The organism is Lentzea sp. NPDC058450 (assembly GCF_042721395.1).
In the GTDB taxonomy this organism is placed as follows: domain Bacteria; phylum Actinomycetota; class Actinomycetes; order Mycobacteriales; family Pseudonocardiaceae; genus Lentzea.
In genome coordinates this window covers 1-56,692 of the sequence record NZ_JBHXLO010000045.1, presented here as the reverse complement: position 1 = coordinate 56,692, position 56,692 = coordinate 1, and the positions used below count along the sequence as shown (strand labels likewise).

Sequence of the window (56,692 nt, the reverse complement as noted above, 5' to 3'; positions counted from 1 at the left end):
GCCACACCGAACGGCAGCAGAATCACCCAGACCCACGGCGCCAGCACCTCGGTGGCACCGCGGGCGACTCTTTTGATCAAAGCCCCTCAGACCAGTCTGCGATCCGTGGCCCAGCGGGAGAGCTCGTACCGGTTGGAGAGCTGGGTCTTCCGCAGGACGCTCGACACGTGCGTCTCCACCGTCTTCACGCTGATGAAGAGCTCGGACGCGATCTCCTTGTAAGCGTAACCGCGGGCCAGCAGCCTCAGGACGTCGCGTTCGCGTGGCGTCAGCAGGTCGAGCTCGGGGTCGCTGATCGGCGCGGCACCCGGCCGGTCGGCGAACGCGTCCAGCACGAACCCGGCGAGCCGCGGCGAGAACACCGCGTCGCCCTCCGAGACCCGCACGACGGCCCTGACCAGCTCCTGGCTGGAGATCGTCTTGGTCACGTAGCCGCGCGCGCCGGCCCGGATGACGTTGATGACGTCCTCGGCGGCGTCGGAGACCGACAGGGCGAGGAACGTGACCTCGGGGATCTTGGTGCGGATCTGCCGCAGCACCTCGGCGCCGCCGCCGTCCGGCATGTGCACGTCCAGCAGCACGACGTCCGGTTTGAGGTGGGAGATGCCCGCGACCGCCTCGCCCACGCCTCCGGCCTCGCCGACCACCTCGATCTCCTCGGTGATCGTGTCGAGCTCCGCCTTCACCCCGGCGCGGAACAACGCGTGGTCGTCCACCAGGAACACCCTCACGCTCACGTCCTGGCCTCCTGCTTCCTCGGCATCTCGAGCTGCACCTCGGTCCCCTCTCCCGGAGCCGTGCGCAGTCGCACCTCCCCGCCGTGCCTCGTCATTCTCCCCCGGATGCTGCCCGCGAGGCCATGCCGGTCCTCCGGCACGGCGTCGGGGTCGAACCCCTTGCCCCGATCGCGCACGAAGACCGTCACCTTGTCCGGCTCGACCTCGGCGTACACGCTCACCTCGCCCACCCCCGCGTGCTTGGCGGCGTTGACCATCGCCTCCTTCGACGCCTGGACCAGCGCGAACATCCCGTCCTCCAGCTCGCAGTCCCCGACCACGACCTGCGAGACGGCGATGGCGAAGTCGTCCTCCACCTCCGCGCACACCTGGGCGATGGCGACGCTCATCGAGTGCGGCTGCTCGCCCACCTCACGGCCGTAGAGCCAGCTGCGCAGCTCGCGTTCCTGGCTGCGGGCCAGGCGCTTCACCTCGCGCGGCGACTCGGACTGCTTCTGGATCAGGGCGAGCGTCTGCAGCACCGAGTCGTGCAGGTGGGCGGCGATCTCGGCGCGTTCCTCGGTGCGGATGCGCGCGCGGCGCTCCGAGTCGAGGTCGCGCACCAGCCGCATCCACAGCGGCACGGTCAGCACGGCCACGCCGACCAGCGTCGCGACCACGGAGAGGATGACCGTCGAGAGGTTCGCGATGGTGTCGTTCACCACGAGGAACGCGGCGACCCCCGCCACGACCAACGCGCCGCCCGCCACCGTCCGCACGATCCCCGCCTTGCCCTGCGCGAACGCCCCGTCCTTCCAACGGCGGCGCTGCGCCTCGTCGGCCTCGCGCCACACGACCGCGGCGCCGATGAGCGCGACGGCGATCGGCCCGGTGATCCACCCGCTCCACGCTCCCCCGAGCAGGCCGGTGAACACCGCGACGCCGACGCCGAGAGCGGCCAGGCCGACGGCCTGCTGCCACTCCTTGCGGTCCTTGTCGGTCTCCGGTTCCGCCACCGCGGACTGCGGGACGAACATCCACAGCAACGCGTAGGCGATGATCCCGACCCCGCTGAACGCCGCGAACACGGCGAACACCGCGCGCACCCAGAAGACGGGTGCGCCCAGGTGGTCCGCCAGTCCGCTCGCCACGCCCGCGACCACCCGGCCGGTGCGTCGGCGGCGCATCGGCTCAATCCGTGCACTCACCATCCGATCGTCACACGTCCCGGCTAGTTGTTCATCAGGGATGACCCCGGTTCCGTGAATCAGGGCTGGTCCCTGATGTGGATTTCGGCGTGGCAGCGCAATGTTGTTGCCGTGAGCGGGACTGAGAAGGCAATGCAGGGCGTGGCGGACACGCTCAGAGAGTTCTGGGCGCACCGTCCGGTGCGGCCCCGTGCAGGGCGCAAGCTCGGAGGCGTCGCCACCGGGATCGCCCTGCGCTTCCAGATCGACCCGGTGATCGTCCGGATCGCGTTCGTCGCGCTCGCCCTGTCGGGTGGCGTCGGCCTGCCGCTGTACCTCGCGGGCTGGCTGCTGCTGCCGGAGGAGGGCGACCAGGTGTCGCCGCTGGAGTCCTTGCTGCACAAGGGACACAGCTCGGCTTCGCCGACGACGACGGTGTTCGTGGGCATCCTGATGTTCCCGGCGCTCGCGTTCATGTTCGGGGGGAACGGCGGGTTCCAGGTCTTCGTGACGCTGGGCGCGGCGGCCGCGTGCATCTACCTGCTGCAGAAGAATCGTGGGCACCTGCAGCCGGCCACGACGCTGCCGGACCAGCCGACCGTGGCGACGCCACCGGTGCCCGGCGCGCCGGCCTGGGACCCGCTGGGCGCGGCCCCGTTCGCCTGGGACCTGCCCGAACCCGCGCCCAAGCCGCAACCGCCGGCACCTCGTCCGCGCAAGTCGCGCATCGGCGCCACGACCCTGGGTGTGGCCGTCCTGACCGTGGCGGCGTCCGCGATCCTCGGCGCGTGGGTGCCGTGGTTCACCGCGGCGCACACCATCGGCCTGGTGCTCGGCGTGCTCGCGGCGGGCCTGCTGGTCGGCTCGTTCGTCGGCGGCGGCCGGGGCCTGATCTGGCTGATGATCCCGCTGTCCGTCGTCGGGTTCGGCATGACCGCCGTCGACTTCGACTTCGACAGCGACACCCGCATCAGCAGCTACAACGAGAACCCCCGGTTCGTCACCGACGTGAAGGACCGCTACGAGACGAGCGTGGGCAGCGTGACGCTCGACCTGCGCGACCTGCCGGACTCCGGCGAGGTGAAGACGGCGATCGACGTCGAGCTCGGCGAGGCCGTCGTGCACGTGCCGAAGAACGCCGACGTGACGTTCCGGTGCGAGGCGTCCTCCATCGGTGAGCTCGACTGCCTCGGCAAGCGGGCGGAAGGCAGCAGCGTGGCCGTCGACGGCCGCGACCTCGGCAACAACGGCGAGGGTGGACTGAAGATCGATCTCGACGTGCGTTCGTCCGTCGGAGAGGTGAGGGTGCTCCGTGACTGAGCAGGGGATGCGGCGGCGGATCGACCCGCTGACGCTGGTCTTCGGGATCGGCGGCGGGCTGATGGCGGCCTACGTGCTGACCAACGGGTCTTTCTGGTTCGACTTCCGGTGGGCGCTGGGAGGGACGGCCATCGTGGTCGGGCTGGTGCTGCTGACGAACTCGCTCAGACGAAAGACCCGCGACTGAGGAAGGGCCCCCGGGAGACCGGGGGCCCTTCCTGCGTTTCAGCGGGTGTGGCGGTGGAACACGCCGTCGTCGAACGTCAGCCACCCGCCGTCGCCGGCCGGGATCACGCCGTACGCGTTGGGTGTGTGTGCGTCGAAGGTGCCGAGGTGCGCGCCCGTGCGCACGTCGATCAGGTGGTGCCGGAACCACTCCTCGTCGTCGTGCTCACCGCCGACGACGACGAACGCGGTGTCCGCGTCGAGGTACCCGCCCGTCCACTCCAGCCACGCGTCCTCCTCGTACCCGAGGTCCGCCAGGGACACCTGGTGAACGACCTCGCCGTCCGGGTAGCTGTGGAACTCGGCGGTGTCCTGCTCGTGGCCGATGGTCAGGAAGTGGCGCCCGTCCGCCGCGATCCCCACCAGCACCCGGTCCGCCCACGGGTACGGCACCACTTCGAGCGCGGTGCCGTCGAGCCTGCCGCGGAACAGCAGCACGCCGTCCTGTCCCTCGCCCACGTCGATCAGCACGTCGGTGCCGTTGGGGTGGACGTGGTGCGCCCCGCCGTGGCCCACGGTCTCCAGCTCGGCACTCGCGAGCACGGTCCCGGTGGCCGCGTCGAGGACGTGCCAGGTGTCCTGGCTGTCGTTCCAGTTCCCCATCGCGTCCGGCCGGAAGAGCCACACGGTCTTGCCGTCGAGCGAGAACGCGCACCCCGCCCGGACGCCCAGCACCTTCTCCTGGAACGCGCCGAACGCGTGCCGCCACCGCACGTCACCCGCGCGGCCGACGCACACCAGCTCGTTGTCGGTCGTGTAGACCGCGCACGTGAGATCCGGTGCGACCGCCTCTTCCCGCGGCTCGACCGGCACGGGGAAGGTGACGCCGCCGGGAGTCCGGACGGCGCCGTCGCTGTACCTGGCAGGGATGATCACGCCCGCACGGTAGCCCAGCGGCAAAAGAAAAGGCCCCCGGTCTCCCAGGGGCCTCTCCTCGCGTTCGCTACTCCCACTCGATGGTGCCCGGCGGCTTCGACGTCACGTCGAGCACCACGCGGTTGACCTCCGCCACCTCGTTGGTGATCCGGGTCGAGATCCGCTCCAGCACCTCGTACGGCAGGCGCGTCCAGTCCGCCGTCATGGCGTCCTCGGACGACACCGGGCGGAGCACGATCGGGTGGCCGTAGGTGCGGCCGTCGCCCTGCACGCCGACGCTGCGGACGTCCGCGAGCAGCACGACCGGGCACTGCCAGATGGTGCGGTCGAGGCCCGCCGCCGTGAGCTCCTCACGGGCGATGGCGTCGGCCTGGCGCAGCGTGTCCAGGCGGTCCTGGGTGACCTCGCCGATGATGCGGATGCCGAGGCCGGGGCCGGGGAACGGCTGGCGCTGCACGATGGTCTCGGGCAGGCCGAGCTCGGTGCCGACGCGGCGGACCTCGTCCTTGAACAGCGCGCGGAGCGGCTCGACCAGTTCGAACTGCAGGTCGTCCGGCAGACCGCCGACGTTGTGGTGCGACTTGATGTTCGCGGTGCCGGTGCCGCCGCCGGACTCGACGACGTCCGGGTAGAGCGTGCCCTGGACGAGGAAGTTGTAGTCGCCCTCGGCCTTGAGGTCGCGCTCGGCCTGCTCGAAGACGCGGATGAACTCGCGGCCGATGATCTTGCGCTTCTCCTCGGGGTCCGTCACGCCGGCGAGGGCGTTCAGGAAGCGCTCGCGGGCGTCCACGGTCACCAGGCGGATGCCGGTGGCGGCCACGTAGTCGCGCTCGACCTGGGCGCGCTCGCCGGAGCGGAGCAGGCCGTGGTCGACGAAGACGCAGGTGAGGCGGTCGCCGATGGCGCGCTGCACGAGGGCCGCGGCCACGGCGGAGTCGACGCCGCCGGACAGGCCGCAGATCGCCTTGCCGTCGCCGATCTGCTCACGGATGCGCGTGACCTGCTCGTCCACGATGGACGACGTGGTCCACTGCGGACGGATGCCCGCGATGTCGTGCAGGAAACGGCGGAGCACCTCCTGGCCGTGCGGCGAGTGGTGCACCTCGGGGTGGTACTGGACGCCGGCGAAGCGGCGCTCGGTGTCCTCGAACGCGGCGACCGGCGCGCCCTCGCTCGTCGCGGTGACGGTGAAGCCCTCGGGCGCCTTGGTGACGGCGTCGCCGTGGCTCATCCACACCGGGTGGCTGGCCGGGAGCTCCTGGTGCAGCGCGCCGCCCTCGGTCGGGACGCTCAGGTCCGTGCGGCCGTACTCGCGGGTGCCGGTCTGTTCCACCGCGCCGCCGAGTGCGCTCGCCATCGCCTGGAAGCCGTAGCAGATGCCGAAGACCGGGACGCCGGCCTCGAACAGCTTCGGGTCGACCTGCGGGGCGTTCTCCGCGTACACGCTCGACGGGCCACCGGACAGAACGATGGCCAGGGGGTTCTTGTCGAGCATCTCGCTGACGGTCGCCGTGTGCGGGACGACCTCGGAGTAGACCTGGGCCTCGCGGACGCGGCGGGCGATCAGCTGCGCGTACTGGGCGCCGAAGTCGACGACGAGAACAGGGCGGTTGCTGGTGTCGGACACGTCGCCAAGGATCTCATGCGTGGACGGTGAACTGCTGACCGGTGGCGGGCTGAACCAGGTGTTCAGGGTGGGTGAGGCGGTGCGCAGGCCGGCCGGGCCGTGGGCGCCTCGGGTGCACGAGTTGTTGCGGCGCTTGGCACCGCTGGGGATCGCGCCGGTTCCGCTCGGGCTGGATTCCTCGCACGAGCTGTTGAGCTACCTGCCGGGTGAGGTTGGCCACGTGCCGCCTCCGGAGGACGCCGCGCTGGTCGCGTCGGCCCGGCTGCTGCGGCGGCTGCACGACGAGACGGCCGGGTTCGTCTCGATCCGCGACGGCTGGCAGCACCCGGCCCGCGAGCCCGTCGAGGTGCTGCTGCACGGCGATTTCGCCCCGTACAACATCGTGTTCCGCGACGGCCTGCCCGCGGGTGTCTTCGACTGGGACTCGGCGCATCCGGGTCCGCGCTGGTGGGACGTGAGCTGGGCGCTGATCCAGTTCGTGCTGGCACTGCCAGACGATCGGGAGCGGCGTACGCGGCTGTTCTGCGAGACGTACGGCATCGAGTACGACCCGGAGCACGTGCTGGCCCGCCTGGACGACATGATCCGGACGATTCGGGAGCATCCGGCGTTCGTGCTCCAACGAGCGGAAGGGCATGTCGACTACTACTTGGATCTCATCAGGTACGTGGAAGGCAGTAGGGCTTAACGTGGCGCTATGGACGCGTTCACGCCGCAGCCCAGGCCCTGCTGGGTCGCCGGCCGCCCCGAGCAGGGCGAGCAGGCGTTAGAGGTTCTCCACCCGTTCGACGGCACCGAGGTCGCCTCGGTCGCCGTGCCGGGCAGAGATCAGGTGGAACGTGCGATCGCCGCGGCGGCGTCCGTGGCGAAGGAGTTCCGGCGCACGCCCGCCCACGTGCGGGCCGAGGCGTTGCTGCAGGTCTCGCGGACGCTGGCCGAACGCGAGGAGGAGATCGCCGAGACGATCACCGCCGAGAACGGCAAACCGCTGCGGTGGGCCGAGATCGAGGTGCGGCGGGCGGTCAACACGTTCCGGTTCGCCGCCGAGGAGGCGCGCCGGTTCACCGGTGGGCTGCAACGGCTCGACACCGACGCCGGTGGCGAGGGGCGGATGGCGATCGTCCGGCACGTGCCGCGCGGGCCGGTGCTCGCGGTGGCGCCGTTCAACTTCCCGCTGAACCTGGTGGCGCACAAGGTCGCGCCGGCGCTCGCGGTGGGTGCGCCGGTGATCGTGAAGCCCGCTTCGGCGACGCCGCTGTCCGCGTTGCTGCTGGGCGAGATCCTGGCCGAGACCGGGCTGCCCGAGGGCGCGTTCTCGATCCTTCCGGTGCGCGGCCAGGACATGGCGGCCCTGGTGGAGGACGAACGACTGCCGGTCATCTCGTTCACCGGGTCGACGAAGGTCGGCTGGTCGTTGATGGAGGCCGCGCCGCGCAAGCACGTCGTGATGGAACTGGGGTCCAACGCGGCCGCGCTCGTCTGTCCTGATTGGACGGATCTGGACCACGCGGCGCAGCGCATCGCGACGTTCGGCAACTACCAGGCCGGGCAGTCGTGCATCGCCGTCCAACGGGTGATCGTCGACCGGTCGGTCGCGGACGAGTTCGTGCCCAAGCTGGTGGCGGCCGTGAGCGCGCTGAAGACCGGCGACCCGCACGACCCCGAGGTCGAGGTCGGGCCGTTGATCGACGAGGACAACGCGCGCCGCGTCGAGGAGTGGGTGCACATGGCCACCGACGTCGGCGCCCGCGTCCTGGTCGGCGGCAAGCGGACCGGGGCGACCGTCGAGCCGACCGTGCTCGTCGACGTGCCGCGGACCGCGAAGGTGTGGACCGAGGAGATCTTCGGGCCGGTGCTCGTCGTGTCGGTCGCGGACGGCGTGCAGGACGCGTTCGAGCAGGCCAACGACAGCAAGTACGGGCTGCAGGCCGGGGTGTTCACGCGGGACGTGCAGGTGGCGTTCGAGGCGGCGGCCGAACTCGAGGTCGGCGGCGTGATCATCGGCGACGTGCCGTCGTACCGGGCCGACCAGATGCCGTACGGCGGTGTGAAGGGGTCGGGCACCGGACGTGAGGGCGTGCGGTCGGCGATGGAGGACTTCACCGAGGAACGCGTGACCGTGCTGACCGGGATTCAGATCTAGGCCTGGGATTCAGCTGTGGCCCAGGGCTTTCCGGAGCACGTGGTCGTCATCCGGCCCGGCGACGTGACCGTCGGGCCGGATCAGGCGGCCGTCCGCGACCGTGAAACCCGGTCCGGCGGCACGTGATCCGGCCATCAGCTCGCCGCCGTCCGTCGTCAGCGGCGAGTCGGCGTAGGCGAACGGCGTGAAGAGCTTGCCGGAGTCGATGCCCTCGCCCGTTTCGAGCGCTTTCTGCCTGTGGACGCGCTCTTCCGGCGTACCTGGGACGAGGAACCGCATGGTGTCGCCGGTGATCCGGAGGTTCTCGTCGGCGGCGGCACCGCGTTCGATCCCGTAGGACGCCAGCAGGCCGGGACCGGCCTCGCCGCGGCGGTCGGCGGCGATCTTCCAGGCGGCGTTGTCGGCGTCGCAGATGCCCGAGTTCAGGCCGCGCGCGCCGAACGGGCTCATCACGTGCGCCGCGTCGCCCGCCAGCAGGACCCGTCCGTCGCGGAACCGGGCTGCCCGGCGCTGGTGGAAGCGGTACGTGGACTGCCAGACGACCTCGTACGGCCGGTCGCCGACGATCGCGCGGATGTGGGCGTCGGTGAGCTGGACGTCCTCCGCCACCTGCCAGTCGATCCGCCACACGCCGTCCGGTTGCGGGTGCAGGAGCACCTGACGGCCCGGGTTCCAGGGCGGGTCGAAGTAGAAGCGACGTTCCGGTGTCTCGAAGTCCAGGTCCACGCGGACGTCCGCGATGATGAACCTGTCGTCGAACGAGAACCCGTCGAACGGGATGCCGAGGAGCTGCCGCACCTTCGAGTGCACGCCGTCGGCCGCGATGCAGTGCGTGGCGCGGATTCCGTCCGATGTGGACACTCCGGCCTCGTCCTGGGCCAGCGTGTCGAGCGCGTGGCCGTAGCGGAGCTCGATCAGCGGCTCGGCGCGGACGCGGTCCTCCAGCAGGCGTTCGACGACGGTCTGCGGGGTGTTCACGAACGGCGGGAAGCCGGGCGCCTCCGGGAACGTCAGGGTCAGGACCTCGCGGTCGCGGTGGTAGGTGCGGCCGGTGTACCAGGTGATCCCGGCGTCGGCGACGGCCTGGCCGACGCCGATCCGTTCGAGGACCTCCAGGACGTCGCGCTGCACGCAGATCGAGCGGCTGCCGGCCCGGTCACGCTGCTCCGCCGCCTCCAGCACCACACTGGGCACGCCAGCCCGTGCGAGGAACAGGGCCGCGGTGAGGCCGACCGGTCCGGCGCCGACGACCAGCACGGTCATTGCAGGGCGTCCCAGACGGCTCGGTCGCGTTCGGCGGTCCAGATCTCCGGCCAGTCCCTGCCGTCGCACTCGTCCCAGTAGCGCTTCACGTCGAACGGCAGGCAGTGCTCGAAGATCGGCCACCGCCCGTACCGGCCGACCAGGGCCTCGTGGGCTTGCCGGAAGGCCTCCTTGAGCGTGCCGCCCTCGGCGTGCACACCGCCGACCGTGCGGCGCAGCTCGTTGAGGAAGTGCCTGCTCTGGGCGATGGCGGCCTCGACCTCCATGCGATCGCGCGCCACCTTGCCGCGCCCGCCGACCAGCACCTCGGCGCCCAGGTCCTCGATCTCGTCCAAAGTGGACGTCGCCCACTCGTCGTGGAACGCGTCACCGGTGTACAGCGCGGCCTGCGACTCGACCAGGTCGCCCGCGAACAGGATGCGCTGCTGCGGCAGCCACGCCACGATGTCGCCCGCCGTGTGGCCGCGGCCGAGGAACTGGAGCACGAGGTCGCCGCGTTCGTCGCCGAGCGGGATCGTCATGCGGTCGGAGAACGTGAGCGTCGGCCAGGTCAGGCCGGGGATCTCCGCCGGCTGCTCGAAGAGCCGCGGCATGCGGCCGAACTCGCTCTCCCAGTCCTGCTGCCCGCGTTCGGCGATCAGCACGCGCGTCATCTCGTGCGCGACGATCTCCTGCGCCTCGAACGCGCTGGCACCCAGCGTGCGCACCGCGTGGTAGTGGCTGAGCACGAGGTACCGGACCGGCTTCTTGGTGTGTTTGCGCAGCTGGGCGAGCCACCGGCGGGCGGCCGCCGGGGTCGCCCGCGCCTCGAAGCAGATCAGGAAGTCCTCGGCCTCGATGGCCGCGACGTTGGGGTCGCCTTCGGCGGTCAGGGTGTAGACGCCCTCGGCGAGCTCGACGAAGACCTCGTCCTTCGGGGCGAGGTCCGCGCTGGAGGCAAACGGCTTTTTGGCCATGCCTCCACCGTGTCAGGACGCCTTCACGATCGGCAACCGCAATGCGGCTGGAGCTTGATCGGGAACCGCCGGGTTCTTCGGCTTCGTCGGGTTGATCCTCCGGTACGGCCGGTCCTGCGCCGGGCGCTCGTCCCGCTCCCCCTTGTTCGGCCACAGCGAGAACGCCCGCTCGGCCTGCGCGGTGATGGTGAGGCTCGGGTTCACGCCGAGGTTGGCACTGATCGCCGAACCGTCCACAACGGACAGTCCGGGGTAGTTGAAGACCCGGTGGTACGGGTCGATGACGCCGTGGGCCTCGTCCGACGCGATCGCGCAGCCACCGATGAAGTGCGCGGTCAGCGGGATGTTGAACAGCTCGCCCCACGTCCCGCCCGCCATGCCGTCGATGTGCTTGGCGGCCAGCAGGTTCGCCTCGTGCCCGGCCGGGATGAACGCCGGGTTCGGCTCGCCGTGCCCCTGCCTGCTGGTGAGCTTGCCGCGCTTGAGGAACGTGGTGATGGAGTTGTCGAGGCTCTGCATGACCAGCAGGATCACGGTCCGCTCGCTCCAGCGGTGCACGCTGAGCAGCCGCAGCAGCCGGAGCGGGTGCCGGACCGCCTGCTTGATGAACTGCAACCACCGCGGCGTGCCGAGCGCGCCGTCCGTGGCGAGGGTCTGCAGCATGCCCATGGCGTTGCTGCCCTTGCCGTACCGCACGGGCTCGATGTGCGTGATCTCGTCGGGGTGGATGGAACTCGTGATCGCGACGCCCCGCGTGTAGTCGGTCTTCGGGTCGACCGTGTACCGCGCGGCCCCGATGATCGACTCGGAGTTGGTGCGGGTGAGCTCGCCGAGCTTGGCGGAGATCTTCGTGAGCGTCGTGGCCTTCGCCTTGTGCAGCAGCTGCTGCGTGCCCCACGTGCCGGCGGCGATCACGACCTGGTCCGCCGTGAACTGCTTCGTGGCCCTGCCGCCGGTCATCTTGGTGTCGATGGTCCAGGTGCCGTTCGACTCGTTGAGCTGCGTGACCGTGGTCAGCGGGAAGACCTGCGCGCCGAGCTTCTCCGCGAGGTAGAGGTAGTTCTTGACCAGCGTGTTCTTGGCCCCGACCCGGCACCCGGACATGCAGCTGCCGCACTCGGTGCAGCCCGTCCGCTCCGGCCCCGCGCCCCCGAAGTACGGGTCGGCGGCAGGTTTGCCGGGTTCGCCGAAGAACACGCCGACGGGCGTCGGGTGGTAGCTGTCCTCCACTCCCATGTCCTTCGCGACCTTCTGCATGACGACGTCGCTCGGCGTCGTCGTGGGGTTCGTGACGACCCCCAGCATCCGGCTCGCCTGGTCGTAGAACGGCTCCAGCTCGTCCTGCCAGTCGGTGATGTGCGCCCACTGCCGGTCCTCGTAGAACGGCTTGAGCGGCCGGTACAACGTGTTCGCGTAGACGAGGCTGCCCCCGCCGACACCCGCGCCGGCCAGCACCATGACGTTGCGGAGGGTGTGGATGCGCTGGATGCCGAAGCACTTGAGCTGCGGCGCCCACAGGTAGCGGCGCAGATCCCAGCTCGTCTTGGCGAACTCGTCGTCGGCGAACCGGCGCCCCGCCTCCAGCACGGCGACGCGGTAGCCCTTCTCGGTCAGGCGGAGCGCGGCGACGCTGCCACCGAACCCGGAGCCGACGATGACGACATCGAAGTTACCGGCGAGTTCACCCATGAACCGGAGAGTAGGCGTTACTTCCGGTAACGCCTAGTCCCCTATCGGTTCAGAACGGGGTGGAGCGCTCACGAAGGCGGTCCACAGGTCGACGGCCTGCTCCAGGCTCAACGCGGCAACCTGCTCGCGCGGAATCCCTGCGGTGTGCACGAGTCGCTGGGCCAGCCAGTCCGGAACCAGCTCTTTCGGCACGACCGGCTCGACGGTCACGCCCCCGGCCAAGCGGCCGAGTCTGCCGATCACGTCGGCCAACTTGGCCAGCGTGGAGTTCTCGCCGGCTGGTTTCGCCCGGATCTTCTTGAGCACCTTGGGCACCACACCCGGCCCGAGTCGACGCAGGTCATCGATGGCCGCGTCGGTGAACAGACCAACTCAGGTCGCGAGCAAGTCGTCGTCCTTCACGGCGGCCAGCGACTCACGGGTGTGCCCGAACGCTGCCAGCACGTCATCGAAGGACGTGCGCCTGCCGGAGTCAGCCGCCGACCGCGCGAGCACGTGCACCAGATCCCTGAGGTCGGCCGCCGCCTCATCGACCTCCGGCAGCCGGCTCGCCTCCGTGATGGTCCGCTCGCGAGCCTCGTGGCCAGAAGTCATGCGCGGAAACTGCACAGAACGGGCGAGGGTGCGCGGGCAGGCGCACCCCCAGCCGACTCAGAGGACCAGGCCCTCGATCACCCAGACCATGAACGCCACGGCCAGACCGGTGATCACCAGCCCGCCGCAGACGAACAGGGTCAGCAACTTCCAGCCGATGCCTCCGACGCGCTCGTCGGAATCCTCCGGCGCGTCGTCGTCCTCGAACTCTTGGACCTCGGCGTCCGGGTCGATCGTGTCCACATCACTGTTCTTGCCGTCGCCGAACAAGGCATCCAATTCCACGCTCAAGTGGACGCGCGGGGTAGCCGTTCGGTTGCAGGATCAGGTTTGGGCCCATGCAGCCACCGGCAGGCTGAGGTAAACGCCCACGTCAGCGAGGCCCGTCGCCTCGGAAATCGCCTCGCACAGGTCGTCGACGCGGTCCTGGCGGTTCTTCGCGCGGCTCTCGAAGTACTTCGAGCGGACCTCGACGACGAGATCCATGCCCGTCGAGTCGAACGGGCCGCGCGGGCGGAAGCGCAGGTCCACGTCGCCCGGCTGCAGGTCGCCGTCGTAGGGCTCCTCCGGGCACTCGACGGCCAGCGAGACCGCGTGCGGGAGCATCGCCGCCAGTTCCTTCAGCTTTGCGTGGGGGACGTGGGGTGCGTAGTTGATCTCGACGAGCGGCACGGGTTCCAGCAAAGCAGAAGGGCGCGTCCCGGTCGGAACGCGCCCCTCAGCAGCCGAAACGTCTCAGCCTCGGATGGTCAGGCCGACCTTCTGGAACTCCTTGAGGTCCGAGTAGCCGGTCTTGGCCATCGCGCGCTTGAGGGCGCCGAACAGGTTCGTCACGCCGCGCGGGTCGGCGGACGGGCCGAACAGCAGCTTGCGCAGGTCCAGTTCCTGGTCGACGGCCTCGGCGACGAGGCTGCGCGGAACGGACGGGTGCGCGGAGGCCGCGGTCCAGTACAGGCCCTGGCCCGGTGCCTCGGTGGCGGCGGCGAGAGGTTCGCCGAGCATCACGGCGTCGGCACCGCAGGCGATGGACTTGGCCACGTCGCCCGAGGTGGTGACGCCGCCGTCGGCGATGACGTGCACGTACCGGCCGCCGGTCTCGTCGAGGTAGTCGCGGCGGGCGGCCGCGGCGTCGGCGATCGCGGTGGCCATCGGCACGCCGATGCCCAGGACCTGGTCGGTGGTGGTGACGCCGGGCGTGTAGCCGTAGCCGACGATCACGCCCGCCGCGCCGGTGCGCATGAGGTGCATGGCGGTGCGGTAGTCACCGACGCCGCCGGCGATCACCGGGATGTCGAGGTCCGCGATGAACGACTTCAGGTTCAGCGGCTCGCCACCGCGCGTGACGTGCTCGGCCGAGATGATCGTGCCCTGCACCACCAGGATCTCGACGCCCGCGGCCAGCAGGTCCGGGGTGAGCTCGGCGGCGCGCTGCGGGCTGACCCGGACCGCGACGGTGACGCCCGACTCGCGGATCTGCTTGACCGCCTCGGCGATCAGGTCCATCCGCAGCGGGGCGGCGTGCAGCTCCTGCAGCACCTTCACCGCGGCGGCCGGGTCCTCGTTGTCCTCGGTCGCCTGGACCAGGCGGAACAGCGCCTCGTCCACGTCGCCGTGCCGCGCCCAGAGGCCCTCGGCGTTCAGCACGCCCAGGCCGCCGAGCTCGCCGACCGCGACCGCCGTGCCCGGCGACACGATGGCGTCGGTCGGGTGGGTGATCAGCGGGATGTCGAAGCGGTAGGCATCGATCTGCCACGTCGTGGAGACGTCCTTCGACGACCTCGTCCGACGCGACGGGATGATCTCGATGTCGTCCAGCTCGTAGGCCCGCCTCGCGGTCCGGCCCATGCCGATCTCGACCAGATCGCGCACCTGTGGTTCCTCTCCAGAGCTTCAGAACAAAGCGTTCAAAACAGCCGAGTGACTCTAACGGGTGGTGTAGTTCGGAGCCTCGACGGTCATGGTGATGTCGTGCGGGTGCGACTCCTTGAGCCCCGCCGCCGTGATGCGCACCAGCTGCTGCTGCTGGAGCTCGGCGATCGTGTGCGAGCCCGTGTAGCCCATCGCCGCGCGCAGACCACCGTTGAGCTGGTGCACGACCTGCGACAGCGGCCCGCGGAACGGCGTGCGCCCCTCGATGCCCTCCGGCACGAGCTTGTCCTCGTTGAGGACGTCGTCCTGGAAGTAGCGGTCCTTCGAGAACGACTTGTTCTCGCCGCGCGACTGCATGGCCGCGAGCGAGCCCATGCCGCGGTAGGTCTTGAACTGCTTGCCGTTGACCAGGATCAGGTCGCCGGGCGCCTCCTGGGTGCCCGCGAGCAGCGACCCGAGCATCACGGCGGACGCGCCGGCCGCGATGGCCTTCGCGATGTCACCGGAGTACTGGATGCCGCCGTCACCGATCACCGGCACACCGGCCGGGGTGCACGCGAGCGACGCCTCGTAGATCGCGGAGATCTGCGGCACGCCGACACCCGCGACGACGCGCGTGGTGCAGATCGAGCCGGGGCCGACGCCGACCTTCACGCCGTCCGCGCCCGCGTCGACCAGCGCCTGGGCGCCCGCGCGCGTCGCGACGTTGCCGCCGACGACGTCCGCCGAGTCGCCGAGCTCCTTCTTGATGCGGGCGACCATCTCCAGCACGCCGCGCGAGTGGCCGTGCGCCGTGTCGACCATCAGCACGTCGACGCCGGCCTCGGCGAGCGTCATCGCTCGGACGAACGAGTCCTCGCCCACGCCGACCGCGGCGGCGCACAGCAGGCGGCCGTCCGGGTCCTTGGTGGCCATCGGGTACTGCTCGGTCTTGACGAAGTCCTTGACCGTGATCAGGCCCTTGAGCTTGCCGTCACCGTCGACGATCGGCAGCTTCTCGACCTTGTGGCGGCGCAGCAGGCCGAGCGCGGCCTCCGCGGAGACGCCGACCTGGGCGGTGATCAGCGGGCCCTTGGTCATGACCTCGACGACGCGCTTGCTGTGGTCGAGCTCGAAGCGCATGTCGCGGTTCGTGATGATGCCCACGAGCCGGTTGTTCTCGTCGGTGACCGGGACGCCGGAGATGCGGTAGCGGGCGCACAGCGCGTCCACCTCGGCCAGCGTGGCGTCGGGCGAGCAGGTGACCGGGTCGGTCACCATGCCGGCCTCCGACCGCTTCACGGTCTCCGCCTGGCGGGCCTGGTCCTCGACGCTCAGGTTGCGGTGCAGCACGCCGATGCCGCCCTGCCGAGCCATCGAGATCGCCATCCGGCCTTCGGTCACCGTGTCCATCGCGGCGCTGGCCAGCGGAATCTTGAGGGTGATGTTGCGCGAGATCCTGGTGCTCGTGTCGACGCCACTGGGGACGACGTCCGACTCGGCCGGCAGCAGGAGCACGTCGTCGAAGGTCAGCCCCAGCATCGCGAACTTGGCCGGGACTCCGTCAGCGTTGAGCTCGCTGGTCATAGCGGGTGGCATGCCTTCCGTCGTGCGGTCTGCTCCCCCTCCTGCGAGCGTGGTTTCCGCAGGCGGAGGCGGTGCGACCCATGGTATCTGGACGACCGAGGGGGTACGGCGGGTACCGTGCGGGGTCGTGCCGCACGACGCGTTGCCACCAGACCCCTTCGAGGGCGACCCGGAAGACCCCGCACTCTCCCTGGGCGAGCCCCACCACGACCATCCCGAGATGGACGACGACGAACGGACGGAGCTGGTCAGCGACCTGAGCGACCTCGCCGTCTACCAGGCGTTGCTCGAACATCGCGGCGTCAGAGGCATCGTCGTGGACTGCGGCGAGTGCCAGGAACCGCACTACCACGACTGGGCGTTGTTACGAGCCTCACTGGAGCAGCTGCTCGCCGACGGCCGGATGCGCCCGCACGAACCGGCGTTCGATCCGGACCCCGGCTCGTACGTCAGCTGGGAGTACTGCCGCGGCTACGCGGACGGCGTGACGGCGACCGAGTCGGCCCGCTGACGCTCCGGGCTCGCTGAGAGACATCTCACGAGCCCCTCCGGTCACATTCCACCTGACGTGTGAACGCCCGAGCATGTGAACGGCCCCTGACCTCGAAAGATCAGGGGCCGTTCACACTGCGTCTCAGCCGGAGCCGGTGATCGACTGGCCGGTGGCCTCGCCGTTCGTGCCGGTGCCCGTCGAACCCGGGTTCTCTCCGGTGCCGGGGTCCGGCGGCGGAGGCGGCGGCGGGTTCTCGCCGTTCGAGGTCGGCGGCGGAGGCGTCTCCGACGACGGCGGGACGGACGGCGTGCTGACCGAGGGCTCGGTCGACGGCGTGGGCGGCGTCGACGAGGACTCCGACGTCTTGGTCGGCTTGGTCGGCTTCGTCGTGGACGGCGTCGTCGAGGGGGTCGTCGACGTGTTCGTGTCGAGTTCCTTCTCGAGGTCCCGGTGCTTCTCCTCGAGCTGCGCCTTGCCGTCCGCGGTCGACACCGAGCCGAGGCTGGCCTCCACCTTGTTCAGCTTCTCGCGGGCCTCGTTGACCTTGCCCTCGCGCAGGGCGAGGCGGGCCGCGTCGAGGTCGCCGTTGATGATGGCCGCCGCTTCGATCGACTTCGCGTGCTCGGAGTAGAGCACTCGGGTCAGACCCCAGAGCGTGTCGCCGGGCTGCGCGTCGCGGGCCACGAGGCTCACGCCGGTGAAGGCGATGGCCAGGACCGCGGCGGCGCTCGCCAGCGGGATCAGGAAGCGGTGCCTGCTGACCGGCTGCGGACGGGCAGCCTGGATCGTCGCGATGGCGGTGTCGGTGTCGACCAGTTCGCCGAAGGGCTCGGTCTCCACCTCGTTGCGCCATGCGAGCAGCAACGCGTTCAGCTCGTCGTCGACCAGCGAGCCGGTCGCGCCCGGAGTCGCGGACCCCAGCGCGTCCAGCAGCTTGTCATCGGCCTGTACAGCCGAAAGATCGTCGGCGACGGGTTCGTGCGGGGCTCTATCGTCCTGTCCACGCACTTCCTCGTCGTCCTTTCCGTGTTCGTCGGCCACTCAGACCACCTCCTCCGCTGCCAGCGACTTGCGCAGCCGAGCCAGCGCACGGTGTTGCGCCACCCGGACCGCACCCGGAGTCGAACCGACCGCCTCGGCAGTTTCCTCGGCGGAAAGCCCGACCACCACCCTCAACAGCAGGATCTCCCGCTGCTTCTCCGGCAGGACGCGCAGCAGTACGGCCATCCGGTCGGAGAGTTCGCCCTGCATCGCGCGCTGTTCCGGACCAGCTTCGGTTTCCGGCGCGTCGGGGACTTCGGGAACCGGCTCTGAGCGGTTCCTGGCGGCGGACCGATGTGCATCGGCGACCTTGTGCGCCGCGATCCCGTAGACGAACGCGAGGAAGGGCCGACCTTGGTCGCGGTAGCTGGGCAATGCCGTGAGCACCGCGAGACACACCTCCTGGGCCACATCGTCCGCCGAAGCGAAGCTCCGCTCCTGCCTGCCAACTCTGGCGCGGCAGTACCGCACCACAAGAGGACGAATGGATGCCAAGAGGCGTTCGATCGCGGCACGGTCGCCGTCGACGGCCGCGCCCACTTCGGCGTCCAGTCCGTCCCCCAAGTTGGTCATCGCAGACAACAGCCCTGGTGTTACTTGTTGGCGTACCGACATGAAACAGCACGAGTCACTCACAGCGACTCGTTGCAGCAGGCTCACCGTACCGGTCTTCTGGCCCTCTGTTCATCAGGGGGCTATGGACACCCCTAGTGACCAGCAGACACGCCGAACGGCTGACAGCCCGGCGACATTGTCACCGGGCTGGGCTAATTCCGCGACCCGAAGGATCACCAGTTGAACGAGTGGTCCGTCTCACGCCACCGGCCCCGCTTCCCCACATGCGGCATATGGAGACGCGGGGCCGGTGCGGCAAGAGCGACCTACTGGACGAGGCCTCGCCGGAAGCCGTGCGCGACCGCCTGAGCGCGGTCACGGACACCGAGCTTGCGGAAGAGACGACGAGCGTGCGTCTTCACCGTGTCCTCCGACAGGTAGAGCTCGCGGCCGATCTGGCCGTTGCTCTTGCCCTGGCTCATGCCTCGCAGCACCTGGAGCTCACGCTCCGTGAGCTGCACGCCGGGGTCGGAGGGCTGACGAGGCGCCGGCACCGAAGTGCTGGCGAGCGTGTGCGCGAGGGCTGCCACAAGCTCGGGACGCGACGCGTCCCACCTCAGGTAGCCACGGGCACCGCCGGCGATCGCCGCGGCGATGCTCCCGGCGTCGTCGGGTGCGCCGAAGACGATGACGTTTGCCTGCGGGTTCGCGGAGACGAGCCGACGGGTTGCTTCCACCCCGGTCGGGACAGCGCGCTGGGTTCCCACCAGCACGACGTCGACCGGCTGCCTTGAAAAGCGAGCCAACAACTCGTCACCGTGCGCTACGCAGTCGATGCGGCTAACCCCGGGGACAGCCGACATCACGCGGGTGAGACCCTCCCGCACACTGCGCCGGTCGTCGCAAATAAGGACCGTGGTCACGGGGACTCCTTTCCTGCAGCCGAGTGACGTTCCATCTCCCCTATCGGACGCTGGAGGCCCGACCTTGACACGATCCGGTGCTTAATCCGTCAAGAAGTTCGTCTGAGGGTCTGCGTTCGGGGGTTCCCCGGAACGGAGCAGCCCACTCGGCACCCACGGGGAATCAAGGGCGACCCGACGGCTGACGGCATCAGCTCTCCGTAACACGCAGCTCAGAGCCTCAGTCGCCCGGTCGATAGCGGTTGCGCCCACCGTGGGGGCATGGCCCGCCAGCACCAGAGCGCTCGGCCAGACCAACGGTTTCAAACGTTTTTCGGCACTGTGATTTAGCTCACACTCGACTAGTTCAAGCCCGCGGTTCAGGCCGTCGGGTGTCCCCCACACGACCAACGAGGTGCCCAGAACGAGTGCCGACTTGAGCTCGTGGCGCAGCGCCTTTCGGCTCGTCGCGGTCCTGTGGGCGGCCTCGGCGGGCTCGACGGCCTGGCGCGCCTGACCCGACGCGAGCTCGATCTCGGCGGTCACCCAGCCCTTGCGGACCTCACTGCGCCACGACCGCGTCTCAACTCGTGCGAGCAACCTGCGGGCCTCGTGCAGGCGTTGGGCACCGAGCGAATCGGCGGCGAGACCGAGCAGCGCGTCGGTCCTGGCGCCGGCCGCGTCGACGCCGTCGGGGTCCCGCGGGCCGGCCTGCGGGGCCTTGGCGAGGGCCGCGCCGTCGAGGGGGCGGGCGAGGTGGTGGGCGCCTAGCTGACGGAGGTGGGACGCGCGAGTCGAGAGGGCGAGGGACGCGATCACCGGGTCGGGGTCGTGACGGAGCGCGTCCAACGCGGTGGCGGCCGCGGCGTAGTGACCCTGGCCGCCCAGCACCACGGCGGCGAGCCAGCGAGCTCGGGGACCGGCGGCCGCGAGGGCCTGCCAGACGTCGAGGTCGGGGGAATCGCCGAACGCGGCTCGGCGCAGGTCCTCTTCCTTCACGGGAGGAGTGTGCCCGCCGCCAGGGAGAGGGAGAGGAGGCGAGGTCGGAGGCGCGGTGGGCGGACGGGAGTCCAGGGGCGGCGTGGGTCAGGTGACGGTGGCCTCGATGGCGTCGGCCGCGGCCGCGAGGTCCTCCACCCTCTCCGCCGGCGAGGTCACCACCCCGCGTCGCCAGCCGGGGCCTCCGACGAACACCCGCACCTGCTGCCGCGTCCGGGGCAGCGCGGCGATCACCCCCGCGTCGGCGTACCGGGGCAGCTGCGCCCACAACACCACGGCGGCCGGCGCGGTCCGGCGCACCGCCGAGACCAGCGCCGCCACCGGCAGGGCCGCTCCCAGCTGGCGCACGACCACTCCTCTGACGGCCAGCTCGGCGGCCAGTGGGTAGAGAGGGAGGTTGTGCCTCTCCTCCGGCATGCACGCGAGCAGCACGGGGCGATGGTTGCGCCCGTCGGTCACGAGCGGTGTGGCTCGCACGAACGCGGCGAGCACGCACTCGTTCAGGAGGTGCTCGACCTCCACGCCCGCGCCGGAGAGCTGCCAGCGGGCAGCGACGGCGGTCAGGACGGGGCGGACGACCTCGTTCCAGGTGGCGATGACGCCCTCGGAGGCGAGCGAGTCGGCCAGCATCTGCTGGACGGAGATCGAGTCCATCGCGACGGCGGCGCGGCCCAGTCCGCGCGCCAATCGAGACGCTCCGGGCATTTTGAGACCACGTCCACCCGATGGGGCGACAGGGACCTCTCCGTGGGTCATCGACGATTTCGAGTCGAGAGCGAAACGGGCCGCCTCCGCGGAGGACGCGCCACGCAGAAGTGCGCGTTGCATCAATTCGAGCCGAGCTACATCCGGTGGGCCGTATTTCCGGTGTCGCCCAACGGTGTGGCCCGTCGGACCGAGCCCGTAGCGGCGGTCCCAGGTGCGAAGGGTGGCGGGAGCCACGCCGAGTCGCCTGGCCACCGCGGCCACTGAGAGAAGGGGCTCACTCGTGTGACTACCGGCAGACCTGTGCTCCGGCGGTGTCATCACGAGAGCCATGTTCCGTTCACCTCATCCGGGCGGCAACTCCGGGCGGTGAGTGATCGAACACGCGTGCCGTCACCCATCAGTTGATAAGGGTCTTCAGCCTCTTGAACAAGTTTTGACGCGGTTCTACGGTGGATCATCGTTAAGCCGAATGGAGCAGTCGTCACGGAGGCGGTCTCGATGGCGGACACCCGAAGGCTCCCCGGTCCCAACGCAGACTTGTGGGACTGGCAGATGCGCGGTTCGTGCCGGGGTATGGACAGCGCGTTCTTCTTCCACCCCGACGGCGAACGGGGTCCGGCGAGAGCACGGCGGGAAGCTCGCGCCAAAGCTGTCTGCCTCGCCTGCCCGGTGCTGGAGATGTGCCGCAAACACGCACTGGCGGTGCAGGAACCGTACGGAATCTGGGGCGGGCTCTCGGAATCGGAGCGCGACCACATCATCAAGGCACGAAAGCGGCAATTGGCAATAGTCTAGACAATAAAGCCGGGGTTGGCACCAAATGAATGGCGCCAACCCCGGCTTTATTTGAGCTCGAAGAACTCAGTGCTCGAACTCAGTGGCCGTGCCCGTGCCCGTGGCCGTGGCCACCGGCGGCGGACGACAGCGGCTCGTCGGCCTTCTTCTCGACGACGGCGCTCTCGGTCGTGAGCACCATGCGCGCGATCGAGGCGGCGTTCGCCACGGCGGAACGCGTGACCTTGACCGGGTCGATGATGCCCTGCTCGAGCAGGTCGCCGAACTCGAGCTTGGCGGCGTTGATGCCGAAGCCCCACTCGCCCTCGCGGACCTTGTTCACCACGACGGCGCCTTCGAGGCCGGCGTTCGCGGCGATCCAGAACAGCGGCGCGGACAGGGCCTTCGCGACGAGCGCGACACCCGTGGCCTCGTCACCGGACAGGCCGAGGCCGCCGTCGAGCACCTTGGAGCCGTGCACGAGAGCGGAGCCACCGCCGGGGACGATGCCCTCCTCGACCGCGGCCTTGGTAGCGGCGACCGCGTCCTCGATGCGGTGCTTGCGCTCCTTGAGCTCGGTCTCGGTGGCGGCGCCGACCTTGATCACGGCGATGCCGCCGGAGAGCTTCGCGAGGCGCTCCTGGAGCTTCTCGCGGTCCCAGTCGGAGTCCGTGTTCTCGATCTCGCGGCGCAGCTGCTCCGCGCGACCGGCGATGTCGGCCTTGGTGCCGCCGCCGTCGACGATCGTGGTGTCGTCCTTGGTCACGACGACGCGGCGGGCGGAGCCCAGCTGGTCGAGCGTGGTCTCGGCGAGCTTGAGGCCGATCTCCGAGGAGACCACCTCGCCACCGGTGACGACCGCGAGGTCGTCCAGGAACGCCTTGCGGCGGTCGCCGAAGAACGGCGCCTTCACGGCGACGACCTTCAGGGTCTTGCGCACCGCGTTGACGACCAGCGTGGACAGGGCCTCGCCCTCGACGTCCTCGGCGATGATCAGCAGCGGCTTGCCGGACTCCGCGACCTTCTCGAGGATCGGGAGGACGTCGGCCAGGGCCGAGATCTTCTCGCGGTGCAGCAGGATGCGGACGTCTTCGTAGACGGCCTCCTGCGCCTCGAGGTCGGTCGAGAAGTGCGTCGACACGTAGCCCTTGTCGAACTGCACGCCCTCGGTGATCGCGAGCTCGGTCGCGAGCGTGGACGACTCCTCGACGGTGATGACACCGTCCTCGCCGACGCGCTCGATGGCCTCGCCGAGCAGGGCGCCGATGGACTCGTCACGCGACGAGACCGTGCCGACCTGCGCGATGTTCTCGCGGCCCTTGACCGGGGTGGCCTTGCCCTTGAGCGCGTCCACGACGGCGTCGGCGGCGGCCTGGATGCCACGGCCGAGCGCGGTCGGGTTGGCGCCCGCGGCGATGTTGCGCAGGCCTTCCTTGACCAGGGCCTGCGCCAGCACGGTGGCGGTGGTGGTGCCGTCACCCGCGACGTCGTTGGTCTTGGTGGCGACGGACTTGGCGAGCTGCGCGCCGAGGTTCTCGAACGGGTCGTCCAGCTCGATCTCGCGAGCGATCGTCACACCGTCGTTGGTGACCGTCGGGCCACCGAACTTCTTGTCGAGAACGACGTGGCGCCCACGCGGGCCAAGGGTGACCTTGACCGTGTCGGCGAGCTTGTTCACGCCGCGCTCAAGCGCCCGACGAGCGTCCTCGTCGAAGCTGATCTGCTTTGCCATTACCAATCCTCGTTTGAGCCGCGGGTGAGCCGCGGGAAAGCGAAACGCCCCGGAGTCCCCGGATGGGGCGCCGGGGCGTCAGGCATGACAGCCGAGCGTCTTAGTTGACGACGGCCAGCACGTCGCGCGCGGAGAGGATGAGGTACTCCTCGCCGTTGTACTTGACCTCGGTGCCGCCGTACTTCGAGTAGATGACGACGTCGCCGACAGCCACGTCCAGCGGGACGCGGTTGCCCTTGTCGTCGATGCGACCGGGACCCACCGCGAGGACCTTGCCCTCCTGGGGCTTCTCCTTCGCGGTGTCCGGGATCACGAGGCCGGAGGCAGTGGTCGTCTCGGCCTCCGAGGCCTGGACAACGATCTTGTCCTCAAGCGGCTTGATGTTCACGCTCACCGGGATGACCTCCACGGGTCTTTGGCAGGTTCGTGTTCAACGGCTCCTGCCACCCCGCCGTCGCGGGGGTCGGGGCGGTGCTGGTGCCGTGCATTTGGCACTCTACCCACGAGAGTGCCAAGCCTTCAACGAGACCCCCGAACCGATCACCCTCCGGGAACCGTATTCAGGGCATGTCCACGTTGACGCGCCGAACGCTGCTGCTCGCGGGCGTGGCCGGAGTCACAGCGTTCTCGGTCACGGCTTCGGCGCGTCCCGGCGACCCGTTCACCCTCGGTGTGGCCTCGGGAGACCCGGCACCCGACGGGGTGGTCCTGTGGACGCGGCTGGCCCCTCAGCCCCTCGCCGACGACGGTCTGGGCGGCATGCCGGCGCGTCCGGTCGAGGTCGAGTGGCAGGTCGCCGACGACGAACGATTCACCCGGATCGTGCAACGCGGCTCGACCACGGCTCGACCGGAGGAGGCGCACAGCGTCCACGTCGAACTGAGCGGGCTGGAGCCGGGCCGCGAGTACTACTACCGCTTCAAGGCCCTCAACCACCTCTCTCGCGCCGGACGCACGCGCACAGCACCCCCTCCGGGCGTGTTGCAGGTACCGCTGACGATGGCCTTCGCGTCGTGCGCCCAGTACGAGCACGGCTACTTCACGGCCTACAAGCGCATGGCCGAGGACGAGCCCGACCTGATCCTGCACCTCGGCGACTACACCTACGAGTACGAGAGCGGCATCCACGTCGCCCCGAGCGGGAACGTCCGCCACGTCGAGGGCCCGACCACCACGACGCTCGCGGGCTACCGCCGTCGCCAGGCCCAGTACAAGACCGATCCCGACCTCCAGGAAGCGCACGCCGTGGCGCCCTGGTCGGTGATCTGGGACGACCACGAGATCGACAACAACTGGGCCGGCCTGCTGCCGGACAAGCCGCAGCCGAACTTCCTCGCCCGCCGTGCCGCCGCGATCCAGGCGTACTACGAGAACATGCCTTTGCGCAGGTCGACGAGGCTGTACCGGCGGATCCGGTGGGGCGAGCTGGCGACGTTCCACATGCTCGACACCCGCCAGTACCGGACCGACCAGGCCTGCGGGGACGGCCTCCAGCTCTGCCCCGAACGGCTCGCGCCGGACCGCACGATGCTCGGCGCCGCCCAGGAGGACTGGCTGTTCACCGGGTTCCGCGAGTCGCGGGCGCGCTGGGACGTGCTCGGCCAGCAGGTGTTCTTCTCGCAGTACGACTACATCCCCGGCGAGGTGGACAAGTTCCTGCTGGACGCGTGGGACGGGTACGTCGCCGACCGCGACCGGGTGGTGGCGGGGTTCGCGGACGTGCGGAACCCGATCGTGCTGACCGGGGACGTGCACGCGGCGTGGGGCGCGAACGTGAAGGAGCGGTGGGACGACCCGTCCTCGAAGACCCTGGCGACGGAGTTGGTGACGACCTCGATCACGGCCGGCGGGGACGGGTCGGAGGAGTACGCCGAGACACCGCTGTGGCTGCGCGAGAACCCTCACGTGAAGTACTTCAACAACCGGCGCGGTTACACGCTCACGAGGTTCACGCCCGATGAGCTGCGCACGGACTTCCGGGGGTTGGACTACGTGACGAGGCCCGGCTCGCCGATCTCGACGAAAGCGTCTTTTGTCGTGGAGAACGGAAAACCGGGCCTCAACCGCGTCTAGAAGATCTGGACCGTGTTGACCGGCAGGCCCGGGTTGGTCGAGATGTCCATCGACGAGGGCTTGGCGCCCGCCGCGACCAGGTGGGCGCCGAGCGCCGCGATCATCGCGCCGTTGTCGGTGCACAGCCGTGGGCGCGGCACGCGCAGTTCGATGCCCGCCTCGGCACAGCGTTCGGCGGCGAGCCCGCTCAGCCGCGAGTTCGCCGCGACGCCGCCGGAGATGACCAGCGTGCCGACGTTCAGGTCCTTCGCGGCGCGGATCGCCTTGGCGGTCAGCACGTCCGCGACGGCCTCCTGGAACGATGCGGCGACGTCGGCCAGCGGGATCTCCTCGCCGGCCCGCTCGGCGCGTTCGACCCAGCGGGCGACCGAGGTCTTGAGGCCGGAGAACGAGAAGTCGTACTTCGCGTCGCGCGGGCCGGTCAGGCCGCGCGGGAACGCGATCGCGCACCCGTTGCCCTGCTTGGCGAGCTTGTCGATGGGCGGGCCGCCGGGGTACGGCAGGTCGAGCAGCCGCGCGACCTTGTCGTAGGCCTCGCCGGCCGCGTCGTCCACCGTGGACCCGATCTCGGTGATCGAGTTGGCGAGGCCGCCCTCGATCAGCAGCAGCTGCGAGTGGCCGCCGGAGACCAGCAGCGCGAGGCAGCGCTCCGGCAACGGGCCGTGCTGCAGGGTGTCCGCGGCGACGTGGCCCGCGAGGTGGTTCACGCCGTAGAGCGGCTTGCCGAGCGCGGCCGCGTACGCCTTCGCGGCGGACACGCCGACCAGCAGCGCGCCGGCGAGGCCGGGGCCCGCGGTGACGGCGATCGAGTGGATCTGGGAGAGCTCGACCTTCGCCGTGTCGAGTGCGCGGCGCATGGTCGGGACCAGCGCTTCGAGGTGGGCGCGCGAGGCGACCTCGGGCACGACGCCGCCGAAGCGGGCGTGCTCCTCGACGCTGGAGGCGACCTCGTCGGCGAGTAGTTCGAGCGAGCCGTCCGGTCCGAGGCGGACGATGCCGAAGCCCGTCTCGTCGCACGAGCTCTCGATGCCCAGGATCAAGCGGTCAGACATGGTGGGCAGGCCTTCCCATCGTGTACGCGTCGGCACCCGACGGCTGGTAGTAGCGGCGGCGCAGGCCGAGGTGCTCGAAGCCGTGCGCCAGGTACATCGCGATCGCGGGCTCGTTGTCGGTCCTCACTTCGAGGAAGACCGGAACCCCTAGCTCGTCGACGCGGGCGAGGAGGTCGCGCAGCAAGCGCTTGCCGACGCCCTTGCCCTGCCAGTACTGCACGACCGCGATGGTGTGCACGCTGGCCTCGTACGGGCTGGACGCCAGTCCGGCGTACCCGATCAGCTCACCGTCGGCGTGCGCACCCATGTAGTAGTTGCCGTGGTCGAGCTCGCTGTGGAACGACTGCTCGCTCCACGGGTCGTCGCCGGGGAACAACGCCAGCTCGATCTCGTGGCACCTGGGCACGTCGGCGTGCCGCAAGGGCGCGAGCGTGACGGTGCCGGTGGTCATGCCCTGGTCACCCGCTTGCGCCCGGTGGGCTCGACGGCGTCGGGCCGGCGCAGGTAGAGCGGGGTGAGGGCGGCGGGGCGGGCCTTCGCGAGCACCTCGGCGGCCGCGGCGGCGACCAGGCCCTCGGGGCTCGGGTGCTTGGCGGCCAGCGTCTCCAGTCCGAGGACCTCGGCGTAGATCTCGGCACCCTCACCCGTCGCCTGGTGCACGCCCAGCGCGGGCAGCTTCTCGGCGAGGTCCTGCGGCCGTTCGACGTGCGGGCCGTCCGTGCGGCGACCGGCGGCGTCGTAGGCGGCCCAGTAGACCTCCTTGCGCCGCGCGTCCGTCGCGACCAGCAGCGGGTGGCCGGTGGCGGCGTCCTTGGCGATCGCGTCGGTGGTGGCGACCGGGTAGACCGGGCGGTTGAGCGCCTGGCCGAGCGCGGCGGCGGTGGCGAGACCGACCCGCAGGCCGGTGAACGGCCCCGGGCCCGCGCCGACGACGATGGCGTCGAGGTCGGCGTAGGTCCTGCCGGCCTCCGCGAGCGCGTCGCTGATGTGCGGGGTGAGCAGCTCGCCGTGCGCCTTGGCGTTGAGCGTCACCCGCTTCGCGAGCAGGCGCGGCGGGGAGTCTGGCGCGAGTTCGACCACACCGGCGGTGACTGCGGGGGTGGCCGTGTCGACGGCGAGCACTAGCACGATTGTCCAGAGTAGTACGTGTCTGAACCCACACTTCCGATGCGTCCTCTAGGGCGCCGTAAGACGCTGTAGGGATGTTCGCTGAACCGAGTGACCGCGAGGCCCTGCGCTTCGGTGAGAAGTCGTTGACTTACGCCGAGCTGCACCAGGCTGCGGGAACGCTCGCGGCACGGTTGCGCGGCCACACCAGGGTCGCGGTGTGGGCGACCTCGACGCTGGAGACCTGCGTCGCCGTCGTCGCCGGGTTGCTGGCGGGGGTGGCGATCGTGCCGCTCAACCCCAAGCTCGGCGAGCGCGAGCTGGAGCACATCCTCGGCGACAGCCAGCCTGACCTGGTCCTTCGCGACGAACCGATCGCGTTCGGCGAGCCCGGAACGTTCGACGAGCCCGGCCCCGAGACCCCGGCACTGGTCATCTACACCTCCGGCACGACCGGGCCACCCAAAGGTGTGGTGCTGCCCCGCCGTGCGCTGACCTCGAACATCGACGCGCTCGCCGAGGTCTGGCAGTGGACCGCGGACGACGTGCTGGTGCACGGACTGCCGTTGTTCCACGTCCACGGCCTGGGGATCGGCGTCCTCGGACCGCTGCGGCTCGGCGGGTCGGTGCGGCACGTGAAGTTCTCGCCCGAGGCGATCGGCCACGAGCTCGCGACCGGCGCCACGATGATGTTCGGCGTCCCGACGATGTACCACCGCATCGCCGAGGCCGTGGAGAACGACCGCGCGCTCGCCGAGCAGTTCGGCAAGGCCCGGCTGCTGGTCTCGGGATCCGCCGCTCTCCCGGCGAGCGACCACGAGCGGATCGCCAGGGCCACCGGGCAGGGCATCGTCGAGCGGTACGGCATGAGCGAGACGCTGATGAACGTCAGCGTGCGGTTCGACGGCGATCGCCGGCCGGGCGCGGTCGGGCTGCCGGTGGACGGCGTCGAGATCCGGGTGGTGGACGAGCAGGGCCACGACGCGGGGGACGGCATCGGCGAGATCGAGGTGCGCGGGCCGAACCTGTTCCTGGAGTACCTCAACCGTCCTGACGCGACGGCCGCGGCGTTCCGGGACGGGTGGTTCAGGACGGGCGACATGGCGGTGCGCGACCCCGACGGCTACGTGCGCATCGTGGGGCGGCGGGCCACGGACCTGATCAAGAGCGGCGGCTACAAGATCGGTGCGGGCGAGATCGAGAACGTGCTGCTCGAGCATCCGTCGGTGGCCGAGGTGGCGGTGACGGGCGAGCCGGACGACGACCTGGGCGAGCGGATCGTGGCCTGGGTGGTTCCGGCGGGCGAAGAGCCGGAACCATCGGCACTGAGCGACCACGTCGCGAAACTGCTCTCGCCGCACAAGAGGCCGCGAGTCGTGCGTTTCCTGAAAGCCTTGCCGCGCAACGAGATGGGCAAGGTCCTCAAGAAGGAGCTGTCCTGAGAGGACAATCGTGGGGACGGCCGACGGGCTCGTTCGGCCGTCCCCACGACGTTCCGGGACTAGCGGCCCGACGTGTTGCCGTTGCAGGCGACGTAGGACGGCGAGTGGTCGACCGTGAAGATCTCGAGCGGGCCGTTCCACTGCCACGGCGCGACGCAGGCGTTGTTCAGCACGCTGATGCCGTGACCACCGGCGGCGTGGTTGTCGTTGCACGCGGCGTAGCCGGGCGCGTGACCCTCGTGCAGCAGCGAGAACGGGCCGTTCCACTGCCACGGCGCGGCGCAGAGGTTGTCGGCAACGCTGATGCCGCCGGAGCGGTCGTGCTCGCCGGCGGACGCGGGAGCAGCGGCCGCGAGCAGCGCGCCACCGATGACTGCGGTTGCGAAGAGCGTCTTCTTGATCATGCGACTCTCATCGGCCCGTCACGCTCTGTCCTTAATGGACGTCACCCCATGCGTTAGCGATCGTCACACAGGCAGGTTACGACCGGCCCACTCGCCGTGCGGGATGAGCTGAGCTGTGCGAACGTCGTCGATTCCGCGTTCGAGGCGGATCAGCAGATGATCATCGTTCAGGCGTTCCGCGACGCCCTCGCCCCACTCGACGGCGACCACGGCGTCGACGAGATCGGTGTCGAGGTCGAGGTCGTCCAACTCGTCCAGGTGTCCCCCGAGCCGGTACGCGTCGACGTGCACGAGCCGCACGCTCCGCCCCTCGGCCGGTTCGTGGACGCGCGCGACGACGAACGTCGGCGACGACACCCTGCCCTGCACGCCCATGCCGCGCGCGAGCCCGCGCACGAACGCCGTCTTGCCGGCGCCCAACGGCCCGGCGAGCAGCAGGAGGTCACCCGCACGCACGAGTTCACCCAGCTTGCGGCCGAACTCCTCGGTGTCCTCCACCAGGGGCAGTTCGACGGTCTTCACGCTCGGCGCCACCACTTCTTCCGACTCTCTCCGCGATCGGTCGCGCACCGTTCGACGAGCGCGACCAGGTGGTCGTTGACGAGATCAGCCTGCTCCATCATCACCATGTGCCCGGCACCGGGGGCCCGGACGAGGGTGGCGTGCGGCATCTCCTCGGCCATCCGCTCGGCGTGCGAGTACGGCGTGAGCTTGTCCGCGTCGCCGCTCAGGATCAGCACCTCGCAGTGCCGCAGACCGGCCAGCGCCTTGTAGCGGTCGTGCGTGCCGAGGGTCTCCAGGAACTCGGTGAGCACCTTCACCGTCGTCCCGTTGATCATCTGCTCCATCAGGTCCACAAGGGACGGAGCCACCTTGCGGTCGCCGAACGCCCCCATGCGGATGCCGCTCCACGTAAGGCTTTTCGCGCTCTTGCGCACCCACTCGACCAGCCCTGGCTGCACACCCGCGAGCCGTCCGACGCCCAGCGTCACCGGGTTGTAGCGGGACAGCACGGACTTCGGCAGCCCCGCACCGCCCACGGCCCCGGCGGCCGTGCCGATCAACGCGACGCCGCGCACCCGTTCCTCGAACAGCTCGGGGTGCTTCTCGGCCAGCGCCATGATCGTCATGCCGCCCATGGAGTGCCCGACGAGCACCAGCGGCCCCTCGGGGGCGATGGCCCGGATCACCGAGTCGAGGTCGAGCGCGAGCTGCTCGATGGTGCTGTTCTCGGGCGAGGACCGCCCGGACCTGCCGTGGCTGCGCTGGTCGTACAGCACCTGGTGGACGCGCGGGTCGATCAGCTCGGCGAGGTCGCGCCGCTGGAAGTGCCAGCACCGCCGGTCCAGCGCGAACCCGTGCACCAGCACGACCGTGAGGTCCGGCTCGCCGCCGTCGTTCGGGTCGACCTCCTCGACGGAGATCGGCACCCCGTCCTCGGCGGCCACCGTCGACTCGCGATCGGGCCTGAGCTGCCCCAACGGCTCGTCCGCGAGGCTGTCCGTCGCGGTCTTGCGCTCGTGCGAGACCTTGGCGGTCTGCGCCACCGCAGCACCCGCCACGACCGCGCCGACGGCACCGCCGACCCACCCGACGACCTTCCACACCGGCTTCACGTGTAGATCCTCCGCACCCGCGGCCGGTACATCCCGCAGACGATCTCGTAGTCGATCGTCCCGGTCAGCTCCGCCCACTCCGTCGCCGTCGGTTCCCCCCGGCTCCCGTCGCCGAACAGGACGACCTCCGCACCCTCGCGGATCTCGTCGTCCTCGCAGTTCACGACGATCTGGTCCATGCAGACACGCCCGACCACCGGCCGGCGTCTCCCGGCGAGCAGCACTTCCATCCGTCCGGAGAGCGCCCGCGGGACACCGTCCGCATACCCGGCCGGCACCAGCGCCAGCGTCGTGTCCTTCGCCGCGGTCCATGTCATCCCGTAGGAGACCGACTCACCGGCGGGGATACGTTTCGTGAGCGCCACGTGCGACCGGTAGCTCATGACGGGCCGCAGGTCGTGGCTGGTCGGCACGGGGTTCAGCCCGTACATCGCGATCCCGGGCCTGACCATGTCGAAGTGCAGATCGGGCCTGGTCAGCAAGGCCGCCGAGTTGGCGATGTGCCGCTTCGGATCCAGCCCGTGGGCCTTCGCCACCTCGTAGGCGTCGTCGAACCGCTTGGCCTGCAGGTCGATCGACGGGTCACCGATCTCGTCGGCCGAGGCCAGGTGCGACCAGATGGCCACGACCTCGTGCTTGCGGGCCTGCTCGACCAGCTCGGGCCAGTCCTGCGGCTGGCATCCGTTGCGGCTGAGACCCGTGTCGATCTTCAGGTGCAGCCGCGGCCTGGCGTCGGCCTCTTCCGCCGCCGCCTCGACCCGGCGCAGGTCGGACAGCGAGGCCACCGACATGTCCACGTCGGCGGCGAGCCCGGCCGCCAGGTCCTCGTCGGGCGCGTCGAGCCACGCGAGGATCGGCGCCTGGATGCCCGCCCGGCGCAACGCGAGGGCTTCCTCCGTGCTGCACGAACCGAGCCAGGTGGCGCCTGCTTCGAGGGCCGCGCGGGCGACCTGGACCGCGCCGTGGCCGTAGCCGTCCGCCTTGACGACGGCCATCGTGTCGGAGGACGGCGCGAGGCCGGCGAGCAGGGCGACGTTGTGCCGCAGCGCGCCTAGGTCGACGACAACTTCTGAACGAGCCATAACCTGTTCATCGTGCCATGACAGCCGCGAGCAGGGACTATGGCGCAACTCGCAGTGACCGGATCGCGTCCGGGATCGCCTCCATCAGGCCTGACGCGGGCACCGGTGCGCCGTTCGCCCCCAACTCCGCCGCCAGCACGTGCAGGTAGGCCGCGTACCCGGCTGCCAGGAACGGGTCCAGCCCGGACGCCAGCAGCGCCCCGATGATCCCCGACAGCACATCACCCGACCCGGCCGTCGCGGGCCAGGACGAGGTCGCCGAGTTCACCAGGGCCCGCCCGTCCGGCGCCGCCACCACGGTCCGGTGCCCCTTCAGCAGCACCACGGCGTTGAACCGCTGCGCCGCCTTCCTGGCCGCCGCGACGCGATCCGAGCCCACCGGCCCGGCCAGCCGTTCGAACTCGCGGTCGTGCGGGGTCAGCACCAAAGCGGCGTCGGGATCCCGGGCGTCCCACAAGGACGGAGACGAGGCCAGCAACGTGATCGCGTCCGCGTCGGCGATCACCGGCACGCCCGCGTCCAGCACGAACCGCAGCACCTCGGCCGACGACGACCCGGTCCCCATCCCCGGCCCGACCACCCAGGCCTGGACCCGCCCGGCGTCGGTGATCGACCCGGTGCAGACCGCCTCGGGCCACCGCGCCCGGATGGCGTCGGCGGCGGGCCCGGCGTAGCGGACCATGCCGGAGGTCGCGAGGACGGCCGCGCCGGTGGAAAGCACTGCGGCGCCTGGATAAGTCGAGCTTCCGGCCGCCACCCCGGTGACGCCCTGGGTGTACTTGTCGTCAGAAGGACCCGGCACCGGCCAGCGCACATCAGCGCGGTCCAGCAGCACGAAGTCCGGGTCGGACGGTCGCAGCCCGATGTCGACCAGGTGCACCTCGCCGCAGTCGGCCAGGGCGTGCACCGGCTTGAGACAGCCGAACGTCACGGTGGTGTGGGCCCGCACGAACGGGCCGGAGGTCGCGCCGGTGTCCGGGTCGATGCCGGACGGCAGGTCGACGGCCAGGATCGGGGCCCGCACCGAGGCCACCAGCTCGGCCGCGGCCGGACGCAGCGGGCCGCGCGCCGACAGCCCCACGATGCCGTCGATGACCAGGTCGGGAGAACCGACCTCCGCAGCGATCCTGCCGCCCACCCGTCGAAAAGCCGCCAGCCCTTCGGCGTGCGCCTTCTCCGGAGACAACAACACCGCCGAGACGGAAACGCCTCGGCGGCGGAGGAAGTAGCCGGCCCACAACGCGTCGCCGCCGTTGTTGCCGGCACCGACCAGCAACGTGACGCGGCGACGACCGGACAGCAGTCGCAGGGCGTGGGTGGCCACACCGAACGCGGCCTTGCGCATCAGGGAGCCCGGCGGGACGACCGCCATGAGCTCGTCTTCAGCTGATTTGACGCGTTCGGTGTGCCAGACGCCTCTCACTCACTCGACGGTAACGGACTTCGCGAGGTTGCGAGGCTTGTCCACGTCGTAGCCGCGGGCCGAGGCGATCTCGGCCGCGAGCACCTGCAGCGGGATGGTCGAGATGAGCGGCTGCAGCAGGGTCGGGACGGCCGGGATCTCGATCAGGTGGTCGGCGAACGGGCGGACCGTCTCGTCGCCCTCCTCGGCGATCACGATCGTGCGGGCGCCGCGGGCCTGGATCTCGCTGATGTTCGACACCAGCTTCGAGTGCAGGGTGGCGCGGCCCTTCGGCGACGGCATGACCACGACGACCGGGAGGCCTTCCTCGATCAGCGCGATCGGGCCGTGCTTCAGCTCGCCGGCCGCGAAGCCCTCGGCGTGCATGTAGGCGAGCTCCTTGAGCTTCAGCGCGCCTTCGAGGGCCACCGGGTAGCCGACGTGGCGGCCGAGGAACAGGACGGCCTTCGAGTCGGCCAGGTCGCGGCCGAGCGCCTTGACCTGGTCGATGGTGCCGAGCACGCGGCGGACGGCCTCGGGCATGGCCTCCAGCTCGTGGAACTCGCGGGCGACCTCGTCCGGGTACTTGGTGCCGCGCGCCTGCGCGAGGGCCAGGCCCACGAGGTAGTTCGCGGCGATCTGGGCGAGGAACGCCTTCGTCGACGCGACACCGATCTCCGGGCCGGCGTGCGTGTAGAGCACGGCGTCGGACTCGCGCGGGATCTGCGCGCCGTTGGTGTTGCAGACGGCCAGGACGCGGGCCTTCTGCGCACGGGCGTGGCGGACGGCCTCCAGCGTGTCCGCGGTCTCGCCGGACTGCGACACGGCGACGACGAGCGTGTCGCGGTCGAGGACCGGGTCGCGGTAGCGGAACTCGGAGGCCAGCTCGACCTCGACGGGCAGGCGCGTCCAGTGCTCGATCGCGTACTTCGCGACGAGACCCGAGTGGTAGGCCGAGCCGCAGGCGATGACGAAGACCTTGTCGACGTCGCGCAGGTCCTGGTCGGACAGGCGCTGCTCGTCGAGGACGATCCGGCCGTTCGCGAAGTGGCCGCGCAGCGTGTTCGCGAGCGCTTCCGGCTGCTCCTCGATCTCCTTGAGCATGAAGTACTCGTGGCCGCCCTTCTCGGCGGCGCTGAGGTCCCAGTTGACCGTGAACGGCTTGGCCTCGGCGGGCTCGCCGGCGAAGTCGGTGACCTCGTAGCCGGAGCGGTGCAGCACGACCATCTGGTCCTGGCCCAGCTCGACGGCTTCCTTGGTGTGCGCGATGAACGCGGCCACGTCGCTCGCGACGAAGTACTCGTCGTCTCCGACACCGACGACCAGCGGCGAGTTGCGGCGCGCGGCCACGACGGTGTCGGGCTCGTCGGCGTGCGTGAAGACGAGCGTGAACGCGCCCTCCAGGCGGTTCACGACCTTGCGCACGCTGGCGGGCAGGTCGCCCTTCGTGTCGCCCTCGGCGTAGGCGAAGGACACGAGGTGCGCGACCGTCTCGCTGTCGGTGTCGGACGCCATCTCGACGCCGAGGCCTTCGAGCTCGGCGCGCAGCGCGAGGAAGTTCTCGATGATGCCGTTGTGCACCACGGCGACACGGTTCGTCGTGTCGCGGTGCGGGTGCGAGTTCTTGTCGATCGGCGCGCCGTGCGTCGCCCACCGGGTGTGACCCATGCCGACGGTGCCCGCGAAGTTCTCGCGACCCACCTCGTCGAGCAGCGTCTCCAGGTTCTGCAGCCGTCCGGCCTTGCGTTCGACGGCGAGGTCGTCGCCCGTCACGACCGCGACGCCCGCCGAGTCGTAGCCCCGGTACTCGAGGCGCCTCAGCCCGTCCAGCACGACGTCGAGCGCCGACTGGTGACCCACGTATCCCACGATTCCGCACACGGAAAACAGACTAGCTAGACCACGCCGCTAACCCTAATGAGTGAGCGACCCGCGTTTGCCCTGGTCAAGAACACATGTGGTGTAGACCAATCTCGGATGTGGTGCGCGCGACAGGATCGACTACGGTTCACGGCATGGCTCGCCGCGTGATCACGCTGACCGCGAAACAGGCACTCGAGCAGCTCAGCAGGCCTGGCCCGCACCCCGTGCTGCGCGGCGACCTCGCCCTGGTGGGCCTGCCGGGCGTGATCTTCACCCCGCACGCCGGCCTGGGTCTGCCCGCCGTCGCGTTCGGACACGGCTGGATGCAGCCCGTACGCCGCTACCACGGCCTTTTGCGGCACCTGGCGTCCTGGGGAGTGGTCGCCGCGGCCCCGGCCGTCGAACGCGGCCCGCTGCTGTCCGCGCGAGTCCTCGCAGCCAACCTGCTGACCACTTTGGACGTCTGCACCGGCGTGCGCCTCGGCACCGGGGAGATCAGCGTCGACCCGGCCAAGCTCGCCCTGGCGGGCCACTCGATGGGGGGCGGCGCGGCGGTGCTCGCGGCCTCCGAAGCGGAGCGCGTCCGGGCCGTTGTGACTTTGGCCGCAACGGAGACGCACCCCTCGGCCCTGGACGCGGCACGGTCGGTGCGCGCGCCCGGACTGCACCTCGCGGCGGGCGAGGACCGCATCGCCCCGCCCGTCGGCCACGCCGAGGCGATCGCGTCTGCGTGGGGCGGCCCGGTGCAGCTGCGGTTGCTGCCCAAGGCGTCGCACCTCGGGTTCACGGAGGGGCGGCACTGGAGCGAGCTCATGCTCGACGGACGCGGGGAGCGGGGCGTGCAGAAGCTCGGGCGGGCGTACGTGACGGCGTTCCTGCTGCGCGTGCTGACCGGCGAGCGGACCTACGACGAGCTGCTGGACAGCGACGCGAAGAACGCCGAGCTGGTGTTCCAGCGGGAGGCCCTGCCCGCGCGCTAGGCCGGTCCACGGACACGAACGCCCCCGGAGCCTGATGGCTTCGGGGGCGTTTCTCGTTCAGGACAGCCAGGTCTGGCCGCTCAGGTCGTCATCGTCGTCCACCGGCGCCGGACGACGCGGGCGCACCGGCGGTGGCGGTGGAGGCGGCAGCGGAGGAGGCGCGACCGGCTGCACCGGGGGCGGCGGAGGAGCCGCCTGCGGCGCGTAGCCGCCGTCGTCGTCCTCCGGGCCGAACGCCATCTCGCCCGCACCGCGGTCCGGGCGCTCCCACTGCGGCCTGCGCGGCTGCTGCTTCTCGCCCTGCTTGCCGAGGTTCTCCGCGCTTTCCCTGGCCGCGGCCAGGTCCTGCTTGTGCTTGTCCTCGCGCGCCGCGATGTCGGCGGCGACCTTGTCCTGGCCGGCCTTCAGGTCGGCCGTGACGTCCGCGGTGGCGCGGCGGGTCCTGGCGAGGTTGTCGTCCAGCATCGCCTGGACCTGCGGGCTCACTTCCCCGATCATCGCCACGGGTTGGCCGCCTCTCCTCGGTCATCGCCCAGCGCGGTCTGCATGGCGCTCAACGGGTTGTTGTTGTCCTCGTCGAACAACGTGCCCGTGGTGCGCCACTGGCTGGCACCGCGCTCGGAGTCGCCGCCCTGCTGGCCGCCCGCTCCCGCGCCGGCCATGCCGCCACCGCCCATCATTCCGCCGCCGCCCATCATCCCGCCCGACGCGGCACCGCTCGGGGCCTGGCCCTGGGCGTCCTGCATGGTCGGCAGGCTGGCCGAACCCGGCTGACCCGCCTCGGACGGGTTCGTGCTGAACGAACCGCCGCTGCTGTCACCCGAGTTCGGACTGGTCCACGCGCTGTCCGGGGCTGAACCGAGCACGGACTCGCCGCTGCCGCCCGCGCCGCCGGTGAACGAGACACCGGACGTCGAGGTGCTGTCCGAGGCCTGCGCGAACTGCGGGCTCGGGGCGTCCGCCGCGATCCTGGGCTCGCCGACGCTCGGCATGATGCCGTTGTCCTCGATGAAGCTGCGGGCCATGGAGTCCTGGAAGCGCTCCGCCACGTTCGGTGCGGCCGGGGCGGTCTCGCCGGGCGCGCTCCAGACCTGGTCGCCCGCGGGAGCCGGCATCGTCTGGAAGCCGGCCTCGGCAGGCATGGGCTGGAAACCTGCCTCGGCGGGCAACGTCCTGACGTCGTCCGGGAAGTCGCCCTCCGGCGTGCGCAGGCCGTCCTCCAGCCTGCCGCCCTCGGCACCGCCACCACCGGCACCGCTGCCGGACTCGCGGTCCTGCGCGGCCGGGTTCTCGTCCTCGCCGAACGACACCCCGATCTCGTCGGGCGTGCCGTCGCCGTCGTCGGCGCTGATGTTGATCTCGCCGGTGTCGGCGTTCACCTCGGCGGTGAAGTTGACGCCGTCCTGCTCGATGTGGATCTTGCCGTCCTCGCCGACCTCGACGGGGATCGGGTTCGACTCCGACCCGAGCGGGCCCGCCGCCGGAGCCGCGCCACCGCCGGGCGCAGGCGTGGCGCCCGCCGCCGGGGTCTGCGCGCCCGCCGTGGGCGACGTGGCGGTGAGCTGGTTGGCCATGTTGGTGATGGCCTGCGTGCCGTTCTGCCCCATCAGGGCCTTGGCGGCCTCGGGGTTCTTGCTGAAGTCGAGGTCGTAGGTCTTCGGCTCGCCCTTCGGCGTGTCGATCGTCATCTTCACGTGCCCGTTCGAGTCGGGCTCCGTGACCTTGATCGTGTTGTCGCCGGCCTTGACCGTGACGGTCTCCAGCTCCTCCTCGGGCTTCGGCTGGTCGGGCTTGCCGTCGCCGTCGAGGTCGTCCGGCTTGCCGTCGCCGTCGGTGTCACCGGGGACGTCGGGCTTGCCGTCGCCGTCCTTGTCGAGCGGGTTCTCCGGCTTCGGGATCTCCGGCGTGCCACCGCCGCCGCCACCGGACGGACCACCACCGCCGGACGAGCCGCCGCCACCACCGGGCGGGGTGCCGCCACCGCCACCGCCGTTGTCGACGGGCTTGCGGTCCTTACCGGCGTCGGTGAACGAGGGCGGGTCGCCGACCTGCTGGAACGGGTCGCCGCCGAACGCGGTGTTGAGGCCCTCGAACATGGCCTTGTAGTCACCGTCGACGCCGGTCTGCACGGCCTGGCAGTAGCCGTCGAACGCCTTCTTCTTGCCGTCGAACTCCTCGCAGAGCGCCTTCAGCTTCTGCTTGGCGTCGTTGATGATGTTGTCGCGGGTGCTGGAGATCCAGCTGCCCCAGCCGAGGCCCACGAGCATGCCGAGCGGACCACCGCAGATCGCTCCGAGCACCGCGCCGGAGAGCGGCCCCGGCACACCGGAGAGCCAGTCGAGGATGCCGCCGTCGTTCTCGAAGATGTCTCCGTTGGCGTGGCGGATCGCGAGCTCGGCCTCCTCGACCGTCAGCCCGCCGCACTTCTCCGAGTACTGGTCGTGGATCTGCTGCGCGAAGTCCTTGACGTGCTTCTGCATGTTGGTCACGCCACCGGTGATCGCACCGGGGCCCTGACCCGCCTTCTGCACGAACGTCTTGGACGTCGTCGCGAACTTGTCGTGGTAGCCGCGGGCCGCCTCGGCGGCCGGGCCCTCCCACGAACCGACACCGTTCCAGGCGGTGCCCAGCGCGTTGTCGTGCGCCTCCGCCTTCTTCACGTTCTCGGTCATCTTGTGCGCGTCCTCGCGGAACTTCGCGAAGTCGATGTCGCGCACCTCGTCGTACATGCGGTAGATGTCGCCCTGGAGGTTCGGGGCGGCACCCTGGTGCCCGCAGGCCGGCGCGGCCTTCTGGTAGACGGGGATGAACTTCTCGAAGAACCGCAGTCCGGGCGCGCCGGCGTCGAGCAGCGTGTTGCTGTTCGGGACGTCACCCTGCTCGTTCAGGACCTTCTGGGTGGAGCCGAGCTCGCGCTCCTCCTTGGCCTTGCTGACGAGCTTGTCCGCGTCGGAGCCCTCCATGGTGAAGGCGCCGTGCTGGATCTCCTTGCGGATGTTGTTGGACTCGCTGAAGCCCAGCGTCAACGGCGACAGCAGCGTGCCGACCACGTGGTCGCCGACGCTCGGGTCGTCCGGGACGTCGACACCGTTCGCCTTGCCGTAGCGCTCGACCTCTTCCTGGGGAGCGCCGGCGCCGGCGAGGGCGCGGACGAGTTCCTTCTTGGTCTCCGGAGTGACGTTCGGGTCGTCGAGGAGCTTCCTGATCTCGTTCTGGTCCGCCACGACTCGTTACCCCTTGAACTGGCTCGAGGTCTGCGCCTCGTTCGACTCGTACGTCTTCGCGACGTCCTTCAGGCGAGTGGCGATGCCGGTCGCCTCCTTGCCGAACTTCTCCAGGCTCACACCGAACTGGTCGAAGAAGGTCTTGTAGGTGGCGGCGACGCCCTGGAACTTGCGGCCGACCTGCCCGGCCCCCACGCCCGGCACCACCGAGGGCTTCATCTGGACCAGCCCTGTTCCTTCGGCCTCGTAGGCCCCGGCGACCTTCGTCAGATCGCCGGACTGCACGCCGAACCCAGACATCTCCCGCCTCCCCTTCGTCCCCGATCTGACGCAATTCGGCCTCATCGGGTTCCGCCATACAGTGCCAGGTCGGGTCACGCGGTGACCGGCGCTCCACGATGTCGGTTGCCTTAGTAAACAGCCATTCGGCGGCAGCCGCTGATGATCACCACTGATGGAGTGGCGGGCAGGTCACCGGGGGTTCGGCGGGCGGGCACCGGGAGGCGGGTACGGCCGGCCGGGGTGCGGGTGGCCGGGCTGAGGCCGCGGGTGGCCGGCGGGCGGGTGCGGCTGGGGCGCGCTCTGCGGCTGCCATCCCTGCGGAACAGGACCCTGCGGCGGATAAGCCTGCGGAGCGTGGGCTTGCGGCGCGTACCCCTGCCGGTCCTGCGGCGGAGACGGAACGTCGGGAGGCTGCTTGCCGTACCCGGTCGGAGGCAGGTGCTTCCGGTTCTGCTTCTTGGCGACGACCACGATCACCACGACGATGACCGCCACGACGAGCATGAACAGGAAGACCATCAACTGCACGGGCCCGATGTTCATCGCGGGGCACCGCCGTTCCAGGTGGACGGCTGGCCGGGCGGAGGAGGCGGCGGCTGCTGCCCGTACCCCTGCGGGTACGGCTGCTGCTGGGGGTACTGCTGGTGCGGAGCCCCCTGCGGGTACTGCTGCTGCGGATACCCCTGGGGCGGGTACGGGGGCTGGGCCGCGGGCTTGCGCTTCGACGCGAGCACGACGGCGATGACGACCGCTGTCGCACCTCCCAGCAGAACCAGGAGTACGAGCAACATCAGCACGGTCATCGTCCAGCCCCCATCCGTCCTCAGTGCACCGAGGAAACCACACCTGCCAGGCGCTGCGCGGCCGCTTCCGCCTGTTCGTGACTGGTGGCCTCGACCATCACCCGCACGAGCTGCTCGGTGCCGGACGGGCGCAGCAGCACGCGGCCGGTGTCGCCGAGCTCCTCCTCGACGGCGGCCACGGCCTCGCTGACCGACGCGGCCTTCGCCACGGCCGCCTTGTCGGAGACCTTGACGTTGATCAGGACCTGCGGCAGCCGGCGCATCACGGAGGCGAGGTCGGCGAGCGACTTGCCGGTCTCGGCCATGCGGGCCATCAGGCGCAACGCGGTGAGCAGGCCGTCGCCGGTGGTGGCGTGGGCCGGGAGCACGACGTGGCCGGACTGCTCGCCCCCGAGCGAGTAGCCGCCGGCCTTGAGGTCCTGCAGCACGTAGCGGTCGCCGACGGCGGTGGTGCGCAGGTTGATCTTGGACTCGCGCATCGCGATGTGCAGGCCCAGGTTGCTCATGACCGTGGCGACGAGCGTGTCCTCGATCAGCTCGCCCGCGTCGCGCATGGCGATCGCGAGGACGGCGAGGATCTGGTCGCCGTCGACCGGGTCGCCGTTGGCGTCCACGGCGAGGCAGCGGTCGGCGTCGCCGTCGTGCGCGATGCCGAGGTCGGCACCGTGCTCGCGGACGGCGGCGGCCACGACGTCGATGTGAGTGGAACCACAGCCGTCGTTGATGTTCAGGCCGTCCGGGTTCGCGTTGATCGCGATCACCTCGGCCCCGGCGCGGCGGTACGCGTCCGGTGCGGCCACCGACGCGGCACCGTTCGCGCAGTCCACCACGACCTTGAGGCCGTCGAGGCGGTGCGGCGTGACCTTGAGCAGGTGCTCGACGTACTGGGTCTCGGCGTCGGCGATGTCCCGCACGCGGCCGATCGCGGCACCGGTGGGGCGGTCGAAGCCCTGGCCCATGTGCTGCTCGATCTCGTCCTCGACCTCGTCGGGCAGCTTGTGGCCGCCGGCGGCGAAGAGCTTGATCCCGTTGTCCGGCATCGCGTTGTGCGACGCGGAGATCATCACGCCGATGTCGGCACCGAGAGCGGCGACCAGGTGCGCGACGGCGGGCGTGGGCAGGGCGCCGACGCGCAGCACGTCCGCACCGGCCGAGGTGAGGCCCGCGGTGACGGCGGCGTCGAGCATCTCGCTGCTCGCCCTGGGGTCGCGGCCGACGACGGCGACGGGACGGTGGGTGCGGTCGTGCTCGGCGAGCACCCGTGCCGCGGCTGCGGCGATGGACATCGCGAGCTCAGGGGTGAGATCGGCGTTGGCGAGACCGCGTACTCCGTCTGTGCCGAACAGGCGGGCCATGGAACCTCCGATGTGGACACTGCGAGGCGGCGGGGACACACCCGGAAAAAACCCGGAAAACACTGCGGGAGCAGCAGTTCGAGTGAACTGCTGCTCCCGCAGGTACAGCTGGTGAAGCTAGATCAACGCTTCGAGTACTGAGGCGCCTTGCGGGCCTTCTTCAGACCGTACTTCTTGCGCTCCTTGACCCGCGGGTCACGGGTGAGGAAGCCGGCCTTCTTGAGGACCGGGCGGTCCTCGGAGTCGACGGCGATCAGCGCACGCGCGATGGCGAGACGCAGCGCACCGGCCTGGCCGGTGATGCCGCCGCCACGCAGGTTCGCGATGACGTCGAACGTCTCGGGCTTCTCCGTGGTGACGAGCGGCTCACGGATGAGCTGCTGGTGCACCTTGTTCGGGAAGTACGCCTCAAGGGTCTTGCCGTTGAGGGTGAACTTGCCGGTGCCGGGCACGAGGCGGACGCGGACGACGGCCTCCTTGCGGCGACCGACGGTCTGCGCGAGGTGCGCGGCGCCGTTCAGCGCGGGGGCGACGGCCACCGGTGCGGAGGTTTCCTCGACGACCTCGGCCTCGTCGGCCTCAGCCTCAGGAGCCTCGACGACCTCGGCCTCGACAACCTCGGCCTCGACCTCGGGGGTCTCGACCTCAGGGGTCTCGTTCTCAGGGGTGGTCACAGGAACTTCCTCGGTGTACTCGTCGCTCACTGGGCGATCTTCTTGATCTCGAAGGCCTGGGGCTGCTGCGCCTCGTGCGGGTGGCTCGGGCCTGCGTAGACCTTGAGCTTGTTCGCGATCTGACGGCCAAGGCGGTTCTTGGGCAGCATGCCCTTGATCGCCTTCTCCACCAGGCGGTCCGGACGGGTGTCCAGGACCTCGCCGAAGGACTGCTTGCGAAGACCACCGGGGAAACCGGAGTGGCGGTACTGGAACGCCTGGTCACGCTTCGCGCCGGTCAGGGCCACCTTGTCAGCGTTGATGATGACCACGAAGTCACCGGTGTCAACGTGAGGGGCGTAAGTCGGCTTGTGCTTGCCGCGCAGCAGCGTCGCGGCCTGGGTGGCGAGCCGGCCGAGCACCACGTCCTGGGCGTCGATCACGTGCCAGGTGCGGGTCACCTCACCGGGCTTCGGGCTGTACGTGCGCACGGATCTACCTCGTCGTCACTTGCGTCTGGGGTCACTGCGGCGGTTGCCCCAGACCGATCTTGGACTTGCCAAGCGGTGGTTCCGAGACAGGCGCGGCACACATGGGCGCCAGCTACCGCACAACAACGTCAGAAGATACCGGATGGGTGGTGCGGGGACCAAAACGGGTCCTCCGAAGCCACCTGCCGAGGACATACGCGAGCCCCGGACCACGTGGTTCCGGGGCTCGCGAAGGGGTCTAGCACCTGCGGAAGAGCAGGCTTACCAGCGGCTGGCGTTCTGCTTCTCAGCGGCCTCGTACGCCTCGCCGGCCTGGCCGACGGCGGTACCGATGGCGGCGAGCACCTTCTGCAGGTCGGCAGCGGCCTCGTCCCACTTGCGCTGCGCGGCCTCGTACTGCTCACGAGCCTCACCCGCGTAGCCGGCGAGCGTCTTGGTGACGTCGGCGCGGAGGTCGGACAGCTGGCTGTCGATCTGCGTGGCCGAGCTGTTGATGGTGCTGGACGCGTTCTGGATCTCCGCGAAGGTGACCGTCAGTGCCATTTCATCTCCCCTAGAAGTCTTGGTTGTTCAAAGAAGTCGAGCAGGTACTGCGAGAGCCCGGAGGGGCCCGGGCATCAGCCCTGGAGGCGGCCGGCGAGGTTGCCGATCGAGGACCGGTTGTCCTCTTCCTGGCGGGCGTAGACGTCCGCGGAGCTCGCGATCGACTCGGAGATCGTGCGGAGGGCCTCCTGCAGCTTCTTCGCGTCGTCGGCGAAGCGGGCCATCAGGTTCTCGAACGCGGTGGCGGCCTCACCGGTCCACGAGGCGCGGACGGTGTCCACGGCGCCCTGGACCTGACGGAGCGTGCCCTGCGTCTGGCTGTCGACGTCCATGATCTTCTTGGCCAGGGCGTCGAGCTCGGCTGCGGTAACTTCCAATGCCATTGGGAGATCCCCCTTCAGAGAACGTCAGGTCGTACTTCTTGGTTCGTACGCCTCTTCCGACGCAAGACCCTGCCATGCCGGTTCCGCTCTGTCGCGACTTCTTTGGAAGTAGTTGCGCTAGTAAACGGCTCCGGGTGAAACCGCGTGTCAGTAGAGGATTCGCGACTGCGAAAAGTCCTCGTCATCGTCACTCACACGGGGAAGCTGACCACTCGGACCGGCGACGGCGGCGGAACCCAGCGTGGCCACCGTCTCCGTCTCAACTGGACGCTGAACGACCGGTTCGGGCGTCTCCGGCACCTGTTCGACGGCCAGACCGCGGTCGGTGCGGAACCCCGTGGCGGCCTCCCGGACGTCCGCGGGAGTGGCCTGGGCACCGGGCTCAGCGCCGCGCTCGCGGGCCTTCGCCGCGAGGTCACGCGTGCGTTCCCGCAGCTTGGCGTTGCGTTCACCGATCTCTCCCGACGCGCGGCGGGCGCGGGTGAGAGCCGCTCCGACCTCGGCGCGGAACCGGGTGAGGACCTCGGTGGCGGACATCGGCGACTCCCTGGATCACTTGATGACGAGCGAGCGGACGACCTGCTCGCAGGCGGTGCGGACCTGGCCCTGAGCGGCCTCGGACGCCTGGCAGCCCACGCTCACCTGGTGCTCACCGGAGAACTGGATGTACCACTCGACACCGGTCTCCCCGACCGCTTCGCGATAGTGAACAACAGACTTCCCCGCGAATGTGGCGTTGTCGGCGAAGTCGGCGACACCGTTGCCTTTGCTTTTGCGTTCCTCATACGTGTTCTTCAACTCGCTCAACGCGCGCGCACGATCCCGGTTGCTGTCGTACGTCAGAATTTGCTCCTGCACAGCAATACGCGCGCCGGGTTGTTTGCTATTGGAATTCTCGCGCTCAATCGGTTGCAAAAGCACCTGTCGATCAACGGCGGCGCCGCCGATCTGCTCCCAGCCGTCGGGGAGGACGAAGCTGTAGTCGTAGACGGCGATCTGGTTGCCGGTCGGGCCGGGCGGGTTCTGCGGGTCGTCCTTCTGCTTCAGCCAGAAGTAGCCGCCGACACCGGCCGCGACGAGCACCACCACCGCGCCGATCGCGACGAACAACGCCGTGCGGTTCTTCTTCGGCGGCGCCGGAGGGCCTCCCACCGGAAAGGCGACGGGGAACTGGCCGGGCGGCGGCGTGATGCGGCGGGTGATCTTGCGGGTGGTCTCCTCGCCGACCCGGATGTTGTGAGTCACCTCACCCGACGGCGCCGGCTGCTGCTGTTGCGCGACGCCACCGGTCCGTTCGGGATCGAGACTCACGGCCCGCAGCGCGCCGCGGGCCACCACCGTCTCCGGCTGGTCGATGCTCGTGGGCACCACCCGCAGCTGCTCGTGCACGAGCCGCGCGACGAGCGGGATCCGGCTCGACCCGCCCACCAGGAACACCCCGGCGAGCTGCTGGGGCACGACCCCGGCGTCGCGGACCGCGGCCCCGGCGAGCGCGGCGGCCCTGCCGAGCGGCGCGGCGATCAACTGCTCCAGATCGGACCGCGTCACGTGCGCGTCGGGAAAGGGCGGCGGCATCGGCACGTCCGTGTAGGCGTGCCGGGACAACGTCTCCTTGGCCCCGCGAACGTCCTGCCGCAACACCCGCCGCTTGCGCCGGTCGGCCATCTCGCGCCCCTCGACGAGCTGCCGCCACGCCTCCGGATCCTTGGCCGCGACCAACCCGCCGACGTGCTCCAGCAACGCCTGGTCGACGTCGGCGCCGCCGAAACTCGGGTCGCCCTTGGCCGACAACACGCGAAAGCTCTTCCCGGCCCTGGCCACCACGCTCGCGTCGACCGTGCCCCCGCCCAGGTCCAGCACGGCGAGCGTCGCACCGTCCGGCACCGAGTGGCTGGCCGAGTGGAACACAGCGGCCGCCACGGGCTCCGGCACCAGCACCAGCTCCCGTCCGAGCCCCCGTGCCGCCTGCATCAGCACCCGAGTGCGCACCGTCCCCCAGTCAGCGGGGTGGGTGAGCACCAGCAGATCCACCGGAGCGCCCCCGGCTACGCGCCGCGCCTCCCCGACAGCCCGCGCCAGCACCGCGCGCACAACGTCCACAACGGGCAGCACGGTGCTGCCGAGCAGCAGTTCCCCCTCATCGACCCGGCGCTTCGGATGGGGCTCGTACCGGGCGGGGTCCACAGCGGCCTGACGCTCGGCCTCCTGCCCGACGAACAGGGTTCCGTCGGCGGCCGCGAACACGGCGGACGGCACCAGCGGCTGGCCGTCGAACACGACGACCTGCGGCTCCCGCCCGTGCGCGGAGATCGCGACGCAGGTGCTGGACGTGCCGAAGTCGACCGCGACGTGCAGGCTCATGCACTTCCCCTCTTCCGCGCACATGCTTACCCGATGCGACCGGGCAGGACGACACGGATGACGAAGGTCGCCGGGAAGAGTTCAGCGCATCGCGCCACCCACGTCCGCCCCGGGGTCGTTCCGGGACCGGCGGGCGTCGGCGCGGATCCGGCGTTCCGCCTACTCGAGCTCGGCCAGTCTGGCCGCGAGCGCCTCGGCCTGCTCCTCGTCCAGTTGACGCAGCAGATCCACCGCACGTCGCCAGGCCACGACGGCATTCGCGGGCTCGTCGAGCTCGACCAGGGCGTCGCCCAGGTCCCGCAGCGCCACTGCCTCGTACATGGAGTCACCGAGCTCGGCCAAGGCCTTGGCAGCAGGTTCGAGCACGGCCACGGCTTCGACGTGCCGTCCGAGTCCGGTGAGCGCCTTGCCCCGCACGGCGTGCAGCCGCGCGAGCACGTGCTCGTCCTCGTCGTCGATCTCGGTCGCGAGGACGACGGCACGGTCGCTCGCGACGAGAGCCTCGTCGTGGCGACCGAGCAGGTTCAGCATGTGAGCGACGTTGGATCGCGCGGCGCTCTCCATGTATCCGTTGCCGATCTCGGCGCTCACCTCGGCCGCCAGGCTTGAGGTGGCGAGGGCCTCCGCGGTCTGACCGAGGGTCTCCTGGTGCGCGGCCAAGTTGATCAGACCGGCCGCCTCCGCGGTGCGTTCCCCTGCTTCGCGGACGAACCGCAGTCCCTCCTCGAAGCTGGCCAGCGCGTCGTCCACGCGTCCGAGGTCCGAGTAGAGACCAGCCTGCTTCAGCAGCAGGAACCCCTGCTCGCGCGCAGTCCCGAAGGTCTGGACCGCCTCGAACATCTCGATCGCTTCCGACCAGCGCGGCTGGTTGTAGACGAGGAACCTCTCCAGGTGCGTCGGGATCAGCAGCGCGAGCCGTTCCCAACCGCGTGCCGCGGCCTCGCGCAGGACCGCGTGGAGGTTGTCCCAGTCCTCCCGCACCCACGCCAGCGCGTCGAACCGCGAGACGAACCCGCGGGGCACCACGCCCGACGTGATCTCGTCGGCCCGCACCAGCGCGATCGGTTTCTCCACCAGGGCGGCGTTCTCGAGGGAGTGGACGTACCACTCGGTGATCCTCAGCAGGGCTGCCTCGTCGTCACCGCACAGCTCGGCCGCATAGGCGCGCAGCAGGTCGTGCAGGCTGTAGCGCCCGGGGGACGGCGTCTGCACGAGGGCATCGGCGACCAGCCGCTCCAGCAGCCGCCTGGCCTGCGTCACCGACACGCCGGCCAACGCGGCGGCAGCGCTCACGTCGAAGTTCTGACCGGGGTGCACCGACAACAGCCGGAACATCCGTGCCGACTCGTCGTCCAACGCCCGGTACGACCACGAGAACACCGCACGGACGTCCACGTCGTAGAAGTCGCTGAACGCGTCGAGCCGCTCGCTGCGCAGCTCGGCCACGAACTCCCGCAACGGCACGTCCGGGAAGCGCGCCACCCGTTCGGCGAACACGCGCAGCGCCAACGGCAGTCCGGCACAGCGTTCGACGATCTCGCGCGCGGCCTCCGGTTCGGCATCGAGCCGCGGTTCACCGAGCACGACCGCGAGCAACGACCGTGCCGCTTCGAACTCCAGCTCCCGCAGACCGATCGCGGTCGCGTCGTGCTGGGAGACGAGCGCGCGAAGCTGGTTCCGGCTGGTGATCAGCACCCGCACCCCGGCAGCCGCGGGCAGGAGGGGAAGGACCTGGCGTGCCGACGCGGCGTTGTCGAGCAGGAGCAGCAACCTCCTGTCGACCAGGGTGGTGCGCAGCAACGCGAACCGGGCTTCCGCGCCTGCCGGGACCTCGTCCACACCGAGCCCGATCAGCAACGTCTCCGCCGCGGCGGCGGGGTCGACCGGCTGCGCGTCGGGATCGAACCCGCGCAGGTTCACGTAGAGGTCGCCGTCCGGGTAGTTCTCCCGAACGTCGCGAGCCCACTGCAACGCCAGCACGGTCTTGCCGACGCCGCCGACACCGTGCACGACGGTGACGCCCGCCGTCGCGGCGAGCTCCCCGAGTTCGTCCTCGCGGCCGACGAAGTTCCGCACACCGTGCGGGAGCTGACGCGGCACCCGAACACGCCTGCCGGGAGTCACCTCGGCGCGCAGGATCCGCTGGTGCAACTCCTGCAGCGCGGGACCGGGGTCGACGCCCAACTCGTCGGCGAGACGGCTCCGCACGTCCTGGTACGCGTTCAACGCCTCGGCCTGGTTGCCCGACCGGTACAGCGCGAGCATCAGGTGCGACCAGAACTGCTCACGCAACGGGTGATCAGCGACCAGCGACCTCAGTTCCGCCACCAGCTCACCGGACAACCCCCTGTCCAGATCCGCGTCGATGCGCCTTTCGAGCACGGTGAGCCGTTCGTCGATCAGCCGCGGGACGTCCTCGCGGTGCAGGACGTCCGACACGACGTTGCCGAGCACGGACTCCCGCCACAACGCGGCGGCCGCGCCGAAGTCACCTGACCCCGCGAGAGCCCGGAACCGCAGCAGATCCACCTGATCGGGTTCGACCACGGCGGTGTAACCACCGGTCCGGGTCTGCACGCAGTCCGCCTCGCCCAACGCGACCCGCAGCCGCCGCACGACCATGTGGAGCGTCTTGTGCGCGCGGTCGACGTTCGGCGGCGAACCGTCCCACAGCCGGTCGACCAGCTCGTGCACCGGCACCAACTGGTTGGGGCGCAGCAACAACGCGGCCAGCAGCAGGTGGCACCGTCCGGAGGGGACCGCCACCGGTTCGCCGTCGAGCAGCACCTCCAGCGGACCCAGCACGCGGTATTCGGCTCGCACACGTCCCTCCAGATGATCGGCAGTCCAGACACGCTGTGGTCACAGCGTGAGCGAAGTGTGAGCGCCCTCGGGCAGGGTTCTCCACAGCGGTGCTGGTGGCGAAGTCCTGGGGGGCCACCAGCACCGCTCATCACTTCCCGCGCGCAGCAGGTCCCGGCACGCGCTCGAAGCATCGAGATTCCCCGGCAACGTCACTCTCGCCGAACTCGTTGGGGCGCAACAACTACGTCGGCGGCAACGTCTGCACGCGACGGTCACCGGTCACCCCCGGACAGCTCGGCGAGCTGCGCCCGTATCTTCTCCGCCGCCCGCACGTTGCCCATCGTCTCCCGCAGCACCAGGGCCGCCCGCAGCGCCACCACCGCGTCCTCCTGGCGACCCGCCCGCAGGTGCGCGTCCGCGAGGTTCTCCAGGGTGACCGTCTTGATGGAGTCCGGCAGCTGGTCCGCGGGCAGCGCGAGCACCTGCCGGAACGTCGCGACGGCCTCGGTGAGGTCGCCGCGCTCCAGGAGCAGCATCCCCCGCGTGTCCAAAGTGGACGCGGACGCGTCGATCATCCCCGCCTCCCGCACGACGGCTCTCGCCTCGTCGTTCACGACGAGCGCGGCGTCGAACTCCCTGAGGCCCACCAACGTCATCGAGTAGTTGTTCAACGCGATGGCGAGACCGGACGGCGAGCCCTGTTCGCGCCGCTTCGCGATGGCCCGTTCGTGCATGGCCTTCGCCGCGGCGAGGTCACCGCTCATCGCGTGGTTGATCGCCCACTGGTCCAGGGTGACCGCGATGCCGTGCAGGTGCCCGATCTCCTCCCGCACCCGCAACGCGGCGGCGTACTCGACGGCGGCCTCGGGGAACGAGCCCAGCATCGAGAGCGCGTTCGCGAGCGAGTGCACGGTGACGCCCTCCGCGTACCGGTCACCGGCCGCCCGCGCGGCCGCCACCGCGACGCGGTACAGCTCGATCCGCTCGGCCGGTCGCTGCCGCAGGGAGAGGTAGCCGAACATGACGGTCGCGAGCTGCCACGCGTGGGCGTGCAGGCCGTGCGCGCCCGCGAGCCGCACGACCGCCAGCAGGTTGTCGTGCTCGGCCTCGCACCAGGCCGCCGCGACCGCCGAGTCCTCGAACCGCACGGGCCGCACGCCGGCGGGCAGCGGCAGCAGCTCCAGATCCGGGCGGCTGCGGCGGAGCAGCCGGTCCGCGTTGTCCACCGAGTGCAGGCAGAAGTCCAGCAACCGGCGCACGGCCGCGTCGCGGTCCTCCGCCGAGTCCTGGTCGTGCAACGAGCACGCGTACTCGCGCACCAGGTCGTGCACCACGTACCGGCCGCGCGACCGTTCGGCGACCAGGTGCATGTTCGCCAGCCTCTGCAACGACCTGCGCACGTCGGCACGGCCGCGCCCGTCCAGCGCGGTGGCGGCGTCGAGGGAGATGTCGGGGCCGGTCGGCAGGCCGAGCAGCCGGAAGAGCAGCGCCGTGTCGTCGTCCAACTGGCTGCACGACGTGGCGAACACGGCCTCGACCTGGCTCATCAGCCCGCCGGCCGAGGTGAGCTCGTCGACCAGCGCGCGGAGGCTGAGGCCGGGTTCTTCAGCCGCCCGGGAGGCCGCCACCGCGAGGGCGATGGGCAGGCCGGCGCAGAACGCGACGAGGTCGGCGACGGCACCGGGTTCGGCGGCCACCCGCGCCGCGCCGAGCCGGGCGGAGAGCAACGCGGCGGCGTCCTGCGGGCCGAGCACGCCGAGGGTGAGCGGCACCGCGCCCTCGCGGACGACGAGCCCGGTGAACCGGTTGCGGCTGGTGATCACGACCAGGCAGCCCCGGCCCGCCGGCAGCAGCGGGCGGACCTGCTCCACGTCCCGGGCGTTGTCGAGCAGCACGAGCACGCGCCGGTCGGCCAGCACGCTGCGGTAGAGCGCGGCCCGTTCGGGCAGGTCGGCGGGAACGGCGCCGCCGGACACCCCGAACGCGCCGAGGAACGAGGCCAGCACCTCGGCGGGGTCGGCCGGCGCGGAGGCCGGGTCGAACCCGCGCAGGTCGGCGTAGAGCTGCCCGTCGGAGAAGCGATCGGCGACCGCGTGGGCCCACCGCACGGCCAGCGTCGTCTTGCCGATCCCGGCGGTGCCGTCCACAGCGGTGATCACGACCGCGGCCCCGCTGGTGGTCACCTCGGTCAGCTTCGTGAGCTCCGCCCCGCGCCCGGCGAAGTGCTCCGGCACCGCGGGCAGCTGCTGCGGGGTGCCCGTCCGGTCGAGCAGCCGGGCGCGCAGGTCGCGCAACGGCGGCCCCGGCTCGACCCCGAGCTCCTCGTCGAGGTGCTCGCGGATCTCCTCGTACGCCGCCAGCGCCTCGCCCTGCCTGCCCGCCTGGTGCAGCGCCTGCACGAGCTGCGCCCAGAACCCCTCGCGCAACGGGTGCGCGGCCGTCAGCTCGCGCAGCTCGCCGACGAGCTCGGCGCCCCGGCCGCGGGCGAGGTCTGCCTCGATGCGCCTGCCGTGCACCACCAACCGTTCCTCGACGAGCGGCGGCACGTCCTCGCGGTGCAGGTGCGCCGAGACGACGTTGGACGCCACGTCACCACGCCAGTGCGCGAGCGCGGCGGCGAACTCGCCGGCCGCCGCGAGCCGCCGGAACCGGGTCAGGTCGAGCCGTTCCGGATCGACCTCCGCGAGGTAGCCGCCGGTGGCCGTGCGCACGCAGTTGGCGTCGTCCAGCGCCATCCGCAGCCGCCGCACGACCATCTGCAACGTCTTGTGCGCGCGGTCGAGCGTGGGCGGCTCGCCGTCCCACAGCCGTTCCACCAGCTCGTCCACCGACACGAACCGGTTGGGCCGCAGCAACAACGTCGTCAGCAGCACGCGCCCGCGTCCGGCCGGAACCGGAACGGGCACACCGTCGCGCAGCACCTCCAGCGGCCCGAGGACGCGGTACTCGACGTTCATGGCTCCTTCACCCGTTCGTCCACCGTGGGAGGCAAAAGCTGTGTGACCGATGTGTGAGCGGCACCCGGCACAGTGGTCACCAGCCGAGGACGACAACTGCGAGACATCGGCTGGGGGGCCGCTGTCGTCCGGCGCCGTCGCGGTACACCTCTTCCACCGCGGCGGCGCCTCGGCGGTTGCCTCACGTTTCCGGTTCGAGTTCGACCGGCGCCTCGGCGCGCGTGACGAAACGACTCGACCGCAGCGGGACACGACATCGCCCGGCGGGAATCGCGACCTGCTCACCGTTGGGCAACGTCTCCAACGGCCCCGGCACGTGGTACTCGGCTCGCACAGGTCCCCCCAGGTCGAGCCCAGTTTAGACGGTGCGTGATGGCAGTGTGAGCGAAGTGTGAGCGGGGTCCGGCAGAGTGGTTCTCAGCGGTGCTGGTGGCAAAGGTTCCTGGGGGGCCACCAGCACCGCTCACTCGTTTCCGGGCCGGCCCAGCGACGAAAGCAGCGCCCGCACGTCGTCCGCCTGCGCGTTGCCGAGGTCGTCGTAGACGTCGAGCGCGGCCCGGTAGTGGCCGCGGGCCGCGTCCAGCTCGCCCAGCTCCCGTTTCATGTCGGCCAGCCGCACGAGCGTGTCCGCCTGGTAGTGGCGGTATGACAACGTTGCCTGCAGCTCGACCGACCTGAGGTAGTTCGCCTCCGCCTCCTCGTACCGGCCGAGCGCGCGGTAGATGCTGCCGAGGGTGTCGCGGTTGGCGGCGACCACGGTGTCCCGCTCGTCCGGCACCAGGTCCAGGTACATGTCGCGGGCCTGCTCGGCGCGGGCGGCCGCCTCGATGTGGTCGCCCAGCTCGTGGTGCAGGAACGCGAGGGACGCCGCGATGCTCGCCAGCTCGATGCGGTCGCCGCTCCGCGTGGCCACGGCCAGTGCGCGTTGCAACGGGTCGAGCGCGCGCATGTGCCTGCCCTGCCGGGAAAGCAGGTACGCGAGGCCGCGCAGGTCGTTGGAGAGGCCGATCAGGTCGCCGAGCCGTTCGTCGAGGGCGACGGCCGCGCGGAGCTGGCGCTCGGCCTCGACGAACTCCTGCCGGGGGATGAGGCACGACACCAGGCCACGACGGGCCCGGCACTCGCCTTCGAGGTCGCCCGCCCGCAGCGCGGCGGCGACGGCCAGCCGTTGCAGCCGCTCGCCCTCCCGCCTGCGGCTCGTCGCGAGCAGGAAGTGCCTGATGGCCCACACCGTGCGCCACACGTGACCGTCGAAACCGGCCTCGGCCGCGGCCATCACGGCCGGGCCGAACACCGCGCGTTCCTCGGCGTACCAGCGGTCGGCGTCGGTGCTCACGTCGAACGCGAGCACGACCGCGCCGTGGGCCGGGGCGGGGGTGGTGATGGGCTGGCGCAGCGGGTCCGACTTCATGGCCGCGACCAGCGCGGAGTGCATCAGGTGGTCGAAGAACCGGCGTTGGGCCTTCTCGCGTTCGTCGGCGGACAACCGATGAGCCGACTCCTCCGCCGCGTACGACCGCATCAGGTCGTGCAGCCGGTAGCGGCCGTTCTGGCTGTTGATCAGGCTGTAGCGGGCCAGCTCGTCCAACGCCTCCTCCGCCGGCCACCCCGTGAGGCTGGTCGCGGCGGCCTCCGTGACGTCGGGGCCGGGGTGCAGGCCCAGCAGCACGAACAGCCGTGCCGCCACGGGGCTCAGGCAGCTGAACGTCCAGGAGAACACGGCCCGCACGCTCGTCAGCGGGTCGTCGGTGTCCAACGCGTCGAGCGTGGCGTGTTCGAGCTCCTCCACGAGCATCTTGAGCGGGTGCTGGTCCAGCGTGGCGCGCGCCGCCGTGACCGCCAGCGCCAGCGGCAACCCCGCGCACAGCTCGACGAGCCGGTTGGCGGCCTCGGGTTCGTCCGCGACCCGTTCCGCGCCGACCCGGCCGCCGAAGAGCACCATCGACTCCTCGGGCCCGAGCACGTCGAGCTGCACCACGTGGTGCTGCGTGACCAGGCCGCGCAAGCGGTTGCGGGACGTGATCACGGCCAGGCTCTGCTCACCGCCGGGCAGCAGCGGCCGCACCTGGGCGACGTCCCGCACGTTGTCGAGCAGCACCAGCACCCGCCGCCGCGCGAGCACCGCCCGGTAGCTCTCCAGCATCGCGTCGGTGCCCGCCGGGATCTCCCCCGCCGGCACCCCGAGCGCGAGCAGGAAGTCGCGCGCGGTGTTGACGGGGTTGACCGGCGCCCCGGTCGGGTCGAACCCGCGCAGGTCGCTGTAGAGCTGCCCGTCCGGGAACTGCCCGGCGATCCGGTGCGCCCACTGCACGGCGAGCGAGGTCTTGCCGACGCCCCCGCTCCCGTTGATCACGACCTGCCCGGACGCCCGCCCCGCGTCGAGCCTCGCGAACTCCGCCTCCCGCCCCACGAAGTGCGGCAGCACCGTCGGCAACTGCCGGGGAACGTGCTGCGGCACGTGCCGCGCCTGCACGGAGGTGAGCACCTGCTGCTGGGCCTTCCGCAGCCGTTCCCCCGGCGTGACACCGAGCTGCTCGGCCAGCACGACGGAGACCTCCTGGTACGCGGCGAGCGCGTCCGCCTGCTGCCCGCTGCGGTGCAACGCCACCATCAGCTGGGCCCAGAACACCTCGCGCACCGGGTGCTGATGGGTGAGCGTCCGCAGCTCGGGCACCAGATCAGCGGCGACGTTCCGCTCGAGGTCCCCGTCGATCCGCGCTTCGAGAGCGTTCAGCCGCTCCTCCAGCAACGCGGGCACCAACTCCCGGTGCAACGACTCCGACGCGACGTTCGCCAGCACCGGCCCGCGCCACAACCGAGTGGCCGCACCGAACTCACCACTGCGCACGTGCGCGCGAAACCGCAACAGATCGAGCTGCTCGGCCGTGACGACGGCGACGTACCCACCGTCCCGAGTCCGCACGCAACTGGCCTCACCCAGGGCCCGCCGAAGCCGCGTCACCACCATGTGCAACGTCTTGCCGGCCCGGTCGGCCTGAGGCGGCGCCCCGTCCCACAACCGCTCGACGATCTCACCGACGGACACGAACTCGTTGGCGCGCAACAACAACGTGGCCAACAGCACCCGGCAGCGCCCGGCCGGGACAACGACCGGAACACCGTCCCGCAGGACTTCGAGCGGCCCCAGCACGCGGTAGTCGACCCGCACGTCACCCTCCCGTCCGCTAGGTGACCGAGCGCCGAGTGTATGGGCGGGAACTCGGTGTGACCGAAGTGTGAGCACCAACGGGCAAGGTAGGCAGCAGCCGGAACGGAGAGGGTGACATCGGAAAGTCCTGGGGGGATGTCACGCTCACCGAAAAACCCCCTGGCCACGCCTCCCAGTGGTGTGGCCAGGAGAGGAATCCGGTCATGGGGGAACCGGACAGTCCCCTGCTGTTCGGTTAAGGCCCGCAGCCCTGGCTGCGGGCCTTATTCACGTCCGGGGCACGCGTCATCAAGACGTGAGCGATGCGTGAGCGGCGTGCGGCAGAGTCACCCTCAGCCAGTTCGGCCGGGCCGGGTACCTGGGGGGACCACCAGGCCGAACACGATCCGGAACGCCGCAGCGGCCGCCTCCCTCTTGACCGCGCCGGCGTTCCGGATCAGGCACCGGGGGGCAGGTAGTACACCCCTGCTACCTGCACGGGCCCGCGGCTTCGGCCGCGGGCCCGTTCTGTTTGGAGGCCAAGGCGGCGGCAGGCTGACGCAAGGGTCCCCTCGGCTGTCGGCTCCTTGGGGTCAGTGGGTCGTTGCAACGCTCCTGGTTGGAGGGTTGTGTGGGTGTTCCGAAGGTGTCTCGGGATGTGCGGGTTCGGTTCTGGGCCGGGATTGCGAGTGGTCTGGGTGTGACCGCCGCGGCGAGGGCCGCGGGTGTGTCGTGGCCGACGGGTCAGTTGTGGTTCGTTCAGGCTGGCGGTGTGCGGGGTAACGGAACGAGGCCTGTGACGGGCCGGTATTTGTCGTTCGAGGAACGGGAAGAGATCGCGCTGGGGCGGGCTGCGGGCCTGTCGATGCGGGAGATCGGCCGCAGGCTGGGCCGGCCGGCCTCGACGATCAGCAGGGAGATCACCCGTAACTCGCGGACCGCGCGGCCTCGGCGCTATCTCGCCGGAGGAGCACAGGCCAAGGCCGACCAGCGGGCGCGGCGCCCGAAACCGGCCCTGCTCGCGGTCAACGCCCGCCTGCGTGCGGAGGTCCAGCAGCGGCTGGCCCGCCGGCACTCACCCCGCCAGATCAGTGCCAGGCTGACACTCGACTTTCCAGACGATCCGGAGATGCGGGTGTCGCACGAAACGATCTACCAAGCGTTGTATGTGCAGGGCAGGGGCGCGTTGCGCCGTGAACTCGCGACGTGTCTGCGGACCGGCCGGGCCTTGCGCCGCCCGCGGCGCAAGCAACACAAGACCGGCCGCGGTCAGATCCCCGGCATGGTGATGATCAGCGAACGTCCCGCCGAGGCCGACGACCGCGCCGTCCCAGGTCATTGGGAAGGCGGCCTGATCATCGGCAAGGACAACAAGTCCGCGATCGGGACCCTGGTCGAACGCGCCACCCGCTACTGCCTGCTGCTGCACCT

56 protein-coding genes (1 of these 56 cut by a window edge) are annotated in these 56,692 nt (G+C 70.5%); 10 read left to right on the top strand and 46 right to left on the bottom strand.

Annotated features, from left to right (window positions below; genetic code table 11):
• The 3 genes in view from ACFWNN_RS41960 to ACFWNN_RS41950 are tightly spaced (at most 6 nt apart) and all read right to left on the bottom strand, a layout consistent with a single transcriptional unit that may run on beyond the window.
• Window positions 1-80, bottom strand: partial view of a phosphatase PAP2 family protein gene (locus ACFWNN_RS41960; protein WP_382445557.1) — the start only. 502 nt of this gene lie to the left of the window's left edge; the window shows 80 of its 582 coding nt (coding positions 1-80); the start codon lies at window positions 78-80; its stop codon lies beyond the left edge, outside the window.
• A 6-nt stretch (window positions 81-86) separates the two neighbouring features.
• A complete protein-coding gene (locus ACFWNN_RS41955) occupies window positions 87-737 on the bottom strand; it encodes a response regulator (RefSeq protein ID WP_382445556.1) in 651 nt (216 codons plus the stop codon).
• Complete coding sequence (locus ACFWNN_RS41950) at window positions 734-1,903, bottom strand: PspC domain-containing protein (protein ID WP_382445555.1); 1,170 nt, start codon at window positions 1,901-1,903, stop codon at window positions 734-736. The genes ACFWNN_RS41955 and ACFWNN_RS41950 overlap by 4 nt, the downstream gene beginning before the upstream one ends.
• A 132-nt stretch (window positions 1,904-2,035) precedes the next feature.
• Between ACFWNN_RS41950 and ACFWNN_RS41945 the strand changes: the two genes are divergently transcribed.
• Both ACFWNN_RS41945 and ACFWNN_RS41940 read left to right on the top strand, forming a co-directional pair.
• A complete protein-coding gene (locus tag ACFWNN_RS41945) occupies window positions 2,036-3,223 on the top strand; it encodes a PspC domain-containing protein (protein WP_382445554.1) in 1,188 nt (395 codons plus the stop codon).
• Window positions 3,216-3,410 carry a hypothetical protein gene (locus ACFWNN_RS41940; RefSeq protein WP_382445553.1) on the top strand — a complete coding sequence of 65 codons (195 nt, stop codon included), beginning with the start codon at window positions 3,216-3,218 and terminating at the stop codon, window positions 3,408-3,410. The genes ACFWNN_RS41945 and ACFWNN_RS41940 overlap by 8 nt, the downstream gene beginning before the upstream one ends.
• Before the next feature lie 38 nt (window positions 3,411-3,448).
• Here the strand turns inward: ACFWNN_RS41940 and ACFWNN_RS41935 are convergent, their stop codons facing one another.
• Both ACFWNN_RS41935 and guaA read right to left on the bottom strand, forming a co-directional pair.
• Complete coding sequence (locus ACFWNN_RS41935; RefSeq protein ID WP_382445552.1) at window positions 3,449-4,324, bottom strand: hypothetical protein; 876 nt, start codon at window positions 4,322-4,324, stop codon at window positions 3,449-3,451.
• Between the two features lie 67 nt (window positions 4,325-4,391).
• A complete protein-coding gene (guaA, locus tag ACFWNN_RS41930) occupies window positions 4,392-5,951 on the bottom strand; it encodes a glutamine-hydrolyzing GMP synthase (protein ID WP_382445551.1) in 1,560 nt (519 codons plus the stop codon).
• 19 nt (window positions 5,952-5,970) lie between these two features.
• On the opposite strand from guaA, the gene ACFWNN_RS41925 reads away from it, so the two are divergent.
• Together ACFWNN_RS41925 and ACFWNN_RS41920 are read left to right on the top strand one after the other, a co-directional pair.
• Window positions 5,971-6,639, top strand: coding sequence for an aminoglycoside phosphotransferase family protein (locus tag ACFWNN_RS41925; protein WP_382445550.1), 669 nt, complete (start codon window positions 5,971-5,973; stop codon window positions 6,637-6,639).
• Window positions 6,640-6,648: 9 nt separating this feature from the next.
• Window positions 6,649-8,094 (top strand): aldehyde dehydrogenase family protein, encoded by a 1,446-nt coding sequence (locus tag ACFWNN_RS41920; protein ID WP_382445549.1) that lies wholly within the window; start codon window positions 6,649-6,651, stop codon window positions 8,092-8,094.
• A gap of 9 nt (window positions 8,095-8,103) precedes the next feature.
• Here ACFWNN_RS41920 and ACFWNN_RS41915 read toward each other — a convergent pair whose 3' ends face one another.
• The 9 genes from ACFWNN_RS41915 to guaB form a co-directional block, all read right to left on the bottom strand.
• Window positions 8,104-9,357: an FAD-dependent monooxygenase gene (locus ACFWNN_RS41915; protein WP_382445548.1), complete on the bottom strand. Its 1,254-nt coding sequence runs from the start codon at window positions 9,355-9,357 to the stop codon at window positions 8,104-8,106.
• The gene (locus ACFWNN_RS41910; protein WP_382445547.1) at window positions 9,354-10,313 is read right to left on the bottom strand and encodes an MBL fold metallo-hydrolase; all 960 of its coding nucleotides are present in this window, start codon (window positions 10,311-10,313) and stop codon (window positions 9,354-9,356) included. The genes ACFWNN_RS41915 and ACFWNN_RS41910 overlap by 4 nt, the downstream gene beginning before the upstream one ends.
• Window positions 10,314-10,325: 12 nt before the next feature.
• Window positions 10,326-12,002, bottom strand: a complete 1,677-nt coding sequence (locus ACFWNN_RS41905; RefSeq protein WP_382445546.1) for an FAD-dependent oxidoreductase — start codon at window positions 12,000-12,002, stop codon at window positions 10,326-10,328.
• A gap of 33 nt (window positions 12,003-12,035) precedes the next feature.
• Window positions 12,036-12,308 carry a hypothetical protein gene (locus tag ACFWNN_RS41900; protein ID WP_382445545.1) on the bottom strand — a complete coding sequence of 91 codons (273 nt, stop codon included), beginning with the start codon at window positions 12,306-12,308 and terminating at the stop codon, window positions 12,036-12,038.
• A 66-nt stretch (window positions 12,309-12,374) separates the two neighbouring features.
• Entirely contained in the window at window positions 12,375-12,596 is a 222-nt protein-coding gene (locus ACFWNN_RS41895) for a hypothetical protein (protein WP_382445544.1), read from the bottom strand.
• A gap of 57 nt (window positions 12,597-12,653) precedes the next feature.
• On the bottom strand, window positions 12,654-12,881 hold the full coding sequence (locus tag ACFWNN_RS41890; protein ID WP_382445543.1) for a hypothetical protein: 228 nt from the start codon (window positions 12,879-12,881) through the stop codon (window positions 12,654-12,656).
• Between the two features lie 39 nt (window positions 12,882-12,920).
• Window positions 12,921-13,268 carry a hypothetical protein gene (locus ACFWNN_RS41885; protein ID WP_382445542.1) on the bottom strand — a complete coding sequence of 116 codons (348 nt, stop codon included), beginning with the start codon at window positions 13,266-13,268 and terminating at the stop codon, window positions 12,921-12,923.
• 63 nt (window positions 13,269-13,331) lie between these two features.
• Entirely contained in the window at window positions 13,332-14,465 is a 1,134-nt protein-coding gene (locus ACFWNN_RS41880; protein ID WP_382445541.1) for a GuaB3 family IMP dehydrogenase-related protein, read from the bottom strand.
• 54 nt (window positions 14,466-14,519) lie between these two features.
• Window positions 14,520-16,031: an IMP dehydrogenase gene (guaB, locus tag ACFWNN_RS41875; RefSeq protein WP_382445540.1), complete on the bottom strand. Its 1,512-nt coding sequence runs from the start codon at window positions 16,029-16,031 to the stop codon at window positions 14,520-14,522.
• A gap of 127 nt (window positions 16,032-16,158) precedes the next feature.
• Here guaB and ACFWNN_RS41870 point away from each other — a divergent pair, with 127 nt between their 5' ends.
• Window positions 16,159-16,542 carry a DUF5319 domain-containing protein gene (locus tag ACFWNN_RS41870; RefSeq protein WP_382445539.1) on the top strand — a complete coding sequence of 128 codons (384 nt, stop codon included), beginning with the start codon at window positions 16,159-16,161 and terminating at the stop codon, window positions 16,540-16,542.
• Window positions 16,543-16,665: 123 nt separating this feature from the next.
• Here the strand turns inward: ACFWNN_RS41870 and ACFWNN_RS41865 are convergent, their stop codons facing one another.
• The 5 genes from ACFWNN_RS41865 to ACFWNN_RS41845 form a co-directional block, all read right to left on the bottom strand.
• Entirely contained in the window at window positions 16,666-17,565 is a 900-nt protein-coding gene (locus ACFWNN_RS41865) for an anti-sigma-D factor RsdA (RefSeq protein WP_382445538.1), read from the bottom strand.
• Complete coding sequence (locus tag ACFWNN_RS41860) at window positions 17,566-18,138, bottom strand: sigma-70 family RNA polymerase sigma factor (protein ID WP_319967421.1); 573 nt, start codon at window positions 18,136-18,138, stop codon at window positions 17,566-17,568.
• A gap of 308 nt (window positions 18,139-18,446) precedes the next feature.
• A complete protein-coding gene (locus ACFWNN_RS41855; protein WP_030471988.1) occupies window positions 18,447-19,043 on the bottom strand; it encodes a response regulator transcription factor in 597 nt (198 codons plus the stop codon).
• An 81-nt stretch (window positions 19,044-19,124) separates the two neighbouring features.
• On the bottom strand, window positions 19,125-20,021 hold the full coding sequence (locus tag ACFWNN_RS41850) for a hypothetical protein (protein ID WP_382445537.1): 897 nt from the start codon (window positions 20,019-20,021) through the stop codon (window positions 19,125-19,127).
• A gap of 87 nt (window positions 20,022-20,108) precedes the next feature.
• Window positions 20,109-21,047, bottom strand: coding sequence for a MerR family transcriptional regulator (locus ACFWNN_RS41845; protein ID WP_382445571.1), 939 nt, complete (start codon window positions 21,045-21,047; stop codon window positions 20,109-20,111).
• Window positions 21,048-21,227: 180 nt separating this feature from the next.
• Between ACFWNN_RS41845 and ACFWNN_RS41840 the strand changes: the two genes are divergently transcribed.
• The gene (locus ACFWNN_RS41840) at window positions 21,228-21,524 is read left to right on the top strand and encodes a WhiB family transcriptional regulator (protein ID WP_089915132.1); all 297 of its coding nucleotides are present in this window, start codon (window positions 21,228-21,230) and stop codon (window positions 21,522-21,524) included.
• 79 nt (window positions 21,525-21,603) lie between these two features.
• Here the strand turns inward: ACFWNN_RS41840 and groL are convergent, their stop codons facing one another.
• Window positions 21,604-23,235: a chaperonin GroEL gene (gene groL, locus ACFWNN_RS41835; RefSeq protein ID WP_382445536.1), complete on the bottom strand. Its 1,632-nt coding sequence runs from the start codon at window positions 23,233-23,235 to the stop codon at window positions 21,604-21,606.
• Window positions 23,236-23,335: 100 nt separating this feature from the next.
• Entirely contained in the window at window positions 23,336-23,629 is a 294-nt protein-coding gene (gene groES / locus ACFWNN_RS41830; protein ID WP_030478362.1) for a co-chaperone GroES, read from the bottom strand.
• 173 nt (window positions 23,630-23,802) lie between these two features.
• Between groES and ACFWNN_RS41825 the strand changes: the two genes are divergently transcribed.
• Entirely contained in the window at window positions 23,803-25,308 is a 1,506-nt protein-coding gene (locus tag ACFWNN_RS41825) for an alkaline phosphatase D family protein (protein ID WP_382445535.1), read from the top strand.
• Here ACFWNN_RS41825 and tsaD read toward each other — a convergent pair.
• From tsaD to tsaB, 3 genes are read right to left on the bottom strand one after another with little or no spacing between them, the layout of a single operon-like run.
• Window positions 25,305-26,360, bottom strand: a complete 1,056-nt coding sequence (gene tsaD / locus ACFWNN_RS41820) for a tRNA (adenosine(37)-N6)-threonylcarbamoyltransferase complex transferase subunit TsaD (protein ID WP_382445534.1) — start codon at window positions 26,358-26,360, stop codon at window positions 25,305-25,307. The genes ACFWNN_RS41825 and tsaD overlap by 4 nt on opposite strands.
• A complete protein-coding gene (rimI, locus tag ACFWNN_RS41815) occupies window positions 26,353-26,811 on the bottom strand; it encodes a ribosomal protein S18-alanine N-acetyltransferase (RefSeq protein WP_382445533.1) in 459 nt (152 codons plus the stop codon). Before rimI ends, tsaD begins: the two co-directional genes overlap by 8 nt.
• The gene (gene tsaB, locus ACFWNN_RS41810) at window positions 26,808-27,488 is read right to left on the bottom strand and encodes a tRNA (adenosine(37)-N6)-threonylcarbamoyltransferase complex dimerization subunit type 1 TsaB (protein WP_382445532.1); all 681 of its coding nucleotides are present in this window, start codon (window positions 27,486-27,488) and stop codon (window positions 26,808-26,810) included. Before tsaB ends, rimI begins: the two co-directional genes overlap by 4 nt.
• A gap of 74 nt (window positions 27,489-27,562) precedes the next feature.
• Here tsaB and ACFWNN_RS41805 point away from each other — a divergent pair, with 74 nt between their 5' ends.
• A complete protein-coding gene (locus tag ACFWNN_RS41805; protein ID WP_382445531.1) occupies window positions 27,563-28,909 on the top strand; it encodes an acyl-CoA synthetase in 1,347 nt (448 codons plus the stop codon).
• Window positions 28,910-28,968: 59 nt separating this feature from the next.
• On the opposite strand, the gene ACFWNN_RS41800 is transcribed toward ACFWNN_RS41805, so the two are convergent.
• The 6 genes from ACFWNN_RS41800 to glmS form a co-directional block, all read right to left on the bottom strand.
• Entirely contained in the window at window positions 28,969-29,313 is a 345-nt protein-coding gene (locus ACFWNN_RS41800) for a hypothetical protein (RefSeq protein WP_093591284.1), read from the bottom strand.
• Window positions 29,314-29,376: 63 nt separating this feature from the next.
• Window positions 29,377-29,835, bottom strand: a complete 459-nt coding sequence (tsaE, locus tag ACFWNN_RS41795; RefSeq protein ID WP_382445530.1) for a tRNA (adenosine(37)-N6)-threonylcarbamoyltransferase complex ATPase subunit type 1 TsaE — start codon at window positions 29,833-29,835, stop codon at window positions 29,377-29,379.
• Entirely contained in the window at window positions 29,832-30,929 is a 1,098-nt protein-coding gene (locus ACFWNN_RS41790) for an alpha/beta fold hydrolase (protein ID WP_382445529.1), read from the bottom strand. The genes tsaE and ACFWNN_RS41790 overlap by 4 nt, the downstream gene beginning before the upstream one ends.
• Window positions 30,926-32,011, bottom strand: a complete 1,086-nt coding sequence (gene alr, locus ACFWNN_RS41785; protein WP_382445528.1) for an alanine racemase — start codon at window positions 32,009-32,011, stop codon at window positions 30,926-30,928. Before alr ends, ACFWNN_RS41790 begins: the two co-directional genes overlap by 4 nt.
• A gap of 37 nt (window positions 32,012-32,048) precedes the next feature.
• On the bottom strand, window positions 32,049-33,434 hold the full coding sequence (locus ACFWNN_RS41780; RefSeq protein ID WP_382445527.1) for an NAD(P)H-hydrate dehydratase: 1,386 nt from the start codon (window positions 33,432-33,434) through the stop codon (window positions 32,049-32,051).
• Entirely contained in the window at window positions 33,435-35,294 is a 1,860-nt protein-coding gene (gene glmS, locus ACFWNN_RS41775) for a glutamine--fructose-6-phosphate transaminase (isomerizing) (protein ID WP_382445526.1), read from the bottom strand.
• A 134-nt stretch (window positions 35,295-35,428) separates the two neighbouring features.
• Here glmS and ACFWNN_RS41770 point away from each other — a divergent pair, with 134 nt between their 5' ends.
• Window positions 35,429-36,256 carry a dienelactone hydrolase family protein gene (locus tag ACFWNN_RS41770; protein ID WP_382445525.1) on the top strand — a complete coding sequence of 276 codons (828 nt, stop codon included), beginning with the start codon at window positions 35,429-35,431 and terminating at the stop codon, window positions 36,254-36,256.
• Between the two features lie 57 nt (window positions 36,257-36,313).
• On the opposite strand, the gene ACFWNN_RS41765 is transcribed toward ACFWNN_RS41770, so the two are convergent.
• The 16 genes from ACFWNN_RS41765 to ACFWNN_RS41690 all read right to left on the bottom strand — a co-directional run bounded on the left by ACFWNN_RS41765 (window position 36,314) and on the right by ACFWNN_RS41690 (window position 55,282).
• On the bottom strand, window positions 36,314-36,742 hold the full coding sequence (locus ACFWNN_RS41765) for a hypothetical protein (RefSeq protein WP_382445524.1): 429 nt from the start codon (window positions 36,740-36,742) through the stop codon (window positions 36,314-36,316).
• Window positions 36,743-36,750: 8 nt separating this feature from the next.
• Window positions 36,751-39,480, bottom strand: coding sequence for a hypothetical protein (locus tag ACFWNN_RS41760; protein ID WP_382445523.1), 2,730 nt, complete (start codon window positions 39,478-39,480; stop codon window positions 36,751-36,753).
• 6 nt (window positions 39,481-39,486) lie between these two features.
• Window positions 39,487-39,780, bottom strand: coding sequence for a hypothetical protein (locus ACFWNN_RS41755; protein WP_382445522.1), 294 nt, complete (start codon window positions 39,778-39,780; stop codon window positions 39,487-39,489).
• A gap of 171 nt (window positions 39,781-39,951) precedes the next feature.
• On the bottom strand, window positions 39,952-40,305 hold the full coding sequence (locus ACFWNN_RS41750) for a hypothetical protein (RefSeq protein WP_382445521.1): 354 nt from the start codon (window positions 40,303-40,305) through the stop codon (window positions 39,952-39,954).
• Window positions 40,302-40,565: a hypothetical protein gene (locus ACFWNN_RS41745; RefSeq protein ID WP_382445520.1), complete on the bottom strand. Its 264-nt coding sequence runs from the start codon at window positions 40,563-40,565 to the stop codon at window positions 40,302-40,304. The genes ACFWNN_RS41750 and ACFWNN_RS41745 overlap by 4 nt, the downstream gene beginning before the upstream one ends.
• A 20-nt stretch (window positions 40,566-40,585) precedes the next feature.
• On the bottom strand, window positions 40,586-41,920 hold the full coding sequence (gene glmM, locus ACFWNN_RS41740) for a phosphoglucosamine mutase (protein ID WP_382445519.1): 1,335 nt from the start codon (window positions 41,918-41,920) through the stop codon (window positions 40,586-40,588).
• A 122-nt stretch (window positions 41,921-42,042) separates the two neighbouring features.
• The gene (rpsI, locus tag ACFWNN_RS41735; RefSeq protein ID WP_382445518.1) at window positions 42,043-42,594 is read right to left on the bottom strand and encodes a 30S ribosomal protein S9; all 552 of its coding nucleotides are present in this window, start codon (window positions 42,592-42,594) and stop codon (window positions 42,043-42,045) included.
• A 26-nt stretch (window positions 42,595-42,620) separates the two neighbouring features.
• Window positions 42,621-43,064, bottom strand: a complete 444-nt coding sequence (gene rplM / locus ACFWNN_RS41730) for a 50S ribosomal protein L13 (RefSeq protein WP_189160352.1) — start codon at window positions 43,062-43,064, stop codon at window positions 42,621-42,623.
• 261 nt (window positions 43,065-43,325) lie between these two features.
• Window positions 43,326-43,607, bottom strand: a complete 282-nt coding sequence (locus ACFWNN_RS41725) for a WXG100 family type VII secretion target (protein ID WP_382445517.1) — start codon at window positions 43,605-43,607, stop codon at window positions 43,326-43,328.
• A gap of 74 nt (window positions 43,608-43,681) precedes the next feature.
• Entirely contained in the window at window positions 43,682-43,990 is a 309-nt protein-coding gene (locus tag ACFWNN_RS41720) for a WXG100 family type VII secretion target (RefSeq protein WP_382445516.1), read from the bottom strand.
• A gap of 147 nt (window positions 43,991-44,137) precedes the next feature.
• Window positions 44,138-44,527, bottom strand: coding sequence for a hypothetical protein (locus ACFWNN_RS41715; RefSeq protein ID WP_382445515.1), 390 nt, complete (start codon window positions 44,525-44,527; stop codon window positions 44,138-44,140).
• A 15-nt stretch (window positions 44,528-44,542) separates the two neighbouring features.
• Window positions 44,543-46,351, bottom strand: a complete 1,809-nt coding sequence (locus ACFWNN_RS41710) for a type VII secretion-associated protein (RefSeq protein ID WP_382445514.1) — start codon at window positions 46,349-46,351, stop codon at window positions 44,543-44,545.
• A 159-nt stretch (window positions 46,352-46,510) separates the two neighbouring features.
• A complete protein-coding gene (locus tag ACFWNN_RS41705; RefSeq protein ID WP_382445513.1) occupies window positions 46,511-49,174 on the bottom strand; it encodes a BTAD domain-containing putative transcriptional regulator in 2,664 nt (887 codons plus the stop codon).
• Between the two features lie 254 nt (window positions 49,175-49,428).
• Window positions 49,429-52,113 carry a BTAD domain-containing putative transcriptional regulator gene (locus ACFWNN_RS41700; protein WP_382445512.1) on the bottom strand — a complete coding sequence of 895 codons (2,685 nt, stop codon included), beginning with the start codon at window positions 52,111-52,113 and terminating at the stop codon, window positions 49,429-49,431.
• Window positions 52,114-52,294: 181 nt separating this feature from the next.
• Window positions 52,295-52,447 carry a hypothetical protein gene (locus tag ACFWNN_RS41695; RefSeq protein ID WP_382445511.1) on the bottom strand — a complete coding sequence of 51 codons (153 nt, stop codon included), beginning with the start codon at window positions 52,445-52,447 and terminating at the stop codon, window positions 52,295-52,297.
• Window positions 52,448-52,576: 129 nt separating this feature from the next.
• Window positions 52,577-55,282, bottom strand: a complete 2,706-nt coding sequence (locus ACFWNN_RS41690; RefSeq protein WP_382445510.1) for a BTAD domain-containing putative transcriptional regulator — start codon at window positions 55,280-55,282, stop codon at window positions 52,577-52,579.
• Window positions 55,283-56,033: 751 nt separating this feature from the next.
• Between ACFWNN_RS41690 and ACFWNN_RS41685 the strand changes: the two genes are divergently transcribed.
• The coding region (locus tag ACFWNN_RS41685) for an IS30 family transposase (protein WP_382445509.1) at window positions 56,034-56,692 on the top strand (659 nt) is incomplete at its 3' end.

Excerpts from the sequence above, each read along its gene's own strand:
- ACFWNN_RS41915 (WP_382445548.1), bottom strand. The coding sequence starts at position 9,357 with ATGACCGTGCTGGTCGTCGGCGCCGGACCGGTCGGCCTCACCGCGGCC.
- ACFWNN_RS41745 (WP_382445520.1), bottom strand. The coding sequence starts at position 40,565 with ATGACCGTGCTGATGTTGCTCGTACTCCTGGTTCTGCTGGGAGGTGCG.
- alr (WP_382445528.1), bottom strand. The coding sequence starts at position 32,011 with ATGGCTCGTTCAGAAGTTGTCGTCGACCTAGGCGCGCTGCGGCACAAC.
- ACFWNN_RS41770 (WP_382445525.1), top strand. The coding sequence starts at position 35,429 with ATGGCTCGCCGCGTGATCACGCTGACCGCGAAACAGGCACTCGAGCAG.
- ACFWNN_RS41825 (WP_382445535.1), top strand. The coding sequence starts at position 23,803 with ATGTCCACGTTGACGCGCCGAACGCTGCTGCTCGCGGGCGTGGCCGGA.
- ACFWNN_RS41710 (WP_382445514.1), bottom strand. The coding sequence starts at position 46,351 with ATGAGCCTGCACGTCGCGGTCGACTTCGGCACGTCCAGCACCTGCGTC.
- ACFWNN_RS41840 (WP_089915132.1), top strand. The coding sequence starts at position 21,228 with ATGGCGGACACCCGAAGGCTCCCCGGTCCCAACGCAGACTTGTGGGAC.
- ACFWNN_RS41800 (WP_093591284.1), bottom strand. The coding sequence starts at position 29,313 with ATGATCAAGAAGACGCTCTTCGCAACCGCAGTCATCGGTGGCGCGCTG.
- ACFWNN_RS41700 (WP_382445512.1), bottom strand. The coding sequence starts at position 52,113 with ATGAACGTCGAGTACCGCGTCCTCGGGCCGCTGGAGGTGCTGCGCGAC.
- ACFWNN_RS41715 (WP_382445515.1), bottom strand. The coding sequence starts at position 44,527 with ATGTCCGCCACCGAGGTCCTCACCCGGTTCCGCGCCGAGGTCGGAGCG.
- ACFWNN_RS41845 (WP_382445571.1), bottom strand. The coding sequence starts at position 21,047 with ATGACACCGCCGGAGCACAGGTCTGCCGGTAGTCACACGAGTGAGCCC.
- ACFWNN_RS41725 (WP_382445517.1), bottom strand. The coding sequence starts at position 43,607 with ATGGCACTGACGGTCACCTTCGCGGAGATCCAGAACGCGTCCAGCACC.
- ACFWNN_RS41905 (WP_382445546.1), bottom strand. The coding sequence starts at position 12,002 with ATGGGTGAACTCGCCGGTAACTTCGATGTCGTCATCGTCGGCTCCGGG.
- guaB (WP_382445540.1), bottom strand. The coding sequence starts at position 16,031 with ATGACCAGCGAGCTCAACGCTGACGGAGTCCCGGCCAAGTTCGCGATG.
- rimI (WP_382445533.1), bottom strand. The coding sequence starts at position 26,811 with ATGACCACCGGCACCGTCACGCTCGCGCCCTTGCGGCACGCCGACGTG.
- ACFWNN_RS41755 (WP_382445522.1), bottom strand. The coding sequence starts at position 39,780 with ATGTCTGGGTTCGGCGTGCAGTCCGGCGATCTGACGAAGGTCGCCGGG.
- tsaD (WP_382445534.1), bottom strand. The coding sequence starts at position 26,360 with ATGTCTGACCGCTTGATCCTGGGCATCGAGAGCTCGTGCGACGAGACG.
- ACFWNN_RS41920 (WP_382445549.1), top strand. The coding sequence starts at position 6,649 with ATGGACGCGTTCACGCCGCAGCCCAGGCCCTGCTGGGTCGCCGGCCGC.
- groL (WP_382445536.1), bottom strand. The coding sequence starts at position 23,235 with ATGGCAAAGCAGATCAGCTTCGACGAGGACGCTCGTCGGGCGCTTGAG.
- ACFWNN_RS41805 (WP_382445531.1), top strand. The coding sequence starts at position 27,563 with ATGTTCGCTGAACCGAGTGACCGCGAGGCCCTGCGCTTCGGTGAGAAG.
- ACFWNN_RS41910 (WP_382445547.1), bottom strand. The coding sequence starts at position 10,313 with ATGGCCAAAAAGCCGTTTGCCTCCAGCGCGGACCTCGCCCCGAAGGAC.
- ACFWNN_RS41950 (WP_382445555.1), bottom strand. The coding sequence starts at position 1,903 with ATGCGCCGCCGACGCACCGGCCGGGTGGTCGCGGGCGTGGCGAGCGGA.
- glmM (WP_382445519.1), bottom strand. The coding sequence starts at position 41,920 with ATGGCCCGCCTGTTCGGCACAGACGGAGTACGCGGTCTCGCCAACGCC.
- ACFWNN_RS41720 (WP_382445516.1), bottom strand. The coding sequence starts at position 43,990 with ATGGCATTGGAAGTTACCGCAGCCGAGCTCGACGCCCTGGCCAAGAAG.
- ACFWNN_RS41750 (WP_382445521.1), bottom strand. The coding sequence starts at position 40,305 with ATGAACATCGGGCCCGTGCAGTTGATGGTCTTCCTGTTCATGCTCGTC.
- ACFWNN_RS41895 (WP_382445544.1), bottom strand. The coding sequence starts at position 12,596 with ATGACTTCTGGCCACGAGGCTCGCGAGCGGACCATCACGGAGGCGAGC.
- ACFWNN_RS41860 (WP_319967421.1), bottom strand. The coding sequence starts at position 18,138 with ATGACCAACTTGGGGGACGGACTGGACGCCGAAGTGGGCGCGGCCGTC.